This window comes from Ligilactobacillus ruminis ATCC 27782, from assembly GCF_000224985.1.
GTDB classification, from domain to species: domain Bacteria; phylum Bacillota; class Bacilli; order Lactobacillales; family Lactobacillaceae; genus Ligilactobacillus; species Ligilactobacillus ruminis.
This window is the reverse complement of sequence record NC_015975.1, coordinates 1,842,499-1,900,169: the sequence shown is the minus strand read 5'-3', so window position 1 is coordinate 1,900,169 and position 57,671 is coordinate 1,842,499. Positions and strand designations below refer to the sequence as shown.

The window sequence follows — 57,671 nt, the reverse complement described above, 5'->3', positions numbered from 1 at the left end:
ATCATCGTTCGTCAGTCAAAGGTTTCCGGATATGAGATCATTGCCGGCGAACGCCGCTATCGTGCTTCCAAGATGGCCAAAAGAACAACGATTCCTGCAATCGTGCGCGATCTGAACGAAGAAGAAATGATGGAAATCGCCGTGTTGGAAAACCTTCAAAGAGAAGATCTGACACCGCTTGAAGAAGCTCAGGCATACAATACGCTGATGGAAAATCTGAATCTTACGCAAGCGCAGGTTTCAGAAAAACTCGGGAAATCTCGGCCGTACATCGCCAACTATTTGCGCTTGCTGAGTTTGCCGAAAGCCGTCAAAGACTTCCTGCAAAAGGGCAGTCTCTCGATGGGACAAGCCCGGACGCTTCTTTCGGTAAAAGACAAGAAGAAATTGGTTGCTTTGGCAGAAAAAACCGTTAAGGAAGGCTTAACGGTGCGCCAATTGGAAAGCATCGTCAATGAACTGAACGGTGAAAGGGACAAGCAAAAGAAGGTCAAGAAACCGGAAAAGCTTTCGCCTTATTTGAAACATAGCGAAGAGCTTTTGCGTGAAAAATTCAGTACGAAGGTTTCAATCAAGAGCAGTCAAAAGACAGGCAAAGGCAAGATCGAAATCGATTATCTTTCAAATGATGATTTGAATCGCATTCTTGAAATCTTGGACATTACATTGGATTAGGGGTGTCTTTTATGTACGATTTGCATGATATTGTCGAGATGAAAAAGCCGCACCCGTGCGGAGAAAACCGTTGGGAAATTATCAGAATGGGAATGGACATTAAGATCCAGTGCACAAAATGCGGTCGCTTGATCATGCTGCCAAGACGCGAGTTCGACAAAAAAATGAAAAAAGTTTTGGAGAAAGCTCCAAGGGAAGATTAAATTAAGAAAGAGTGGAAAAACAAAATGGCATTAACAGCAGGTATCGTCGGATTGCCAAACGTTGGCAAGTCGACACTATTCAACGCGATTACGAAGGCTGGTGCCGAAATGGCCAACTATCCCTTCGCAACGATCGATCCTAACGTCGGAATGGTTGAAGTTCCGGATGCGCGTTTGGCTCGAATCGATGAAATCATTCCGGCAAAGAAAATCGTGCACACGACGTTTGAATTTACCGATATTGCGGGAATCGTCAAAGGCGCAAGCAAAGGCGAAGGTCTTGGCAACAAGTTCTTGGAAAACATTCGTCAGGTTGATGCAATCGTGCATGTCGTCCGTGCATTTGATGACGAAAATATCACGCACGTTTCTAATAAGGTCGATCCGTTGGACGATATCGACACGATCAACATGGAACTTGTTTTGGCCGATCTTGAATCCGTCAACAAACGTTATGTGCGCGTTGAAAAGGTTGCTCGCACTCAAAAAGACAAGGATTCGATTGCGGAATTCAACGTTTTGTCAAAAATCAAGCCTGTTTTGGAAGAAGGCAAGCCGGTTCGCAGTCTCGAATTCGACGATGATGAGCAAAAAATCGTCAAAGGATTGTTCCTGTTGACGTCAAAACCCGTGCTTTACGTTGCAAACATTGGCGAAGACGACATGGCCGATCCCGATTCTTGCGAATATTACCAACAAATCAAAAACTTTGCCGAATCAGAAGGCTCGCAAGCTTTGGCCGTTTGCGCTCGAACGGAAGAAGAAATTGCCGAACTCGATGATGACGAAAAGCAAGAGTTTTTGGAAGCCGAAGGCGTTGAAGAATCCGGCCTGGATCGTTTGATCAAAGCTTCGTACAAGCTGTTGGGCCTGGCAACGTTCTTCACTGCCGGCGGCAAGGAAACGCGCGCCTGGACTTTCAAGCAAGGCATGAAGGCGCCTCAAGTAGCCGGCGTCATCCACTCTGACTTCGAACGTGGATTTATCAGAGCCGAAACGGTTTCCTTTGAAGATCTTGACAAATACGGCAGCATGCAGGGCGTGAGAGAAGCCGGCAGATTGCGCCTCGAAGGCAAAGATTACGTCGTTCAGGACGGCGACATCATCGAATTCAGATTTAACGTCTAATGGGGAATTCGATGCTTGGACTTTGAGTCAAAGGCAGATTTGCCAATGATTGAAAGCATTGGCATTCGCCCAAAACAATGAAATTGTGATATAGTATTTCCTGTCTATATCGATGAAAGCTGGCTTACGAGCAGAAAGTGGGAGGATTTTCCATTGGCAGAAGAAAAGAAAAATGCAAAAGCAGCAGAAAAGCAGGCTGAGGTTCGTGCTGAAAAAGCTGTTGAAGAAGTCGAAGTTACGGTTCGTGACGGGCGCTATGCCGGTTTGACGAAGCGCAACGAAGATTATATGTACCATTTAGGCAAGGCCTTGGATAAGAAAAATTATGACCAAGAGAAAAAAGAAAAGGTCCTTACCGAAATGTACCTCGAACTTAAAGAAAAGCAGCGTCAAGGCATTGTCGCAACAAAACTTTATGGTACCGTGACGGAACGCTGTGAGAAAATCGTCAGCGGCGAGTCTTTGGATGATAAGAAAAAAAATGGCATGCCAAGCTACTGGGTCATGGCGCTTGACAACGGCCTGATCATGTTCATTATGTTCTGTATCCTGTATGCCGTGATGGGCTTCTTCTCCAAAAATCAGCCGGATATGAACGGCGGTTGGATCACGCTGATTGCGACATCGGCAATTGCCGGTTGCGGTCTGGCCTTCTTCTATCGAATGATGGCAGACAATTCCAAGACAAAGAGCAAAAAGAAGAAGTTGACTCGCGGGATTCTGGTAACACTGGAACTGATTGCAATTTGGATGATCGCTTTTGGAATTATCGCATTCATTCCTACAAGCATCAACCGTACGATGAGTCCGATCGTTTACGCTATTTTGGGCGTGGCAGGCTACTTTGTAAGAAGATATCTGAAGGGCAAATTGCATTTCCAAAATATGGCATTTTAGGACAAGGTGTGAAGACCAGCCGCTTAACAAGGCGGTAGATAAGGAGGGGCGCTAGCGATCAGCGAAAGCGCAGTCGCGACGCGGCACGAACTTATCATGAGCCTTGTTGCTGGTCTGAGCCTGATTATGAAGGTGTGGAAGCGAGCGGTCATGAGCCCGTACGCAACTGAATGATGATTTTAAATCCGTGCCAGTGATGGCGCGGATTTTTCATTATAGGATCTGCATTCAGCCAAGTGCAGTGTTCGTGCTCCCGAAAGTAGCCCAAAATCCTGTATTTCCCCAAAAAGACGCCAAACGATCGCAAAGAAGACGCAGATTTTTGATTTAGGAAATAATATCCGAAAAAGTTCACTTTTCACTTGACGGACATAGCATGTTTGTTAGAAAATTCAAGATGAGGAGTTCTCGTAAATTACAGAGAACTAAGAATAAAGTATAGAAGTTGGGGTAATTATGAGGAAAGTGGTTAAATTCGGCGGAAGCTCTCTTGCCGATTCAAAGCAGTTTGAAAAGGTCGGTAACATCATCAGTGCCGACGAATCAAGATTATACGTTGTTCCAAGCGCTCCTGGCAAACGTTTCTCAAAGGACACGAAAGTCACGGACATGCTGATCAAGGCTTATGAAATTACGGTTGAAGGCGGCGACTTGGGCGAACAGCTGAAGAAAATCAAAGCACGATATGATGAAATTATTGACGGACTTGGACTTGAGATGACGCTTGACGATGAATTTGCGACAATTAAGGAGAATCTTGAAAAAAATCCTTACCTTGACTATGCTTCTTCTCGCGGAGAGTATCTGAACGGAAAGGTCCTTGCAAATTATCTCGGTTTTGAGTTCATCGACCCTTATGAAACGATTTTTTTCAACGAAGAGGGGCAGCTGAATGATTACAAGACCAACAAGGTTTTGAAAAAGCGCCTTGAAGAGGTTGAACATGCGGTGATTCCCGGTTTTTACGGACAAGGAAAGGATGGACGCGTCAAGACGTTTTCGCGCGGCGGATCTGACGTGACGGGGTCAATCGTGGCTGCTGCTGCCGGGGTCGATGTTTATGAAAACTGGACCGATGTTTCAGGATTTCTTGTTGCCGATCCGCGTATCGTGGAAGATCCAGAGACAATCAGCACGATCACGTATCGTGAGCTGCGCGAGCTTTCATACATGGGAGCATCCGTTTTGCATGAAGAAGCAATTTTCCCGGTTCGCTCAAAGGGGATTCCGATCAATATCAGAAATACGAATCGTCCTCAAGATGAGGGAACATGGATCGTTGAAAGTACGGCCAAAAAACCTGCATATACGATTACCGGAGTTGCCGGCAAAAAAGGCTTTTGTTCGATTACGATTACGCAGGCCTTGATGAATTCTCAAATTGGCTTTGGACGCAGAGTGCTGCAAGCATTTGAAGAAAGCGATATTTCGTTTGAACATATGCCTTCCGGAATCGATACTCTTTCAGTCGTCGTACATGAAGACGAATTCCTGCTTAAAGAACAGGAAGTCATGGCCCGTCTTCACAGAATGACCGAACCGGATTCAATCGAAATCGAATCGGATCTGGCATTGATTGCGGTCGTTGGTCGCGGAATGAAGTCTCAAAGCGGGACTGCGGCAAGACTTTTTGCCGCACTGGCCAACGCAAACGTCAACATTCGCATGATTGACCAGGGATCTTCAGAATTGAACATTATCGTCGGCGTTGCCAATAACGATTTTGAAGCCGCAATCAGGGCAATCTACGAAAATTTTGTGGCGCGTGTGTAAAAGCTGTCAGACAATCAGAACACTGACGATATGTGAATGGTGTAAAATATGGATAATCTCATTAAACAATTAGAGGCATTTGTTCCTTACAACGAACAGGAAGAACGCGATTTATCCGTGATGCTTGACTGGGCCAGGTGCGGGGCGGACGTTTTGACAAGAAAGAACAAAACGGCTCATTTTTCCGCTTCGGCATGGATCGTATCACCGGATCGAAAAAGTACCTTGATGTGCTTTCACAACATTTACAACTCCTGGTCGTGGATGGGCGGACATGCTGACGGCGATGCTGATTTAAAGCACGTCGTCGTAAAGGAAATAGGCGAAGAGTGCGGCCTTTCCCCGGACAAGCTGCATTTTCTGGATGACGGCATATTCTCCGTCGAGATTTTGACGGTCAACGGGCATGAGAAACGCGGAGAATACGTGCCTTCCCATCTGCATCTGAACGTGACGTATCTTTTGGAAACTGATCCTGCATTTGACCTGCAAAGCAAACCTGACGAAAACAAGGCGGTTTCCTGGATCAGGATTGCAGATCTCTCAAAGCGCGTTTCCGAACAATGGATGAATGAACGAATTTATTCAAAACTCGTTAAAAAAATTGCCGCAGCGGATTAGTTGAAAGAGGCTTTGAAAAAGTCCCGGTTCTTACTTGAATTAAATGAAATGCCGAATGAAGGTGGTCAGGTTGCGACTGCTTTTGTCCGCATTTTTAAATACAGTGCTCGCTAAATCAGCGCGCAAAATCCTCACGTTCTGACGGAGCATATCTTTTGAGTGCTTTGATACATGGAAAAAAACCGATTATTTTTGCTTATTTCCATCATAACAGGCGCTTATCTTGCATACGAAAAAAAAACGGATCAGATTTGCAATTGATTGCAAATCTGATCCGTTTTTTCAATTTGAGGCAGAGTTTTCTCAAAGACTCTTTTTTACAAAAATTTGGAGCTTCCGCATGACGAACCGCAAAGAAGAATCGCCGAAAATAAAAGCGCTTGCACAATCGGCTGGTTTTGCATAAAATAAAAGTGATATAGCGATTGATTAGAGGGATGTTCATGGATATTGAGAAACTGCTTGCACTTTTTCCGAAAGCAAATTTTGGCGAAAAACAGGCCGGGGCGATTTCATTCAGGCAAGGGGATGCCTTTTTGAATATTCCCGCAGCTGAACTGTCGGAAAAAGAGCGAAAGATTTTGGAAATTTTCTTGGGGAAAACAGATGATTTTGAAGTCGAATGCGGAGTATGGCAGGATTATCTGACGAAAAAAAGCAATGTTAAACCAATCAAGCGCGGCAAGGTCAGGTTTATCCAATATGAGATACACTCCTTGAACCAAGCTGAGTTTGACATGGAGATGTTCAAAAAGGCTTTTTCCGCACTGTTTCCAAAAGAACCGGAAGCTGTTTTCTTTTTGTCAAAGAACAGCGGCGTGGCGGTTGAAAAAATCAATGCTGCAAGTTTTGACAAAGAGGAGTTTAAGGGAATAATTCAGGCGCTTGATGCCGATCTTGGTGCAAGCTGCCGTGTATTTGTCGGACATATCTGGAATCATAAGGATGATTTGCGCGAACTTTTTTCCTCAGAACGGCGGGTTTTTTTGACGGAAAATCCGTCTGAACAGGTTTTTGATCTGTCCGAAGTAGCGCTTCATTACTATTGTCATGAAATGACCTCAAAAAGTCCGCTTGCCCAAAAATACCATCAATTGATTTCTGAAGACCCGCAGCTGAAAAAGATCGTCGTTGCCTTGTATCATGAAAAAGGCAACGTTTCATCAGCGGCAAAAAAGTTATATCTTCACAGAAACACGCTTCAGTACAGAATAGACAGACTTCGTCAGGAGACCGGACTCAATTTGCGCCGGATGGATGACCTGGTTTTTTGCTATCTGATGCTGCAGTGACCATGGACGCTTTTGAGTGGTGCGGAAATTGAAAAGGAACGCTTTTAGCAGCTTGCGTCGTCTATGCAACCGTTTTCGTAAAAGTGCACAAAGGTTGCTGAATTTTTTGTGCAACTTGTGCTAGTCTAAAGAAAGCCTTTTCAATATAATTGTAAGCGTAAACATGATAAAAGACAGGTGAAAAAAATGGTTGAATTGAATTTAAGACATATTTACAAGCATTATGATAATGCCGAAGACGGTCAATATTCCGTAACCGACTTCAATTTGGACATCAAGGATCGGGAATTCATCGTTTTTGTCGGACCGTCAGGCTGCGGTAAATCAACGACCTTGCGCATGATTGCCGGCTTGGAAGACATTTCCAAGGGCGAATTTTTGATTGACGGTCGCGTTGTTAACGATGAAGCACCAAAGGATCGCGACATTGCCATGGTTTTCCAAAACTACGCCTTGTATCCTCACATGACTGTTTATGACAACATGGCATTTGGTTTGAAACTGCGCAAGTATGACAAAGGAGACATCGACAAGCGCGTTCATCATGCCGCAAAGATTTTGGGACTGGAGGAATATCTCCAACGCAAACCGGCCGCTCTTTCCGGCGGTCAGCGTCAACGTGTCGCCTTGGGTCGCGCAATCGTGCGTGACGCGCCGATTTTCTTGATGGACGAACCGCTCTCAAACCTTGATGCCAAGCTTCGCGTCTCCATGCGCGCAGAAATCGCCAAGCTGCATCAGCAACTTAAGACAACGACGATTTACGTTACGCACGATCAGACTGAAGCCATGACGATGGCCGATCGCATCGTCGTCATGCGCGACGGCAAGATTCAGCAAGTCGGAACTCCGCAAGAAGTCTACGATCATCCGGCAAACGTGTTCGTTGGCGGGTTCATCGGATCACCGGCAATGAACTTCTTCAACGTGACGCTTAAGGACGGTAAAATTACCGATGATGGCAACAACTTTACGTTGTCGGTTCCAGAAGGATGCTTGAAGGTTTTGAAGGATAAGGGCTATGACGGAAAAGAAATCATCTTCGGCATTCGTCCGGAAGACATTCATTCAGAACCTGCCTTCCTCGAAACGTTCCCTGAGTCTGTCGTCAACGCTGAAGTTGTCGTTTCAGAACTTCTTGGAGCTGACTCGCAGCTTTACAGCCGCGTCGGCAATACGGAATTTGTTTCAAAGGTTGACGCGCGCGACTACCTTGCGCCAGGATCGAAGGTTCAAATGGGCTTTGACATCAACAAGGCGCACTTCTTCGACAAAGACTCGGAATTGTCCGTATATTAAAATCAGACCCCTAGTATTTCAAAGAGGCTTCGGAATGTTCCGTAGCCTCTTTTTGTGTATTTTATAAAATGCAGTGCGTTCTCTCAGACGAGGATTTGTGTCACTTGAGCGCAAATAATGACCGCTTGAACCGAATTTGTTTACAGCAAATTTGAAAAATGGTTAAATTAAAAACGTAAAGAGGTGAGATGATGAGGGTTCGAGTTGAGATCGGCACTGATGTTTCGGAAAAAGAAATTGTTTTGAGAACGAACGAGTACGATGAAGAGGTTGAACGGATGCTTTCTTTGCTGCAAAAGATTCAAAAGACGCCGCAGCTGATTTTTTATAAGGACAGCACGGAATATTTCTTTTCCGCGGATAAAATTTTGTTTTTTGAAACAAGCGAAAGGCAAGTTTACGCTCATACGAAAAATGATGTTTTTGTCGTTAAGCACAGGCTTTACGAATTGGAGGGTATTTTGAGCGGAAAATTCATGCGGATTTCCAAATCGACCATCGTCAATCTCAGTCACGTATACGCTTTGACGCAGTCTATTTCAGGATGTTCGATTCAATTTGCGAATACGCACAAGCAGGTTTACGTGTCTAGAAGATATTACAAGCTGCTGCGTGAACGCATGAAGGAAGTGAGGGAAAAAATATGATGAGAAAAAAATTTTGGGGCGTGCTTTTGATTTTAGCCGCGATTGCTTTGGTTATCAGTCGCCTGGGTTTGAAATACAGCGTGCCGCTAGGTTTTTGGCAGATTGTCGGAACGTTGTTCTTCGGTGCTGGACTGATTGAGGGGCTGAGCAAAAGGAAAATCGGAACGAGCGTTTTTTCGATTGCTTTTTTGCTGATTATTTATCAAGACCAGCTCAATCTGCGAAGCGTCGGATCCTGGACGATTCTTGGGGCAGCACTGCTGATTACGATCGGGTTGAACATGATTTTTAAGCAGCATTTTCAGTTTTGGTATGAAAATGTTTCATCAGGCAAAAATTACATTATTAATGGGGATAACGGAAAAGAGGAAGAAAGCAAAGAATATGAGGAATTTACCGAAAATGAGGTTGGATCGACGATCAAAGTCAATTCATTTTTGAATACGACGTCGCGATATGTTCAATCGCAAAATCTCAGACGAATCAACGTCAAGGCCAATCTTTCGGACGTCAATCTGTATTTGGACAACGCCATGCTTCAGGACGGGCATGCAACGATCAAAGTTGACGTTTCTTTAGGCGACGTCAACATTTACGTGCCGAGGTCATGGGATGTCAACAACAGCGTCGATGCTTCTTTGGCAGACGTTAAGTTTGTCGGCATGCCGTCCGGCGAAGGAACCCAAAACCTTAAAGTCGAAGGAAGCGTCCGCTTGGGCGACGTCAAGATTCACTACGTATAATTTTAAGCGGAGATGATGCCGCACTGGATTTTCTAAAAAGGTTCCTCTTGATTAAATGAAATGCCGAACGATGCGGGTCGATTTGTGACTTGTTTTGTTCGGCATTTTCTCAATTTCGATACGTGAAATCAGTTTCTTTTGCAAAATGCAGTGCTGCGAATCTGTCGTCAAGGACCGTTTACGGGCAAAATATCGATTTTTGAAATATGCCCGTAAAATGCAGCCCTCGGTTACGGGCAAAACGTCGATTTTTGGGATATGCCCGTAAAATGCAGCCCACGGTTACGGGCAAAACGTCGATTTTTGGGATATGCCCGTAAAAGCCAGCCCACGGTTACGGGCAAAATGTCGATTTTTGGGATATGCCCGTAAAAGCCAGGCCACTGATTACGGGCAAAACCCCGATTTTTGAAATATGCCCGTAAAAATCCGGCTCCTCGGTTACGGGTAAATCCTCGATTTTTGAAATCTGCCCGTAAAAGCCATCCCACGGTTACGGGCAAAATGTCGATTTTGGTGATATGCCCGTAAAAGCCAGTCCACGGTTACGGGCAAAATGTCGATTTTTGGGATATGCCCGTAAAAGCCAGTCCACGGTTACGGGCAAAACGCCGATTTTTGGGATATGCCCGTAAAAGCCAGTCCACGGTTACGGGCAAAACCACGTTGTATATAAAACCTGGATGATTCGCAATAAATCGCAAGGCATCATGATTTTTTGGCTGTCTTAAAGGTTATTGGTAGCGCAATTATTTATTTCTGTGCTATCCTTAGGTAAATAGTTAATAAACATGAAGCTGTTGGTTACAAAAGAAGGAAAAGCAGCATTTGCAGTCGGAATCGTTTTGATTTTGTCGGTGCTTTTTGTGAACCGAAATCCGGCAGATAAAAAACGTGAGCTTATCATTACCATTAGTTATCAATTATGTGATGCGATATAATCGTAAATTGATAAAGGATGGCGATTGTTATGGAAACAATTCAACACAAATTTAATTGGTCAGTTTGGTTGTAGGTGTTATTTTGTTTGTGGCAGGCATAGTCACATTCATTCATCTTGGTACAACGCTTGAGTTCATCTCTATTATCATAGGTGTAACGGCAGTTGTTAAGGGCTTGTATGAATTATGGTTCAAACACGTTCTTGATACGACGACCGAAGAAAAGACGCTTGGTCTTTTTGCAATGGGAATCGTTGCTCTCGTGCTTGGCTTCCTGTTCATTTTCAAAGCTGCAACTGGTGCCCAGGTCGTAGCGTATATCTTTGCTTTGTGGTTCATCTTCGACGCAATTATTCAGCTTGCTACTTCAAAGAAGTTTAAAAACGCCGGCAAAGCACACTACGTCTGGATGATCGCATTGAACGTCATTGCCTTGCTTTTAGGCATCGCATTGTTGTTCAATCCGCTCCTTGCCAGCATCGCAATCGTGTGGATTGTTTCAATCTACTTGGTTGTCACAGGCATTTCTCAATTTATATCTGCATTTTAATTTGTCTGCGAACGAGCCCCGTTTCGGTTTGAAACGGGGTTTTTTGTTAAATTCAGTGCGGCATCCTGATTCCGAAAACGAACGCGGATTTTTTGAAAAATGCAGTGGCGCAACCTGATTTCAAAAAACAAATGAGGATTTCATCTCTGCATCTGTCAGAAAAATTGGGGGATGTGCTCGCATCGAAAATGTGACGTCTTACGGTTTCTTTTTGACCGCTTGGTTCAAGATGCTTGTAATCAAGCAAAGTTTGAGAATATAATAGTTCCATCAAGCAAACAAAGGGGGAATTTAGCTATGAAAGAAAGGGCAATTGAAGTTTCGAACCTCAAAAAATATTTTAAAGACGTCAAAGCCGTCGACGACATCAGCTTTTCGGTCGAACAAGGCGAACTGTTCGGTTTTCTCGGCGTCAACGGTGCCGGAAAATCTACCGTAATCAATATTTTGTGCACCTTATATAAAAAAGACGGCGGAAGCGTGCGTGTTTTGGGAAACGAAGTCGGAAAGGACGATGAAAAAATTCGGCAGGACATCGGGATGGTTCATCAGGAAAATTCCCTTGATGAGCTGCTGACGGTCAAGGAAAATCTGCAGATTCGCGGGGGGCTTTATGGCGAGACTAAAGAAAATCTCAGGAAAAATTTTGACAAGGTCGTCAAACTTCTTGGGTTGAAAGATGTTTTGAACAGACCGTACGGAAAACTTTCCGGAGGTCAAAAACGCAGGGCAGAGATTGCGGCGGCACTGATGCACGAACCCAAGATCCTGTTTTTGGACGAACCGACGACGGGACTTGATCCGGCAACGAGAAAGAATGTCTGGGAAGCAATCGTTTCTTTGCAAAAAGAACTTGGGATGACCGTCTTTTTGACGACGCATTACATGGAAGAAGCTGCCAATGCAAAGCACGTCTGCATCATCGATCATGGCAAGGTGCTGATGGCCGGAACGCCATTTGAGTTGAAGAATACATATGTCAAAGACGTTTTGCGACTTTATTTTGAACCGGAAAAAAAGGATGAAGTCAAAGAGTCTGCAGCAATCAAAGCTCTGCATTTGACAAAGGAAACAGGCGACATGATCGAAGCAGAACTTGAATGCACGAAGGACGCATTGGACGTTTTGGAGAAAATCAGAGGAGAAATCAAAGGTTTTGAAGTCGTTCAGGGAACGATGGACGATTTGTTCATCAACGTGACAGGGGGAAATAAAAATGCATAAATTTTGGAATTTGGTGAAGAGACATTGTTTGGTGTTCCTTCGCGACAAGACTGCCGTGTTCTTTTCGTTTTTGGCGATGATCATCATCATCGTGCTGATGGGCGTCTTTTTGTCCAAGATGAACGTTGACAGCATTTTGAGCCTTTTGGAGCAATTTCGTCATTCAAAAGCAACGGCAACGGACAGGAAGAATGCGACGGAACTCGTTTATTACTGCATCTTGGCCGGAATTTTGATGACGAATTCGCTGACCGTATCCACCAGCGTGATCGGAATATACATCGACGACATCAAGAGTCATGCGATTGATTGCTTTTATTCGGCACCGATCAAGCGCAGCATTGTCTCGTTGTCATACATCGCAGCGGCAATGATGGTTTCGATGATGATGTGTTTGGCAACTCTCGGCGTTTTTTTGGCATTTATTGTTTTAGACGGCAGAGAGATGCTTTCGCTGACGAGTCTGCTGAAGGTCATCGTGGGAATTGCGCTCAACGTCGTTTTGTTTTCGATCGGCGCGTACGGAATTTCGCTTGGGCTCAGAAGTTCAAAGAGCTGGTCGACGTTTGCAAGCATTTCCGGAACGCTGGTCGGATTTCTGGGAGGAGTCTATTTGCCTATGGGCTTTCTTCCAAAAGGCGTTGCGAGTGTTTTGAAGTTTTTGCCTTTTTTGCACGGCGCATCGATTTTGCGCAAAAGCTGCGTCCAAGCCGCATTGGATAAGACGTTTGCCGGTTGTCCGTCAGAAATTGCGACAAATTATCAGGAATATGTCGGCATTACCGTCAAATCCGGAGGACACGTTTTGAGCACGGCTGAACAGGTCGGAATCATGACATTGTGGCTCGTTGCAGTGTTGGCAGCCGTTTTTGCAATTTCGCGGAGGAAGCATTTGAACAGATGAAAATTACAATACTGCCCGCAGATGACGGGGAAGAGGAAATCATTATAAAATGCAATGCCCTTACCAGGGAAATGCTCAAGGCACTTGAACAGTTCCGGGGCGGCATCAATCAGCTGGCTCTTTATAAGGGAAATGAAATCAGGCTGATGGATGTTTCTGAAATCTATTACTTTGAATCAGTCGACAATGTCGTTTTTGCCTATTGCAAAGATGAGGTCTATGAGACGAAGAGCCGCCTGTACGAGCTGGAGGAAAAGCTGTCCATGACAAGTTTCATGCGCTCAAGCAAGTCGATGATCATTAACTTAAACAAGATTGAAAGCCTTTCACCGATAATCAACGGCCGCTTTCAGGCCTTGTTGAAAAACAAGGAAAAAGTCATGATTTCCCGGCAATACGTCGGAAAGCTCAAGGAAAAATTAGGATTGTAGGTGGATGAGATGTTCAAGAAGAAATTAGCATTATATTTTGAAGTCTACAAGCGGGTGACGACCTGTGTCGTCTTTGCCGTTGCCGTCTATACGGCAGTTTTCTGGGGGGCCGGTGTCAGCTTCAGTCCGTGGATCTTCTGGCAGGTAATCCTCATAGCGGCCATTACGAGTCTGGGATCTGTCTTCTTAAGCGATGAAGGCAATATTTCCAAAAGAAGAGCGTGGGCAGAAAGCATCGCATATTTTGCATACGTCAACGTTTCAGTGATGGTTCTGGGATATTTCTTTGGATGGTATTACTTTAACTGGCCAATGGTGATCTCGATGGAAGTCATTATTTCAGCCATCTACGTCACTGTTTCGTTTTTGAGCTACTGTTCTGACTGCAGGACCGCTGACAAGCTGAATGAAGGCCTGAAAAAATATCAGCGGGATCATGAGAAATGAGACTGGGAAAACCTCCTTTTTACCGCTTGAATTGAATTAAATGCCGAACAAATGAGGTCGTAATTCGACTGAGTTTGTCCGGCATTTTTCAATTCTGAGACATGAAAGCCTGTTTTTTTAAATGCAGTGCTGCGCATTTCCTGCTCAATCAGGGCGTCGAGACGGGATTACGGGCAAAATGTCGATTTCTGAGATTTGCCCGTAAATGCCTTCCTTCGATGAAGAATTATCCTGTATACACAAAAGCCCCTGAATCCTGGTGTCCGGCAGATGTTTGATCAAAACAAAAAACACGTATGATTCTATAAATCGTACGTGTTTTGAATTTAAGTCAGTTTTTCTTCCCGTTCTGCCGGAAGGTCACTGTCTTAGAAAACCTTGAACGGAGGCACGGGATTTGCCTGCGGATGATTGAAGTTGAAAGTTTTGAGACTTTCAAAATCTTCTTGCTTGATCCATGTTGTAGCAGCACCGGCAATCATGAGATTGATTTCGACGTCTTCTCGGTCTCGTTCCGTGAACGGAATGACCACGCATGGCTTTTGCTGGCTGCGGAACAAAGCAAGCTCATATGCGCAGCCGTCGTCAATGTTATCGAGATCGTACAGGAAAACGCCGATGTCGCTTGTTGCAACGGCAGTGCAGTCGTTTTGGAACGTGGCAGCAACCCATTCAGGCGTTCCAAAGACGCCTTCCGGATCGTTGTCCACGGTCGCGTCCTTGTACTGGAAGTCAAACGGGAAGTGAATAACGCCGACGGTTTCGTTTTGGTTAAGATATTCGCGCGCTTTTTTGGCGCGTTCTTTTTGAACGTCGTTGAACCATGGCGTGGCAAGATAAATTTTTGTCGTCGGACTTTTTGCAAGACCTTTGTCAATCATAATTTTTCCTCCTTGCGTGCATGTCGGCACGTTAATGTAAAATGCAGAGCGTGATTGCTGCTTTGATGCAAACGAGCAAGTCAGTATTCGTCCGTTTTCAAATAGTGCGAGTAGTAATCGACTGAAACGCGGGTTCCGTCAACCGTCAAGCGGGTCACCGAACCGTTTTTGGGACTGACGGTGATATCGACTTCGGGGTCAAAATGGTGGACGATGCTTCTGATCGTCGTTCCGTGGCTGACGATCAAAATGTTGCAGCCGTCATCTGCAATCTTGGCAAGATATTCAAAACCATTTCCGACGCGTTCCCAGAATTCCTGGTTGTTTTCGGCCTGGTGGAACGGGTCTGCTTCCTTGCAGAAATCGCGCGCATCTTCAATCGAGTACGTTGAGATCAGCTCTTTGAAAGTGCGGCAGGTGTGCGAGGCACCGATCATCAGCCAGGCCTGATTGGAATCGGATCCTTCGTAATAGCCGTAGCCTTGTTCACGGAAATTTTCAAGCGTGATCGGAACGGGCGTTTCATTGTCGTTTTCGGACAGAATATAGTTGCAGGTTCTCATTGCGCGCGTCGTATCGCTGTGAAACGCGTACGTAAATTTGATTTTCTTGAGGCGCCGACCTGCTTCATGCGCATCTTCAATGCCCTTATGGGTGAGCGGCGAATCGCACCACCCCTGCATTCGATTATAGCGATTTAAAATCGTTTGTCCATGTCTTACCAGATATATTTTATAGCTCATTAAAAATCCTCCGAAAAAAGTATATCATCATCAGCAAAAACGCGCTACTCGTTCATTTTGCTCAAGACGGCACGCAGCCTTGGCATGACGTCCTTGTCGCATGAGAACAAAATGTGGTCTCCGAGCTGAATCTGAGTCGATCCGTGCGGAGAAATCGCCCTGCCGTTTCTGAAAATTCGACTGATGGTGATGTTTTCGACGAACGGAATCTGACTGACTTCAATGCCGTCAAATCTGGCATTGTTGACGACGACTTCGTAAAGGCGCGAATTGCCGGTAATCATCTGGAGCGTTGACGGCGTTTCGATGACGGAGCTCATTAAACCGACGTTCGTGTCGAAAATATTGAGCGTTTCGACGTCGGCAGAAGCCAGCTTGTGATCCATCTCGGACATGCTTTGCGGATCTGTATTTTCCAGTTCGCAGATGACGCGCTTGACTCCGTATTCCTTGGCTTTCAGAGCCAGGTTGACGTTCATCTGCGGGTCGGTGTAGCCAAGGACCAGGATATCCGTGTCAAATACAGAGCTGTCAATCAAGTCCTTCGGATCAATGCTTGTCAGAAAGCTGACGTTGCCCTTGTAGCGGTAGGTATCGTAGTTTTCTTGTTTATGAGTATAGATCGAAACGTCATACCAGTCCGAATTGAGCCGTTCTGCGGCGTTGATCGTCACAAGGTTTGCGCCGATGATGTGAACCGTTGTTTTCTTCATGTCTTCCGGTTCGGACGAAAGGAGGCGGTTGAAGCAAAGCGGACCGAAAAGACAGGTCAGGATGCCGGCAATGAGGAACGCGCCTGATTGCTGGCTCGTGATGACTTTAAGGTCTTCTGCAACCGTCAAAACTGCCAAAACGAGCGTAATCGTCGTTCCGGAAAGAATCGAGCCGGCCAAGGCGTTTTGGCGTTTGAAACGCAGCCGCAGTCCGAAGAAGGCCGGAAGCTTGGCCAAGACGAACGCCAAAAAGAACAACGGAATCAGAACGATCGTCTTTGGATCCGCCAAAAGACTCGGAATGTCGAGCTTGACTCCGGTCAGGATGAAGAAGAAAGGAATCAAAAAGCCGTATCCGATCGCATCCAGCTTTTGCTGCGTGGATTCGCTCGGAGAAAGAAGCTTGATGACGATGCCGGCAACGAATGCGCCCAAGATGTTTTCTGCACCGACGTGTTCAGCCAGGACGACCAGAGTGATGATGACTGCAAACGACAAACGCATGTCGATTTGCGTGGTTGATTTGTTAAATTTGGAAAGAGCCGGGAAGAACCAGCGAAAGTGCCTGAAAATCATGGCGCCGGCAATGAACAACAGGCCGATGAGCCAAATCTGACTTCCTCTTCCGGCAACGACGGAGCTGTAGATCGTCAAGGAAAGCAGCGGGACGACCTCGCCTAAAACCGCAATCAGAAGAATCGTCTGACCGAACGGCTTTGACAGAAGCTCATTTTCCTTCAAAACTGAAATGACGACGCCAAGCGCGATTGTCGAAAAAAGAATCGTTGCCAGCAGGACGTTCGTGAACAGGCCGGTGAATTTAAAGAGAAATGCAAGCGCAAAAGCTGCGACAAAGCTCAAAGCGTATGACAGGACGGCGACTTGGACCGGCGTGATTTTGGGCGTGTCGTCTGCCTGCTTTTGTTCGAGCTTCGTCAACGGAGCGTTGTTTTTCTTGAAGAGCGAAAAATCGATTTCCATGCCGCTCAAAAATAACAGCAAGATTACGCCGAACGTTGACATGCTGTTCAGAATCGAATCGATGTGCACCAGGTTGAGACAGCTTTTGCCGATAATGATGCCGACGATGATTTCGGCAACGGACGTCGGCAGAAGTTTGATGTTGAAACGTGACAGAATCATAGGCGTTGCAAAGGCTGCAATGACTGTGATCATTAATGAGATATCCATGAAATCATCCTTTCTGATTATTTTCTTTATTGTATCAGTTTATATCGATTTTTTCTTGAAGAATGACCGTTTTGAAAAGACTTTAATTTCACTTTGAAGGGTGAAATATGCTAAAATAGATTACTGAAAATTTCTGAAAAGGGAGCGTTCAAATGGCCGACATCATCAAAGAACAAGAACAAAAGCGCATGGATTACGTCGTTGAAAAAATAAAAAATGAAGAAGAAACCGCCAAAAAGAAAATTTCCAGGGCATCTGCCGATACCAAGGCGATTCAGGCTGATTTCAAAAACAACGTTCGCATCAAAACGGGGACGTATTCCGGCATGATGGAAACGGCTTTGACCGTCAGGCAGCAGCAGATGCAGCTTGAAGAACGCGAAAACAGTCGCAATCAGGCGGCGCATCGTTTGGAAATTCTTGAACGGATGGAAAAGAAGCCTTATTTTGCGCGCGTCGATCTGATCGAACAGGGCGAAGACAAAAAAGAAACGATTTACATCGGATTGGCGACTTTTTCGAACGGTCCGGACGAATTTCTCGTATACGATTGGCGTGCGCCGATTTCAAGCGTTTATTACGATGGAGGCCTTGGCAAAACCACTTATGCGACGCCTGACGGGGAGCGCGAGGTTGACGTGGTCCTGAAACGCCAGTTCATGGTCGATGACGGCAAGATTCTGACTGTATTTGACACGGATGAAACGGTGGGCGATCAGATGCTGCTTGAGGTTTTGGATGAATCTTCCGACGTCAAAATGAAGAGCATCGTTACGACGATTCAAAAAGAACAAAACAAGATTATCCGCGATACGAAGTCTGATCTGCTGTTCGTTCAGGGGGCAGCCGGTTCCGGAAAAACGTCGGCCGTGCTGCAGCGCGTGGCCTATCTGCTCTATCGTTATCGCGGCAATTTGAATTCCGGTCAGATCATCCTGTTTTCGCCCAATCAGCTGTTCAACGACTACATCGATCAGGTTTTGCCGGAACTCGGCGAACACAACATGGTACAGATGACCTACTACCAGTATACGCAGCACCGCCTTCCGAAGATGCACGTCGAAACGCTCAAGGAACGTTTTGAAGAAGATAATCACGGAACAAACAAGAAAATCAGGGTCATCAAGGACAGTTTGAAGTTTTTTGACGCAACGACCGCATATTCAAACTATTTGGAAAGAAACGGGATGCGTTTCAAAAATATCATGCACAACGGCGAAATTTTCTTCTCGCGCAAGGAAATCAAGTCGATTTACTATAGCTTTAATGAAAATTATCATCTTGGCAATCGCCTGGAAGCAACGCAGGAAGAACTGCTCAAACGCTTGAGTTCAAGGGTTGGGCAGGAAGCCAGAACCGATCGTGTTCAAAAAGCCGTTCAGGATTTGCCGGCACAGGAACTTAATGCCTTGTACGGTGATCATCCGAGAAACTTTGTCGATGGCGACAAGGAACTCCTCTTTTTGTGCAAGCAATACGTGACGAAGGAATTCATGAAAATCAAGCGCACCATCGTCAAGAAACGTTTTTTGAACGTCAATGCTCAGTACGTTCATTTTTTGCGACACGTTCCTTCTTTGCTCGATCTTTCAAAGTTCGACGTTTCGGATGACGAATGGCAAAAAGGGGTCGAAAACACGATTGATCAAATCAAAAAGCGCAGTCTGCCGATGACGGACGTGTCCTGCTTCTTGTATCTGTACGACCGCATCACCGGCAAGAAGGGCGACATCAGAATGCGATACGTCTTCATCGATGAGATCCAGGATTATACGGCATACCAGCTTGCATATCTCAAGACGGAATTTCCGCGCGCCCACTTCACGATGCTCGGCGATCTGAATCAGGCGATTTTCACGAAGGAAAACAGCCACAGCCTGCTGTCTGAACTTTCGACGATGTTTGACAAGGACAGGACCAACGTGGTTCAGCTGACAAAATCGTATCGTTCAACCAGGCAGATTACCGATTTTACCAAGGAAGTGCTTGTCGATGGCGAAAAAGTCACTGCATTTAACCGCAACGGATCCTTGCCGACGATGACGATCGATGCTGACAGGGAACGCCTCGTTGAAGACGTCAAAGAACGTTTGCTTCAAAACGATGCCTTGAAGCTGACGACTGCCATCATCTGCAAGTCGCTTTCGGAATGCGAATGGCTGACCGAACAGCTTAACGTCAAAGGCGTCAAGGCAACGCTGATCAGAACCGAAAATCAGCGCCTCGTTCCCGGGACGATTGTTGTCCCTTCATATCTGGCCAAGGGTCTGGAATTCGATGCTGTCATCATGTGGAACGCCAACAAGGAAAACTATCATGAAGAAGATGAACGCCAGCTGGTCTACACGATCTGCTCGCGTGCCATGCACCGATTGGACATTACCGTTGACGGTGAGATGTCGCCGCTGTTTGACCGGGTTCCAAAAGATTTGTACGAAATGATTGAAAAATAGCAAGGAGGCTGGGAAAAAAGTCCCGTTTTCCTCTTGAATTACATTAAATGTCGAACAAAGGAAGTCGCAAGTCGACTGATTTTGTCCGGCATTTTTTATAGGTGAATTTTTTGCCAAATGCAGTGCTGTGCAGCTCTGGCTCAATCAATGCTTCAAGACTGGCTTACGGGCAAAACGTCGATTTTTGAAATATGCCCGTAAAAGTCGGCCCTCGGTTACGGGCAAAATGTTGATTTTTGGGGATATGCCCGTAAAATGCAGCTCCCGGTTACGGGCAAAACGCTGATTTTTGGGATATGCCCGTAAAAGCCAGCCCTCGGTTACGGGCAAAATGGCGCTTTTGGGGATTTGCCCGTAAAAGCCAGCTCTCGGTTACGGGCAAAATGGCGATTTTTGGAATATGCCCGTAAAAGCCAGCCCTCGGTTACGGGCAAAATGGCGCTTTTTGGGATTTGCCCGTAAAACCCAGTTCTCGGTTACGGGCAAAATGGCGATTTTTGGGATATGCCCGTAAAAGCCAGCCCTCGGTTACGGGCAAAATGGCGCTTTTGGGGATTTGCCCGTAAAATGCAGCCCTCGGTTACGGGCAAAATGTTGATTTTGGGGATATGCCCGTAAAATGCAGCTCCCGGTTACGGGCAAAACGGCGATTTTTGGGATATGCCCGTAAAAGCTAGCCCACGGTTACGGTCAAAATGTCGATTCTTGGGATGTGCCCGTAAAAGCCAGCCCACGGTTACGGGCAAAATGGCGATTTTTGGGATATGCCCGTAAAAGCCAGCCCTCGGTTACGGTCAAAATGGCGATTTTTGGGATATGCCCGTAAAAGTCGGCCCTCGGTTACGGGCATATAATGCCTTTTAAGTTTCATTGAAAAATATTACTTTAGCTCTATTTTGCCTTCAGTAAAATCTATTTCCTGCTCAATGTTTTTCCAATTGATGCTTACTTGTTCCACGTTTGAGCCACTTATAGTGTGCATCTCTGGTTATCCCAACTGTTCTGCACAGTTCACTGATTGACCAGCCGTATTCCTCGTTCAGTTCCCTGATAGTCTTCTGCCTAATTCCTTTTTCGCCTCCCTGTTGCTTATTTCGACTAATTTTTTTTGCGAAGGCTATCTCCATTTCCTGCTGATGAAGTCTGGCCTCGAGAAGTTTGTTTTCCCTCTTCAACCGGTCCATTTCAGTGAGTTCTGATTCCGGTTTGTCCTTTCCTCTGCGGTCACGCAGCGATTCCGGATTATTGTCGCTTTCGGTGTACTTCCGATACCATCCGTAGACCTGACTATAGCTGACATTGTAATGTTCAGCCGCCCATTTGTAGTCAACATCGTGTCTTATCAGCTGTTCAATGATTTCCAACCGTTCATCAAAAGTTGTTTTTCTGTCTTTCATCCCTGAATCTCGCTTTCCGGATCTACAATCCTCTAAGATAGATTCATTATACCCTATAATCGACTTATCTGGGTACGGTCTCTCATTCTGTGCCTGACGGATGTCTGGCTAAAGCAAAAATAAGTATGATTCATAAAAGCTACTATGAATCGTACGCATTGTCAACCACCATCGGCTAAAGTTGATGGATTATGAGCAGACCCCATTATATTGAGTATCTGAACCACAATTTGCATAGATACGGATGGTTTATCCAAACAGCCGTAGTTGTCTGGTCAGTGACTATCTAATTACCAGTGCCTTTTACATTCCCAGGTTGCCATAGGAATGATATATCAATAGTTGTTAGATAGTTAGCCTATCCATCCCATGACTAAAGTCACGGGATGGATAGGCTAAGCATAATTAAATTTAAGGCACCAGCCTCTTTTTTGTCAGGCTGACGCCGAATTTGAACTTGATAATCTTCTTTTGTTCAGTCACAGCCGAATGTCATCAGAAAAATGCGGTTGTTTTTTATTCATTATTAGGTTAAAAGACCTGCATTTCATCTGTGAAAAGCTTCCGGATCACAAGTCAGTTTCTCATCCTTCTGAAATCAGTCGGGCTGCATCCTCTTGACTTGCGGAATGCCTTCGAAAATGTGAAGCTGTCACCGTATCCGATTGAATCAGCGATGTTCTGAATGCTTCTGTCGGTGTCTTTGAGCAGGTGTTCTGCTTCCTCCATGCGGATTTCAGTCAGAAACTTCTGAGGGGATGATCCCGCAAATTTTTTGAAGAGGCTGTAGAGGTAGCTTCGTGAAACGGACAGCCCGCGGCATACGTCAAGGATGGAGCAGCCTGTGTCATAGTTGTCCCTCATGTACTCCACCGCAAGCCGGAACTGGGTTCGTGAGTTGGTTTTTCTGGTGACTTCTGCCGGAAACTCGTCCAGCAGGTCATGGAACATTTTGTAAAGCAGGGATTCGGTCAGCAGGCTGTTCTTCATGTTATGCGTCAAATGCAGCGATTCGTACAGCATGGACAGGCTGTTTTTAAATTCAGTGTCCTGAATCTGGCACAGGTAATTTTTTTCTGAAATGCTTGAAGCGGCGAAGATTTCGCCGGTCCTGATACCTGAAAGTCCGATCCAGCTGTATTCCCACGGGTTCTTTTCATCAGCCTGATAGAAGCAGGGGACGCCTTTAGGTAAAATGAAGCAGTCTCCCTGTTTCAGTTTGACCAAGGGCCTGCCGGCTGACGAAAATGTTCCGCATCCATTTCTGATATAATGAATAACGTAGTTTTCGCGGATGTTATTTCCCTTGAAGATGTAGTTTGGTTCGCAGCATTCAAGACCGTAGAAGATGATTCCGTTTTCGATGCTGTTGCTCTGCAGATCGCGGTATTCCTTTTTCATTTTTTCTCCAATGTGTAAATTTTCTGTCACTCAATGTCAATATTGCTTTTTATATTTGAATTTTCCTTGCCATTATAACTTTTTTTGAAAGAAGATGTCAATTTGTTCACTGAACATTATGACATCTAAAATGATTAAAAGACTATGTTGAAAAGACTTACATTAACGTATACTGAAGACTGTAAAGAAAGCGGATACACGAAAGGAAGTTATTTTCATGTCAAATGAAGGGAAAACAAAAATGAGCATGGGACAGCGTCTTGCATACAGCTTTGGCGCATTTGGCAATGATGCATTTTACGGCCTGTTGTCAGGTTATCTGATCATGTTCATCACATCGCACTTGTTCAATTCCGGCAATCAGACCGTTGATAACAAGATGATCAGTCTTGTGACGCTGATCATCATGGTCTTGCGCATCGTAGAACTCTTTATTGATCCATTTATTGGAAACGCAATTGACCGCACGAAGACCCGTTGGGGGCATTTCCGTCCCTGGGTCGTCGCCGGCGGGACGGTTTCTGCAGTGTTGCTGCTGTGTCTGTTTACGTCGCTTGGCAATTTGTATCAGAAAAATGCAATGCTTTATCTGGTCATCTTTGCCGTAATGTACATTACGATGGACATCTTCTATTCGTTCAAGGATGTTGGTTTCTGGTCGATGCTCCCGTCGCTTACGACTGATTCGCGTGAGCGCGAAAAAACGGCAACTTTTGCGCGTTTCGGTTCAACTATCGGCGGCGGTCTCGTTGGCGTGCTCGTCATGCCGGCCGTCATCTATTTTTCAGAAAAGACGACTTCGACCGGTGATGCTCACGGCTGGTTCATGTTTGCTCTCATCATCTGCACGATTGCACTCGTTTCCGCCTGGGTGGTCGGCTGCTGCACACGTGAAGTGAACAGCGAGATTCGCGAAAACAAGGAAGATACGGTTGGCGTCATCGGCGTTTTCAAGGCAGTTGCCAAAAACGATCAGCTCCTTTGGGTCGCATTTGCGTATCTTTTCTATGGAATCGGAGTCAACATTCTGGGAGCGCTTGAAGTCTACTATTTCACGTATATCATGGGGCAGCCCAAGTCGTTTTCAATTTTGTCAACGATCAACATCTTCCTGGGGATGGTTTCAGCTGCATTGTTCCCGGTCCTGTCTAAAAAATTCAGCAGAAAGACCGTATTCGGTGGTTGTCTTGTTTTCATGCTCTGCGGCATCGGAGTGTTCGCCCTTGCTGGAAACAACCTGGCACTTGTTCTGCTTGCTGCCGTAATGTTTGCATTCCCGCAGCAAATGGTTTTCCTGGTTGTTTTGATGATCATCACGGATTCTGTTGAATATGGTCAATGGAAATTAGGGCACAGAGATGAATCATTATCGCTTTCCATTCGTCCGCTGATTGATAAGTTCGGCGGTGCCGTGTCAAATGGCGTTGTCGGTCAGATCGCAATTTTGGCCGGGATGACGACCGGAGCTACTGCCTCATCGATTACTGCAGCAGGAAGAATGAATTTCAAGCTGATGATGTTTGCCGTTCCGGCAGTGATGCTGACGGTTTCCATCATCATCTTCATGAAGAAGATCACTCTTACGGAGGAGCGTCATGCCCAAATCGTTGCCGAACTTGAAAAGACGTGGGGCAAGGATCTTGGCATCAGTGTCAAAAACACTTCGTCGGATGAAAAGCTTTCCGTCAAGGCACCTGTTTCAGGTAATCTGATTGAGCTGAGCGAAGTAAATGACGATGTATTCTCAAAGGGTCAGGCAGGCCTGGGATTTGCCATCAGACCGAATGACGGCAGAGTGTATGCTCCGTTTGATGCAACGGTCCGCCAGGTATTTTCGACAAGACATGCAGTCGGCATTGTTGCCGATAACGGCATGGCACTTCTGATTCACGTCGGACTTGGAACCGTTGCTCTCAAGGGCACGGGATTCGTAACCTATGTCGAAGAGGGACAGAGGATAAGTCAAGGCGATGAGATTCTGGAATTCTGGGATGATACAATCAGAAAGGCCGGTCTTGACGATACCGTAATCGTGACGGTGACGAACTCCGATAATTTTGAGGACTTCACGCTGAAGCAGAAGAGCGGAGCTGAAATCAAGGCAATGGATGATGCAATGGAACTGAGAGTGAAGAAAGGTGAAGCAAAATGAATGACTTAATTGAATTTGACAGCAAACGGCAGGTCTTCCACCTGCACAACAGGAACATCTCGTACATCTTCTCGGTGGAGGAAGGCGGAACGCTCTGTCATCTTTACTTCGGCAGACGCGTGCAGAAATATCACGGCGAATTGAAGTATCCAAGGGTTGACCGCGGCTTTTCGGGCAATCTTCCCGGATCGCTTGACCGGACGTTTTCGCGTGACACACTGCCGAAAGAGTACAGCGGAGCGGGTGAGATGGATTATCATATACCTGCAACGATTGTTCGTCAGGAAAACGGATCGAATTCCCTGATGTTGAAATATAAAAATTACAAAATTGAAGACGGCAAGCCAAAGTTGGAAGGACTCCCGGCAGCCTACGTTGAAAATGAAAAAGAGGCACAGACGCTGACGATTACGCTTGACGATGAGTTGACGGGACTTGAGTACGATTTGCTTTATACTGTTTATCGTGACGTTTCCATCATCACCCGTTCCGTTAAGGTGAGAAATACAGGGAAGGAAACTGTTTTCCTGGAAAAGGTCGCCTCGCTTCAGCTTGATTTTGTCGACAGGGATTTCGATTCAATCTGCCTGCCCGGTGCTCATGCAAACGAACGCCATCTTGAGCGGTCATCGGTCGGATACGGCATTCAGAAATTCGGCAGCATCCGCGGCACGTCAAGTCATCAGATGAACCCGTTTTTGGCCCTGGCTGACAGGAAAACGGACGAATTTTCCGGAGACGTTTACGGATTTGCATTTGCATATTCCGGCAATCACTCGTTTGAAGTCGAGAAGGATCAGCTTGATCAAACGCACCTGGTAATCGGAATCAACGATTATAATTTTTCCTGGAAACTGGATGCCGGCTCTGAATTTCAAACACCGGAAGTCCTCATGACTTATTCAGACCAGGGGTTGAACAAGATGAGCCAGGCCTTTCATGAAATCATCAGAGAGCGTATCGTTCGATCGAAATTCAAGCATGCTGATCGTCCGATCCTTGTCAACAACTGGGAGGCAACTTACTTTGATTTCAACGAAGAAAAGCTTAAAACGATCGTTGACGAGGCTGAAAATCTCGGCATTGAAATGTTCGTTTTAGACGACGGGTGGTTCGGACACCGCAATGACGACAATTCATCTCTTGGTGACTGGACGGTTTACAAGAAGAAGTTTCCTTCAGGACTCGGGCATTTTGCAGATTACGTGCATGAAAAGGGGCTGAAGTTCGGTCTTTGGTTTGAACCGGAAATGATTTCCTACGATTCAAAACTTTACAGAAAGCATCCCGAATATCTGATGCAGGTTCCGGGACGCAGGCCAAGCCCTTCGAGAAACCAGTACGTGCTTGACTTGACACGAAAGGAAGTCATTGATGATCTTTTCGGACAGATCAGCAAGGTTCTCAAAGAAGGCAGCGTGGATTACGTCAAGTGGGATATGAATCGTCATCTGTCAGACGTCTATTCGGCAAGTCTTCCGAAAGACAGGCAGGGGGGAGGTTTACCATCGCTATGTTTTAGGGTTATACGAACTGATGGAACGAATTACAAGTACCTTTCCTGATGTTTTGTTTGAAGGATGCTCAGGTGGAGGCGGGCGCTTCGATGCCGGCTTTGCCTATTATATGCCGCAGATCTGGACGAGTGACAACACGGATGCCGTTTCCCGGCTGACGATTCAATACGGCACGAGTCTTGTGTATCCGATTTCCATGACGACCGCGCACGTTTCGGCAATTCCTAATCACCAGACTGGACGCAAAACGTCATTTGAAACGCGCGGCAATGCTGCAATGAGCGCAGTCTTCGGATACGAGCTTGATTTGACCAAGATGAGTCAAGAAGATAAGGATCATGTCAAAGAACAGGTAGCTTGCTACAAGGAGATCCGAAAACTCATACAATACGGCAATTTTTACCGCTTGAAGTCGCCGGTTGAAACAAATCAATCAGCTTGGATGTTTGTTTCGGATGATAAGCGCGACGTCTGCGTCATGACTTTCCAGGTTCTCGCATTTGCGCAGCCTTGTTTGACAAAGACAAAATTATTCGGGCTTGATCCTGAGCTTGAATACGAAAATCTTGAAACGCATGAAATCTTTGGCGGTGATGAGCTGATGGAACTTGGATTCTATGATCCGATTGTCCACCAGGACTACACATCAAAGATGTATCGGTTCAAGGGAATCTGACTTTGATAAACCCCCGGGGCATTTTGGCTCGGGGGTTTTGTTTTGTCAGATGCAGTGCGCATGGCGGCAATCGTGGCGGGGCAGCAGGTCGGATGGCAGTGGTTAAATTCCGATGCGGATTACGGGCAAAATGCCGCTTCTTGAGATTTGCCCGTAAAACCCAGTTCTTGATTACGGGCAAAACGCTGATTTTTGGGATTTGCCCGTAAAACCCAGTTCTTGGTTACGGGCAAAATGGCGATTTTTGGGATTTGCCCGTAAAACCCAGTTCTTGATTACGGGCAAAACGCCGCTTTTTGGGATTTGCCCGTAAAACCCAGTTCTTGATTACGGGCAAAATGCTGATTTTTGGGATTTGCCCGTAAAATGCAAATCTTGGTTACGGGTAAAACGCTGATTTTTGGGATTTGCCCGCAAGCGCAGCATTCAGCCCCGGATTTTCAAGTTGAGTCACAAGCTGAACAAGATGTTTGCTGCCTAAAGCACTGCATTTTTCATGGAAATTACTTCGCCAATCTTAAATAGAGAGTGTCCAAAACTTCCACCTTATTCCTTAATTGTGATAAAATGAACAATGTATTCAAAAAGGAAAAGGACACGGAATATGGAAAATCAAATTAACTACTATCGCATCGATCGAGCGGAGTGGCGCAACTTTTACAAGGACCACATCGTTCCTCTGACGAATGAAGAGCTTGATCGCATCAAGTCGCTTAATGACCGCATCTCAATGGAGGACGTTTCTGAGGTTTACATGCCGATGGTGCATCTTTTGCAGATGTTCATGAAAAATCATCAGCGGCTCCAGGACGATCAGGCGAGCTTTCTTGGCATCAAACCGCACAAGGTGCCGTTTATTTTAGGGATTGCGGGCTCGGTTGCCGTTGGCAAGAGCACGACGGCGCGTTTGCTCAAATCGCTTTTGTCCGAGGTCTATCCGGACAAAAAGGTTCAGTTGATTACGACTGACGGTTTCATCTTCCCGAATGCTGTCCTGAAAAAAAAGGGCATCATGAGCAGGAAAGGCTTTCCTGAAAGCTATGACATGCCGCGTCTGATCAAATTCGTCAACGACGTGAAAAACGGCATCGTTGCCAAAGCGCCCGTTTATTCGCACAAGGTTTATGACATCATTCCTGACGAGTTCGACGTGATCGATCAGCCTGATATTTTGATTGTCGAAGGAATCAACGTGCTGCAGCTTCCAAGCCATGAACCGATTTTCGTAAGCGACTTTTTCGATTTTTCGCTTTACGTCGATGCCAGGGAAGAGTACATCAAGCGTTGGTATCTTGAACGTTTCGGGATGCTGCTCGATACTGCGTTCAAAGATCCGACGAATTACTATTATCCATACGCAATCGGCGATCGCACCGCTGCATTTAAAATGGCGTCAAAGGTTTGGGAGGACGTCAACCACCCGAACCTGCACGAGTACATCTTACCGACGAGAAATCGCGCTGACCTGATCATCGTGAAGAGCGCCAATCATTTGATTGAAGAATTGCGCCTGAGAAAGTACTGATTTCCGATTAAAATTTTTGTATCTATTGGAAAATGCACTCAAAAAACGTGCATTTAGGTTATAATTGACTAAAATGTACGTAAAAGAATTGACCATCGCAAATTCAATCGGTACAATGAAGTAAGTGAGACAACTATAAAATTAATGAGGTGAACATCTTGGCTAATGTTGATATGCAGGCTTTTGACAAAATCATCGTGTTGGATTTTGGCAGCCAGTATAACCAATTGATTACGCGCCGCATCCGTGAATTCGGCATCTATTCAGAACTTCTGTCACACAAGCTGACGGCTGCACAAATCAAGGAGATGGATCCGAAGGGCATCATTTTGTCCGGCGGTCCGAACAGCGTGTACGATGAAGACGCATTTAAGGTAGACCCCGAAATTTTCAATTTGGGAATCCCGGTGTTGGGCATCTGCTACGGAATGCAGCTGATGTCAAACGAACTCGGCGGAAAGGTCGAAAGTGCAGAAAATAAGGAATACGGCAAGGCTGATATTCATGTTAACGATGAAAATGCAGTGTTGTTCCACGGATTGCCGCAAGATCAAAGCGTATGGATGAGTCATGGCGATCTCGTGACTAAAGCTCCTGAAGGCTTCGAAGTCGTGGCCAAGAGTCAAAATTGTCCGATTGCATCGATTGCTGACTACGATCGCAAGCTCTTCGGTCTGCAATTCCACCCTGAAGTTCGCAACACGATATACGGCAACGATATTTTGCGTCACTTTGCCTTTGATGCCTGCGGTGCGAAAAGCAACTGGACGATGGATGATTTCATTAAAATGCAGGTTGAAAAAATCAAGGAAGAAGTCGGCGACAAGAAGGTCATCCTTGGCCTTTCAGGCGGCGTTGACTCAAGCGTCACGGCCGCATTGCTCAACAAGGCAATCGGCGATCAGCTGACATGCATCTTCGTTGATCACGGTCTTTTGAGAAAGAACGAAGCGCAACAAGTGATGGATGCCTTAGGCAAGGGTCTTGGCGTCAACATCATCAAAGTTGATGCTGCAAAGCGCTTCTTAGGCAAGCTCGAAGGAGTATCCGATCCTGAAAAGAAGCGCAAGATCATCGGTGCCGAATTCATCGAAGTCTTCAACGAAGAAGCCTTGAAGTTAAAGGACGTCGACTTCCTTGCTCAAGGCACGCTTTACACGGACGTCATCGAATCAGGCACGGACACGGCCAAGACGATCAAGTCGCACCACAACGTTGGCGGACTTCCGGAAGACATGCACTTCAAGCTGATCGAACCGTTGCGCACGCTCTTCAAGGACGAAACGCGCGAACTCGGCGAAAAGCTCGGCATTCCGCATGAACTCGTCTGGCGTCAGCCATTCCCTGGACCAGGCCTTGGCATCCGCGTCATTGGCGAAATTACGGAAGACAAGCTCGAAATCGTGCGCGATTCCGATGCCATCCTGCGCGAAGTCATCGCACAACATGGTCTTGACAAGGAAATCTGGCAATACTTCACCGTTTTGCCGGGTATTCGCTCCGTCGGCGTCATGGGCGACGGCCGCACGTATGACTACACGATCGGTATTCGTGCCGTAACGTCCATTGATGGCATGACTGCAGACTTTGCACAAATTCCTTGGGATGTTCTCCAGGAAATCTCGGTTAGAATCGTAAATGAAGTCGCTCACGTTAACCGCGTAGTTTATGACATCACGTCCAAGCCGCCGGCAACGATTGAGTGGGAATAATTGAAACTAAGAGACTAAAAAATTAAATGTCGAACAAATGAGGTCGAATTGCGACTGATTTTGTCCGGCATTTTTAAATTTTGATATATAATTTGCCAAATGCAGTGCTGCGCATCTCCTACTTGATCAATGGACCAAGGAGGCTTACGGGTAAATCCCAGAAATCACCGTTTTGCCTGTAAAAAGCCAGAGTTCGGTTACGGGAAAAAGCATCTTTTCGGATATTTCCATCACAGCAGGCGATTGTCATGCATACGTAAAAAAACCGGATTAGATTTGCAATTGATTGCAAGTCATCCGGTTTTTCAATTTGAATAATATTTTTTATTTATTCAGTTTATTTCTTCGCTGCCTATTTGAAAGCAAGGCGATGTTCATTATGTAAATAAAGACTAGCCGTTCTCATTTCTGTATGTGTCAATAAATTCTTTGAAAAGAGAAACAGGTTCTTGTTGAAGCGCATCTGCAAGAATGATAAATTTTTCAATGCTTATCCAGTTTTTTCCAAGTTCCAAATTGGCTAGATGACGTACGGACACCCATTCTTTGCCGCCAAAAATGTCTTTGCTTGTTTGAGCTATAAATTTTTCTCTTGTATTGTAGGGATCTCCTAAGGCTTTTCTTTTTTGGGTGATCAGTTCACCGACTCGTACTAGCCCGGGATCATATCGTTTTCTTTCAACCATTTTATCGCCTCCAAAATATGCACCATGGTTCATTGATGTATTTTACAACGAGATATATACTTAGATCAAGATCTGAGATAAAAAGTCTTTTAACATAAAACAATGGAGGGACAGATTATGACAAAACTCAAATTTAAGGTAAATGCATTAAGGACGCTTCCTTCGCCATATAAGGCGGAAAATAAAGATGCTGAATCGCTTGAAACGATTCATTATCTGTTGGTCAATATGAAGGATCTTCCGGAAAAAATTCCGTTGGACGTCAATCCAAGAGTTCCCAAAATGGGAACGAACGTAGCGAAAAGGCTGCTGAATGCCGTAGTTGAACCGGAAACTGATTTTTATATCAATAATCGCGGCATCGTAATTTCAGCGAAATCCTTGGTTTTCAACAGCTCAAATTCAGAGGTTACGATCGATATCGGAAATCAGGACGACGATGATGAAAATGACGACAGATATAATTACGGGATTCTTGACGGCGGACATACATATACGGCAATTATGGAAAAGAGGGATGAGATTCCGGAAGACATCGTTAAATATGTGCGCGTCGAAGTGATCACAAACGTTGTTAATATTACGAGGTTGTCCGATGCAAGAAACACGTCCGTTCAAGTTTCGGATATCGCATTGTTCAATCTTGAAGACAGCTTTGACGATATCAGAGATGCGATTAAAAATGAACCATATGCTGACAAAATTGCGTATAAAGACAATGAGAGAAAACAGATCAACATTTCAGAACTTCTGAGATTAATGTACGCATTTGACATTGTTAAATATCCTGATGATAATGCTGCGCCGATTCAAAGCTATTCCGGAAAGGCCCAAGTATTCAAGCGATACAAAGATGCATTTGATACTGCATTTTATAAGTCGCTGACCAAGCAATTGCCGCTTCTCGTTGATTTGTATGACTTGATCGAAAGAGAGTTGTACCTCAAGTACAATGACTACAAGAAGAAATCGGGGGTTGCTACGCCAAGATTCGGAAACGTAAAAGGCGTTGAAAATATTGAAAAAGGAACCAAAACGAATTTTCTCAATAGTGAGACGTCTTATTCAATTTCAAGCGGATATATTTACCCTATTTTTGGGGCATTCCGTTCGCTGCTGAAGTTTGATGAAAATTCAGGGGAAGTTTCCTGGCTGTTCAACCCGTTAGAGATGTGGGATGAGGTGGGAACAACCATTGCTCAAAATACTTTTGAGAGCAGCAACAACCCGCAATTGGCCGGAAAAGACAAGCAACTGTGGCTGTCAAACTACAGAATTGTTGAAACGCAGAGTTTGCGCAATCTTCTTAACAAGAATTAAGTTGATTGTAAAACTGATTTTTAAAATGACTGATACGAAGAAAAAATTATTGTAGAGAGATTGATAACTTGCTTTGATAGAAGCATCAGACACGAAAAAGAAGTTATTTTCGAAAGCAAATCTTATGAATATCATAAAAATATTTAATTGATCGTTTTGACTCGGGAGCTGCTAAAAACCTCCAATACTATAATAAGGTTTATTCTTACAGGTTGATCGAACATGCATGAAGGAACGGACGAAGAATATAGGGAAAAAGTGCTTCGTAAGTCTGATCTGGAAAAGATGATAGCAGTTGAGGCTATGATGAAGACGAGGATGAAGAATTTGAAGCTCCAAGCAGGGACAAAATAAAGGGAAAAATCTGCCTCAAACAAAAAGCAGGATTATTTGCAATTAATTGCAAATAATCCTGGCTTTTTTTGTATGCGTGGCAATCTTCTTCTATGATGTAAACAGCCGAAAAGAGTCTATCGGCGAATTGAATGAGAGATTGGCACGCTGATTTAGCGAGCACTGCATTTGTCAAAAGCCCTGCCGTTTACGGACACATCGATGAAAATGGGCCTTCTGTCCGTAAATGGCCTGCTCGAAAAATGGCTATTACGGACAAAATGACCAAAAATGGTCGTTTGTCCGTAAAATGCGTTTTGCTTACGGACAAATCATCAAAAACGGGCGCTTTGTCCGTAATATTGCCTTGAATCTCTGCTCAAGCAGACGCTGCGCAACGCTCTGCATGCTTAATTGCAGCCAACCTTGAACGTGCCTGATTTTGCCGGAAGAATCGAGAAATCATACCATTCGCCGATTCCGTCATAGAGTTGGAAAACCGTCAAAAACCGGCGCTTTTCTTCAGTCGGATAGATGTCGTACATGTAGGGGTTCTTGTCCAAGAGGCGTTTTCCCCGGATTTTGTCTACTTTCAGGGGCATGCGACAATGCGAGGTTACGGGCAAAATGGCGATTCTTGAGATTTGCCCGTAACCCCCGTTCAAAAGAAACCGTCATAAACGAAGAAGCACATGACAACAATGCGCTTCCGGAATTTTTTAGTCCAATTTTACCGCGGTTCCGCTGCACGTAACCATCAGCATCCCGTTGTCGGAGCCTAGAACTTCATAGTCCATCTTCACACCGACAACCGCATCGCAGCCGCGTTTTTTGGCACGGTCGGCCATTTCGTTCAAGGCTTCTTCGCGTGCTTCGACAAGTTCGTCTTCGTATCCTTTGGAACGACCGCCGAAAACGTTGCGTAAGCCGGCACCGATATCTTTGAGAACGTTGATTCCGGTAATGACTTCGCCGAAGACGATGCCTTCGTACGAAGTGATTGTTCTGTTTTCAACGCTTGTCGTAGTCGTAACGATCATTATGATCACCCCTCTTTTGATTTCTTCGTGTATTATAGCCCACCTTGCGGGCAATTGTCAAAACATATGCTATAATAGGCGAATAATTTATATGGGGTGATTAGGTGATACTTTTAGTTATAGACGTTCAAAAGCTGATTATGACGGATGATTTGTATGATTTTGCTCGTTTTGAAAATACAGTCGGGAAACTGATTTGTGCAGCACGAGAGTCGGGCACTGAAGTCATTTACGTCCGCCACGATGATGGCGAAGGAGAAGAATTGACCAAGGGCAAGGCGGGTTTTGAAATTTATGACGGCTTTAAACCGCAGCCTAGTGAAAAAATCTTCACCAAAACCGTCAACAGTTGCTTTAAAGAAAGCGGCCTGCTTGAATATTTGCGAGAAAAACAAGTAAAAGAAGTTGCGATTGCGGGACTCATGACTGATTATTGCATCGATGCGACCGTCAAGTGCGGCTTTGAACATGGTTTTTCCATCATAGTTCCGAAGCATGCGAACACCACGACGGATAACGAATACATGACGGGCAAGCAAACATATGAGTATTATAACGGATTCATTTGGCAAGGGCGGTATGCGCACTGCATTTCGCCAGAGGAAACGATTGGAGAGGATGAAACATTGAAAAAAAGCGCTCTTGGTAATTGACATGCAAAACGTTTCGGTCAGGAAAAATCACGCTTCATACTTCAAGTATGATTGCGAAAAGCTGATCGGTGTCGTGAATGGAGTCATTGACGACAATCGATTTTATATTGGAAAATGCCTCAGATTTGAAGCTGCAAGCAAAATAATTCCTTTGCCAATTGATTAGTGATAAAATTCAAGCGATGATATTTGAAGGAGGATTTTTGAAAGTGTGCAAGGAAACACGTTCTTTTAAGGACGTGATGAATTGCCTGTTTTTTTGTCCTTATGACACACGAATACGAACATATGTGTTATAATAATTGATATAAAAGATATAAACAGACTTACGTATGGTAGAACATCGGTTTACAATCTTAATTATCATCTCATTTGGGGAATTAAGTATCGCAATAAATTGCTGAAAGGACACGTCGAAACAGTGAAGCGAACCTTATATGAAATTGCTTCAAAATACGGCTTTACGATTGCTCACATGGAGATTGGAAAAGATGACCACATTCACTTATTGGTGAGCGCACTGCCTGAATTGTCGGTAACGAATATTATGCGCTGGCTGAAGGAAATTTCAGCATGGCAATTGTTCAGAGAATGTCCGGAATTGCAAACCAGTTACTGGAAGAAGCAGGATCGTCATCTGTGGTCACCGAGTTACTATGTTGAAAGCATCGGCACAGTTAATGAACAGGCTGTTGCCAAGTACATTGATGACCAGCGTCGAAAAGTGGTGAACTTGAAATGAACAAAGTCATTAAGGGGATTAAGCTGCGATTGTACCCCAATCAATCCCAGCGGGAACAGTTATGGCAAATGTTTGGCAACGACCGTTTTGTCTGGAATCAGATGCTGGGAATGGCTAAGGAACGCTATCAGAACAATCCAAACAGTCTTTTCGTCAATGAGTATGGCATGAACTATCTCTTGAAACAGCTCAAGTGCGAGTATGCTTTTCTCAGGGAAAGTGATTCCACCAGTTTCCTGGTGGTGAACCACAATCTCGCTCAGGCGTTCAAAATGCTGTTCAGGCATCGGGGCGGTTATCCGCATTTCAAGAACCGGCACTCCTTACGCCAGTCCTATACAGGACGTTCGACCTGTAAGGTGCTCGCCCGGCGAAGAATGCAATTGCCCAAACTGGGCGGCATTCGTACAAGCAGGACAGGTCTTGTCGGTGATGCTAAAATCAAGCGTTACACCGTCAGCTATGAACCGACAGGTCGTTACTATCTGTCATTGCAGGTTGAAACTGAGGTTAATCAGCTGCCTGAGATGCATCAGTCGGTCGGTCTGGACATGGGCCTCGCCGATCTGGTGATTAGTTCTGACGGTGTCAAGTACGGCACTTTTAACGCAGAATGGCTGGAAAAACAAGCCGTTAGGTGGCAACGTAAGTATGCCAGACGTCGTTACCTTGCTCAATGCGAGGTGTGGAAGTGGAATCATAACCGCTTTGACCATCTGGAAGAGCTTGATGGTTATTCCAACTGGCAGCGTGCAAGGGTCAATAAAGCCCGCTGCCAGAAACGGATTGCCAATAAGCGCAGAGACTACCTTCATAAGCTGACAACTGACTTAGATCAGGAACTATGACGTGATTGTAATCGAAGATTTGAAAACCAAGAATCTGCAGAAGAATCACCACCTGGCCAGGTCAATTGCCAATGCCAGCTGGTATCAATTCCGCGCAATGCTGGAATACAAGTGCGCCTGGTACGGCAGACAATTAGTTGTAGTGAAGCCTGACTACACCAGTCAGACCTGTTCGAACTGTGGCTTTAACAGCGGGAAAAAACCGCTGGAAGTCCGCGAATGGACGTGCCCGAAGTGCGGCATTCACCACGACCGGGATGTTAATGCGGCAGTTAACATCCTGCACAAAGGTTTAAAAGCCATTGGCCAGGGACTGGCCTTGGTAAAATAACGGAGTTCTGTAAGTCAGGTAGCTGGAATACCAGCGCAACATCCTGAATACTACTTCGTGTTCCCAGAAGCTCGGTTATTTATGGCCGAGTAGTTCACCATCAACGCGAGCGCCATTTCCAAAAAAGCACAAAAAAACTCTCGTCGCAGCAACGAGAGTTTCCCGTATCGGATACTCCATATCTCCTCTATCATACAATTTTTCAATGAAGCTTATCCTGGAGTTTATCCCCTAATCTGTCAACTCCCTTGACGGCGACAACGGTTCCCCCGATCAAAATACCGCCGACAATTGCCATTGAAATCAGAACGACACGTAAAAGTCCTTTTGCCATTTGCATCACCTGCCCATGTTTAAGCGGGACATAATAAATGAAACAAGTGCTACCAATATAATCGCGCCAATAATTGACGGAATTATGGCCATCCCAGCAAGCTGGGGTCCCCATGACCCAAGGAGTGCTTCTCCAAGCGAAGAACCAATCAATCCGGCAATGATGTTGCTGAGCCACCCCATTGACTGACCTTTGCTCGTAATGGCACCTGCGATGGCACCGATAATCGCACCGACAATCAAAACCCATAACCAATGCATAGTGAATTCCTCCTTGCTTTATTTGACTCACCATATAACGCCAGGTTCCTAGGACCTACTGTCATTATATATGGAAACGCTTTCTGTTGCAAATAAAAACACTCATCAAAATAAAAATCACCAATAAACATTGATTTTTAAAAATGTTAACTTAACTATACTTTAGGTTGACAATTGCCGTGAAATACGCTCAAAAACGCCTGACGAACCGTACAAGACGTTTTTAAATTTCTTTGCGCCGGGGTCGGTCAGCGCATGAAAGTCTTTTCAAAACATAAGCACTTTTTTACGTATGGTTCTTTAGAATCATTTTCCATGAAAATCGTCACTACATTTTAATTCAAATGAATCTTTCCAATGTCTTGCCTGCACCAAACATCAAAACCACGATTGCGATGCCGACAAACAAATCGAGCGTAAGCAACGTGTCTTTTAAAAGCAATGGCAAAAAAATCAAAACGGCAGATGCCACGGTACTGACAGCTATCGTCGAAATCTTGAAAAATATCGTTTCGCTTTCAAATGCCGAGCGCATCACCAATTTGACTAAAGCATAAGCAATCACGACAATCAAAATGATGACGATTCCTTCGCCGACTGAAATTTTAATCGATGCAGCCGGCAATTTCCCTTTGATGATTTTCCCTGAAAAACCGGCCGAAAAAATTATTCCGATCAAAAGCGAAGCGGAACAGGCCAGGAAAAACGTGCTGAAAAATTCGCACGCTGCTTGAAACTTTGTCTTCTTTGGCAAAGAATCGATGATTTCATCGCAAAATTCCTTGTAGTCTCTGCATTTTCCAAAAAGACTTTCAATATTTTCCCCTCGTTCCTGCGCTTCAAGCACCATTGACGTCAAATCGAACCTCACGACTTCAATATCGTGTTCTGAAAGTTTTGATCCGCGCAAATAGCAGATGATGTCAGTGAAAACTGCCTGATTTTCTTCTTTGATGAGTCCGTCCAAACGATTATTCTCTTTCCTCAATTCGCGCGTGCTTTTCTCCATGTCGATCTTCCTTTCTTTCAAACAGCCTCAAAACTGCCGACTCCAACTCCGAAAAATTTTGATAAAACATTTCAATCTCCGTCATCCCTTGTTCGGTGATTGAAAAATACTTGCGTCTTGGCCCAACCGGTGATGACTTGTACTCAGCGGAAATCAGCCCGTTTTTTTGCATCCTGAGCAGCATCGGATAAATCGTCCCCTCGGAAATATTTCCGAAACCGTAAAATTTCAAGGTTTCCGAAATTTCGTATCCGTACGTTTCATGTTCGCTGATGATTTTTAAGACGCAGCCTTCGAGCATTCCCTTCAGCATTTGCGAAGGTATCATCGAATCACCTCTCTTACTATTTTGCATTACATAATACCTAGCTATAATGTATTACAAGATAGCCGTTCTGTCAATTATTTTGCTGAAAAATACAGTGCGTTGGTTGACCAGCTGCCATTTGATGTTCGGTTACGGGCAAAACGTCAATTTTTGGAATCTGCCCGTAAAACCCAGCTTCCGGTTACGGGCAAAACGTCAATTTTTGGAATCTGCCCGTAAAACCTAGCTTCCGGTTACGGGCAAAAAGCCGATTCTTGGGATTTGCCCGTAAAAGCCAGCTCTCGGTTACGGGCAAAACGTCAATTTTTGAAATCTGCCCGTAAAAAGGAAGCCCTCGGTTACGGGCAAAACGACGATTTTTGGAATCTGCCCGTAAAAAGCAGCTCTCCATTACGGGCAAAACGGCGATTCTTGGGATTTGCCCGTAAAAGCCAGCTCTCGGTTACGGACAAAACGACGATTTTTGAAATCTGCCCGTAAAAGCCAGCTCCCGGTTACGGGCAAAACGACGATTTTTGAATTCTGCCCGTAAAATTCCCGAACACCGGTGAACGCCTTGCGTCAACGTGGTTTTTTACGGCAATTGTTGTTTTTCCGTGGATTTATCCCAAAGATTTCGGTTGCCTGAAAAATATATGCTATAATAAGCGGATAGTTCGCTTTACAATAATGACTGAATAAAAGGGGGAATCTTCATGTGTCTGATTTGTGATCGAATTCAGATGATCAAAGATGAGGCCAATCCTTTCTTTGTCAAGGAACTTGAGACCGGTTACGTTGTTTTGGGGGACACGCAGCGTATCGAAGGCTATACGCTTTTTTTGTGCAAAAAGCATGAAACGGAACTTTTTGATCTGGATGAAGATTTTGCGACAAAATATATGAAGGAAATGATTTTTGTGGCCAAAGCCGTCAAAAATGCCTTTTGCGCGGACAAGATAAATTACGAGTGTTTAGGGCAAGGTGACGCCCATCTTCATTGGCATCTTTTTCCGAGACATGAGGGCGATCTTGGAAATTATGGCAATCACGGCAAAGGCCCGGTGTGGTGGCTTCCGATGGAGGAGTTTTACGCTGATGAGAATTGTCCGTCAAAAGAAGAACTGTTTGATTTGAAACAGCGTTTGAAAGCAGAGCTTGAGCGCATCGTCGATATTTCCGGAACGATTTTGAAAACGTCTCGGTTGACGCTCAGAGAGTTTGAACAAACGGATCTTGATGACTTTCATGAATATGCGTCAGTTGACGGCGTGGGGCAGATGGCTGGCTGGCTTCCGCATCAAGACAAAGATGAAACGCAACGGATTCTTGACATTTTTATTGGCGGAAGAGATACTTTTGCCATCGTAAAGGATGACAAGGTGATCGGTTCGGTCGGGATTAAAAAATTCAGTGCTGCCAAACTTGCTGCATTTTCCAATAAGAAAGGCTGCGAACTGGGCTTCGTCCTCTCCAAGGATTATTGGGGACAAGGGATTATGCCTGAGGCTGTTCTTCGCGTGATTGACTGGCTGTTTGAAGAACAGGGGATGGACTTCATTTCTTGCGAACACTTCGTAACGAACAGGCAGTCAAAAAGAGTTCAGGAAAAATGCGGGTTTAAGTATGTTAAAGATTCCGTGTATGAAACGAGCTATGGTAAAATTGAACAAGTCAAAGTCAACGTTTTGGAAAGAAAAGACTGGAAAGATGTTGAAGCAGGTGGCAAGGTTTAGAAAAATTTTGCCGGTCATCCTGATGATTTTGCCATATGTTTTCTTCGTTCATGAATATTTTGAATATAAGAATGCTTACAATTTCTTCACGTTGTACGTCATCCTGACGATTGTCGTTTATGTTTTGAATATCGTCAATGCGCTGACTTATCCGAAAGACAAGGTCAATGATCTTGCGTTTTACGACATGCTGATCAAGTTCGTTCATATTCCCTTTTTCCTGCTGATTTTTGGAACAGGTCTGCTATTGCTGTTTGCGATGGCCGTTCCGGCACTGATCTTTTCCAGTCCCTTAATGATAATGATTCTGGCAATCATCGACTATTTGCTGATGATAACTTCTTCGATGTACGGTATCAGCGTCGTTGTCAGATTGGAACAAAGCGGCAGGCTTGAAAAAGGCAAAGGGTTGATTTATCTCGTGCTGCATTTGGCATTTGTCGTTGATTTTTAAGTGCTGTTTCGCTTTATCGACGGGTTCGGCGAAATTGAGAACAAGTGCTTGCATATCGCACGCCGACCGCTTAGAATTAAATTAGAGTACTCTAATTGGGGGTTGTGCTTATGTTAAATCGTGAAAAGGAAGGTTTGCTGACCGACATGTACGAAGGCCTTGAGTATCAAGTCCTGGAGGATTTGTGCAATGAGTGGGAATTCGATAATGACGTGTCTGTCGGCAAGTTTGTTGAGCAACGTATCGATCGTCCGTTTCCAAGCGAAGAAGAAGCATGCAAGATGCTTGACATGCGCGTTTTTTGCGCTTGGATGGACAAGGATTGCGAGTTAGGCAAATACGAGGAGTTTATCAGGTCATCCAGCGACAAGGAGGACTCCGCGGCGATTTTGACCAGATGCAAAGAGGAACTGTGCGGTGATCTGTATTGTTTGCGCGCAAGACGTCTTTCTGGCGAATTTTTGGTTATTCACAATACCGGTGACATCTATTCGTATACGCCGGGGCTTTTTGAAGAAGAACTTGATTTGGACCTGGTCAAAAGACAGATTGATTCATTGGGTCAAGAGGATCTGCTTGTCGGATGCCTTTTTGATTTGAACAGGCTGGTTACGGTGGCGGCACATCGCTGCTATCCTGAACTGATTCAATATGTGATTCAGCATCAGGAAGATTATGAGCAGTTCGTTAAAGAAAAATATTGTTGAAAACGTCAAGCCTGAACTCGATCAGATGAGCTTAGGCTTTTAATTTTGTATTAAGCATGATTTTGAAAGGAGAAATTGCAATGGCTGGAAAAACCGGCAATATTCTTGCGCTTTATGCTGTGCTTTACAGATGCACGGATGAGGACCATCCGTTGACGATGCGCGAGATTCAGGACAAAATGGTCGATATGGGATATAATTGCAGCGAAGACACGATTCTCAGACACATGCGCCTTTTAAGAGAATGGGACGTCAAAGTTGAAGGAAGCATGGGCAGAAATGCCAAATATTATCTTGGAAATCGACTGCTGAAAAAAGAGGAACTCAAATTGATTGTTGACGCGATCAATGCTTCAAATTTTATCGGCAGAGAAATTGCGGCCGAAATGGTGCAGAAGCTGAAAGAATTATTGAGCGAAAACCAGCGCGACTATCTTGACCGCAATGTTTTGGGGATGGTCAACAATAAAACCGAGAACCAAAAAATCTTGGACAACGTGGACAAGATTCAAGAAGCTTGCGATAAAAAAGTTCCGATCAGTTTTACCTACATGAAGTGGAACAAAGATCTTGAGCTCGTCCCTAAAAGCGACAAAGCAGAAATCGTCAACCCGTGGAGCCTGATCTGGACGGATGATCGCTATTACCTTTATGCGATTAAAAATAAATGCGGAAAACTGGTTGAACGCCATTACCGCGTTGACAAAATGACTGATATCAAGCTGTTGAAGGATCAAACACGCGAAGGCATGGTCAAGGTGCGAGAAATTTGTCCCAATACTTACGTTTCAAGAAGAATGGGCATGTTTACCGGAGACGAACGAAAGATTACCGTTGCGGCAAGCGAAGAAATGGTCGGACCGATCATCGATCAGTTCGGAAAAAACATCAAGGTTTGCGCAAATCCCGACAAGACTGACAAAAGCAACGAACTTCTGATCGAATTTTATGCCGTTCCTTCAATCATCTTGCTGGGATGGCTCATCGGTCTTGGCGACGTTGAAGTAATCGGACCAAAAGAGGTCAAAGAAGACATGATCGATCTGCTCAAAAAAACGTCTGCCAAGTATGATCGGCAAGGATGACGCTGCGCATCAAAAGTTATTGTGGGGAAGAAAAAATGAAAATTTATCATGGGATGCAGGCGATTGTCGAAGAACAATTCGCTTTGGATTATAATTGCCAAAAAAACGATTTTGAAAATAAGGAAACGCTGGTAACGATTGCGAAGAAGCAGTTGGGACAGCGTCGCTTTGAAGAAACCGAAAACTTCTTTTCGATTCTGATTTATAACGGCAAATTAGTAATTACGGCAAACGAAGCTTTGGAATCATGGTGCAGGGAAATCCTGGCGAAAAAAATGACTGCCGAATGGGGTTTCGAAGCACAAACGCTCATAATGATCAACGAAAAATTGCGTGAGTTCGGCTATCAAATCGATGAAGCTCATGTCTACTTTTTGCCGTTTGCGTTAAATGCAGAAAAAGGACGACAGGTTGAGATTATTCCAAAAGAAGACATTCCTTCGTATGAAAATGATAAAAGAATCGAGGAAGCATTTGAGTATGAGGCGTGCAAAGATGATGAAATCGGAACGGTCATCAGAAACGAATCGGGAGAAATTTTGGCCGTTGCAGGAGCCTCAAGCAACAGCGACAAGATGTGGGAAATCGGCATCGACTCGTTTGAAACAGGAAAAGGATACGCTTCAAAGGTAGTTTCAAGGCTGGCTTTTGAAGTCTGGAAACTCGGCAGGGTTCCTTATTACGGGACGGCATTATCGCATCTTGCTTCGCAAAACGTTGCCTTGCGCTCTGGATTTTTGCCGGCATTTTGCGAGCTCAGAACAATTAAAACGAATTGCTGAAAAAATTCTTTGCTTTTTGTCAAATGCAGTGCTTCGCCAGGTTATTTAAGCAAAAATTCACAAGCTTATTGTGTGCTTTTGAAGCGTAAATGAGTTATGATCATGGCGAAGGGAAGTGTTTTGAAATGTTGGAAACAGGAATTAAAGCACCATTGTTTACGTTGCCGGATCAAAACGGCAAGATGCACAGTCTCGATGAATATCGCGGCAAGAAGGTAATTCTGTATTTTTATCCGAAAGACAATACGCCCGGATGCACCAGTCAGGCCTGCGGATATACCGCACATTTGCCGCAGTTCGAAGAAAAAGGAGCCGTTGTTTTGGGCATCAGCAAGGATTCCGTCGAATCACACAAACGTTTTGAAGAAAAGCACGGTTTGAAATTTACGTTATTGTCGGATGAAAATCTTGAAACGATCAAAGCGTATGACGTGTGGAAGGAAAAGAAAAGTTTCGGAAAAACGTATATGGGGGTCGTTAGAACGACCTATCTGATTGACGAGGACGGAATAATTGTCAAGTCAAACGATAAGGTGAATGCCGCAGAGGATGCGGAAAAAATGATGGAAGAATTCTGATTTAAGAAATTCTTTAAATGAAATGTCGAACAAATAAGGTCGAGCTGCGACTGATTTTGCCCGGCATTTTTTCAATTTTGCATATGGAAATGATAAACGATAAATGCGGCGCTGCGCATCATTTGCTCAATCAGCGTGCCAGGGCGGGATTACGGGTCTAACCTCGATTTTTGAAATATGCCCGTAAAACCCAGTCTTCGGTTACGGGCAAATGGTCGATTTTTGAGATTTGCCCGTAAAATCCAGAGATTTTGCCAAATACATGCTGCCGCTTTGCCGAATATGATCCTGATATTCATGACAACAAAAAATACTTGTGAGCAACATGCTCATGAGATAAAATAAGCTGTCTGAATCAGCCTCGGGACTCGTTCGTCAATCGGAAATATTGGCTTTGTCGGCGAAGCGTTAAGCATTTTGCGCTTTTGGTTTGTGGAAGTTTCTTCTAAAACGCCGACTGATTTGTTATAAAAAAATTAAGTTTCAGTTTAGATAAAATTTAGCTTATTATAGTACAATAAACCAATCATAAACTGGAGGAATTTAAATGATCAGACAAGGACTGAACGGGGTTTTGATGGCTCTTGCCGATAGCGTTCCGGGAGTTTCCGGCGGGACGATTGCTTTTATCATGGGATTTTACGATAATTTCATCGGGGCGATTGATGACCTGATGCGAGGAAATCGTGGCCAAAAAAAGGCAGCCGCAAAGTATCTGGCAAAGCTTGGAATCGGCTGGGCAATCGGCATGGTGCTGGCAGTGCTGATATTGTCGTCTCTTTTTGAGAACCACATCTACAAGGTGAGCTCGTTGTTCATCGGATTCATTGCCGGTGCGATTCCGCTGATCGTCATTGAAGAAAAAAATCACTTCAAGAAGGGACCAGGCGGGATTTTGTTTCTCGCGGCCGGCACGCTGCTGGTAATCATGATCGGAGTGGTCAACGGCAATGCTCCTTCTGCAGTGCTGAATCTTGAAAGATTCAGTGCGGTTGCTTCCGTCAAGCTGTTTTTGATCGGTGCTTTGGCTGTTTCCGCAATGTTTTTGCCAGGAGTTTCCGGTTCGACGATGCTACTGATTTTTGGAGCATATATCCCTGTTATTTCTGCGATCAAGAGCGTCATTACGCTTAACTTTCAAGCTCTGCCAAGCTTGTTGTGCTTTGCCGCAGGAATCCTGTTTGGTGCGGCAACGGTTGTCAAAGTCATCAGAACATGCCTGAAACGTTATCGTTCACAGACGCTGTACTTTATCATCGGAATGATGCTTGGTTCGTTTTATGCGATCGTCATGGGGCCGACAACCCTTTCCGTTCCGCTTGATCCGCTGCGTTTTGAAAGTTTCAGCATTGTTTTTTGTTTGATGGGATTGGCGCTTGTGCTTGGGTTGCAAAGACTTAAAAGCAGACTTCAGTGATTGCGTTTGCGCCATTCGGTCGGCGAGATGACAAATGCAAAGATTGCGGCCTCGTTTGGTGCCGATCGGATACTGTTGAACGGTATTGACGTACTGAACCCTGAAATTGCGGGACTGACGGATCAAAGCAAAGTTGAAAATCCGTTCAAGCGTCGCATGGCAATCTCTGCATTTATCATCATCCTGTCAATGACGATTTCTTTGGTCGGTTTGACGAACATCATCAAATATGGCTATGGCTACTGCGGCTGTTTGGCAATCGCAATCGTCGTTCCGTTCCTGACGGTCGGCGTCTATAAGAAGCGCAAGGCCTGAATTTTAGGGTATAATGAATAGGTAAATAAATTCAGGAGGCTTTTTCATGTATCGCTACGCCTTTTTTGATCTTGACGGCACGCTGACCGATTCTTCAGAAGGAATCATCAACTCCATTAAATATGCGCTTGAAAAAAACGGATATTCGATTCCGGATGAAACGGAACTGTTGAAATTTATCGGCCCTCCCTTGGCAGATTCCTTTGCAGGTTATCTCAATCTTCCAAAAGATCAGGTCCAGGACATGATTGACACGTATCGGGAATATTTTGCGGTTAAGGGATTATTCGAAAACCGCGTTTATGACGGTGCGGAATCAATGCTTGCAAAGTTGAAACGGGCAGGGATAGAACTCGTTTTGGCGACGTCCAAGCCAGAGAAGTTTGCGCGTCAGATTCTCGAGCATTTTGAGTTGGACAAGTATTTTGAACACGTCGTCGGGGCAACGCTTGACGGAAAGTTGGGGCGCAAATCAGACATTATCAAAAAAGCGCTCAAAGATTTGAAAATCAAGGATCATCAACAAGTCATAATGATTGGCGATCGTGAATATGATATCAGCGGAGCCAATGATTCCGGGCTTGATTCGATCGGTGTTCTTTACGGTTTTGGAAGGTGTGAGGAACTCAGGCAGGCCGGTGCAACGCAAATTGCGAAAAGCACGGAAGAAGTTGTGAAATATGTGTTGGGGCAGGATGCGAATTGAAAGGAAAAGGATAAAAAAACAAAAAGAATCTTTTTTGTGGCGAGATGCTGCAAAGAAGATTCTTTTTTGTTTGAAAATGCAGTGTCGTGCAATTCACGTTCAATCAGTATTCCGGGTCTGGGTTGCGGACAAAACATCGATTCTTGGGATTTGCCCGTAAAAGTCAGTCTTCGGTTACGGGCAAAACGTCGCTTTTTGAGATTTGCCCGTAAAAGGCGGCTCTCGGTTACGGGCAAAACGTCGATTCTTGGAATATGCCCGTAAAACCCAGTCTTCGGTTACGGGCAAAACCCCGATTCTTGGGATGTGCCCGTAAAAGGCGGCTTCTCGGTTACGGGCAAAACGTCGATTCTTGGGATTTGCCCGTAAAAGTCAGTCTTCGGTTACAGGCAAAACGTCGATTTTTGGAATTTGCCCGTAATTACGGAAGACAAAAATAATCAATCTGATTTTCGCAGACATCAAGAAGTCTTTTTTGCCCTTTTGAGCAAAATAACATTAAAATCTCATGAGCTCTGATATAATGAAGATTGTTGAATTTGATTGGAGGTCTGGATTTTTTTGAAAAATGATAATGCCGTGATGACGGAAGGTTCGTACAAGAAGAAAATTGTGTATTTTGCGATACCGATTTTTTTCGGAAGTCTGTTTCAACAGATGTACAGCACCGCTGATTCACTGATTGTGGGGAATTTTTTGGGGAGTTCAGCACTGGCTGCCGTCAGTTCTTCGGGGAATCTTATTTTTTTGCTGATTGGTTTCATTCAGGGTTTGACGATTGGATGCAGCGTCGTGATTGCGCGTTTTATCGGAGCAAGAGATCACAAGATGACATCGCTCGCAGTTCACACGACCGTAGCACTGGGACTTGTTTCGAGTCTTGTATTGACGCTGGTCGGAATTTTTCTGGCACCACAGATTTTGCGACTGATGAGTACGCCAGAGGAAATCATGGATCAGTCAGTTGAATTTTTCAGGATGTATTTTTTAGGATCTGCCGGATTTGTCATGTACAATACGCTTGTCAGCATTTTACAGGCATCAGGCGACAGCAAGCATCCCGTCTATTATCTGATAATCGCATCGATCATCAATATTTTGCTTGATCTGTTGTTTATCGGAGTTTTTCGTTTCGGTGTCGGAGCAGCAGGCGTGGCAACGTCGATTTCGCAAACGATCAGCGCACTGCTTGCGCTGCATCAGCTGATGACGCAAAGCGGATCGTGTCGCGTCGATCTGCGCAAAATCAGATTTCAGCCGCAAATTTTGAAAATGATCATCAAATTCGGGCTGCCATCGGGATTGCAAAATTCGATTATCGGCCTGTCGAACGTCATTATTCAATCATACATAAATTTTTATGGTAAAAATGCAGTGGCCGGCATCGGATCTTACTGCAAGGTCGAAGGCTTTGCGTTTTTGCCGGTAACTTGCTTTACGATGGCCTTGACGACTTTTGTTGCCCAAAATTTGGGAGCAAAAGAGTATCAAAGAATCAGAGCCGGAGTTCGATTCGGCACGATTTGCACGCTGGTTTTGGCGGAAGGGTTGGGGATTTTGCTGTTCGTGTTCTCGCCTCAGCTGATTGGAGCGTTCGACAGCACGCCTGCAGTGGTCAGTTTCGGCGTTGCAAGAGCACACGTCTGCGGTCCGTTCTTTTTCCTCGTGGCCTTTACGCACGTGATGGCTGCCGTCATGCGCGGAGCCGGGAAGGCAATGATTCCGATGATAATCATGATGATCTGCTGGTGTGCCGTCAGAATCCTGACTTTGTACGTTGTCGGGATGTTTTATCAAACGATTCAGACGACCTATTGGGTTTATCCGTTGACGTGGATGCTCAGTTCGTTGGCATTTCTGCTGTGTTACCGGAGACTGGATTTTACGAAACTATAACGGTTTTTTTCCTTGCTGTTCAGCAGGGATTTTTTTATGGATTGAAAAATCCGGAGCTGCCGGCAACGAACCCTGCTGCTTGATACGTCGCTGCCCCAAAAATGGGGCGCGCGGACCCGAGAGTAGACAAAAACCGGAGAAAATGTGTGATTTTTGTCTACCGACTGGTCGAAATTCAGGGCGCGCGAACTCGAAAGTAGACAAAAATCTCCAAAATTTGGAAAAATGTTCTACTCAGTTACCTTCGCCAGAGCCATGTGGTCTCAGATTACGGGCAAATCTTAAAAATCGCCGTTTGTCCGTAACCGAAGTCTTGAGCAGATGATGCGCAGCACTGCATTTGACAAAATCACTGTCGTTTACGGACACATCGATGAAAATGGACCCTTTGTCCGTAATTGGTCCGCCCGAAAAATGGCGATTACGGACAAAGTGGTCAAAAACGGCCGTTTGTCCGTAAATTCGAGTGAAATCTTGGCGTGCCGCCCGAAATAAGAAAAAATACGCGCCATCATGGCACGTATTTTAATCAATATTCAGTTGTACGGGGTCATAATTGCTCGCTGCCGCACCTTGTCTAAATCGGGTTCAGACCAGCAACAAGGCTCATGATAAGTTCGTGCCGCGTTGTGACTGCGCTTGCGCTGATCACTCGCGCCCCTCCTTATCTACCGCCTTGTTGAGCGGCTGGTCTTCACACCTTGTTAATCGGGTTTCGCCTCACAACCCCCTTGTCCCAAGCACCCTTGCTCGGGCAAGACGAGCTTACCCGTCGCAAGCGCAACTTGGATACACGGGGGCTGGGCGTTCGGCTCCACACCTTGTCCTAATCATGTTCCAGCTCGCATTCCCCCTATCGCAATCAAGGACTCCCTGGACGAGACAAGCTCGCCTTCGGTCGTCCAAAGCTTGCGTACGGGCTCATGATCGCTCGCTTTCACACCTTACTTTTCCATCTCCTTCATCAACAATAATTGTTCGCAAATCTCATCGATGTTTGAATTGTCGGAATCCCTGAGATACGTGATCAGCTCAATCGCATTTGGCGGAAGGTTCTTAATTGAAAGGTTATGTTTACTATCAAGTATTTCTTCAACGGAAATGTTAAGGGCGTTGCAGATGTCGACGAGTTTTTCAATACTGACGTTTTGTTTTTTTCTCTTTCGATTTTTGAAATGTAGTTGACGGAAAGGTTGCTGTATTCTGCGAGCTCTTCTTGCGCCATGTCGGCAAGATGCCTGTATTTCCTTATTTTTGCCCCAGATGAATGTTATTGTCCATTTTAAAATCACGGCTTTCTTTTTTGCATTACTTTAACTTTATTATTAACTTAATGTTATCAAAATATAACAAAGTGCGTATAATATGTATTTTACGCCACAAAAATGGATCATATTACATTTTGATGGAACTATTTTCTAAGTTGCACTTATAGAATGGAAATTATAATAAATTTTTGATAGTCTGTATTTGAAAGCGGGTGAAATAATGGAAGCATGGTTGTTTCTTTTTTTGGTTTTTTTAGCAGCATTTTTTGGCAAAAATAATTCGTTGATCATCGCATGCATCGTGGTAGCGGTAATCAAATTGCTTCCTTTTGCTGACAAGTGGTTTTCCGTTTTGCAGGCAAAGGGAATCAATTGGGGCGTGACGATTATTTCGATCGCGATTCTCGTTCCGATTGCGACCGGCAAGATCACGCTGCAGGACATGTTCAAGGCCTTCAGAACGCCTGCGGGCTGGATTGCGGTCGCATGCGGAATTTTGGTAGCAGTTCTTTCAAGGTACGGCATTTCACAGCTGGCCGCCGTTCCGCAGGTAACGGTGATGCTTGTCATAGGCACGATTCTTGGGGTGGTTTTTTTGAAAGGAGTTGCGGCCGGTCCCGTAATCGCAAGCGGGATGGCATATGTCATAATTTCGCTGTTGGGACTTAGTTTCAAGTGAATCAGTCGGTGGTTGTTTCCGGTACGAAATGCAGTGCTGGTGGCAGCTGCTTTTTTTATGCGCAAAATAGTGCATATCTCACTGTTAAATGCATAAAAAACCAAAAAACACGTAAAAAATAGCATAAATTTATAAAAAACACTTGAAATTATACCAAAATTAGAATATAGTTAGTTCAACGTTATGAATTACTGAGCTTGAGGAGGCGGGGGTATGCGTGCAGCGGTCGTGGGAGTGACTGGGTACAGCGGAACGGAATTGTTTCGAATTTTAAGCAATCACCCTGAAATAGAAGAAATTAATTTGTATGCGCGAGAAAAAGAGGGCGTTTTGAAGCGTTGTCTGAATAAAGAGGTGTCTGCATTTCGCAATATTGAAAACGAGCTTTTGCCATATGATGCAAAAAAAATCATGGAACAAAACGATGTGGTGTTCTTTGCAGTTCCGGCGGGGGTTACGAGCAAGCTTGCAGCTCCTTTTATCCAAAATGATTTTCCCGTCATCGATCTTTCAGGCGATTTCAGATTAAAAGATCCGAAGGAATATGAAAAATGGTATAAAAAGCAGGCTGCGCCTAAAGAAGAACTGGAAGCATCCTGCTATGGACTGGCTGATTTTTATAAGCCCGATACGAGCTATATTGCAAATCCAGGGTGCTATGCGACGGCAACGATTTTAGGCATCGCACCGCTTTTGATTAAGCAGTTGATCAAGCTCGATTCTTTGATTGTCGATGCCAAATCGGGCGTGTCCGGATCAGGAAAGAAACTGACTGAAAACAGTCACTATCCGGTAATCAACGAAAATGCGCTGCTTTATAAGATCAATTCTCATCAGCACGTTCCTGAAATTTTGCAGCAGCTGAAGAAATTCGACAGCAGGATTGGATCGCTGCAGTTTTCGACGACGCTGATTCCGATCACGCGCGGAATCATGGCAACGATTTATGCCAAGCCGAAGGATGCTGACGGTTTTAATCTCGAAGCATTGAAAAAAGCATATGCGGAAGTTTATCACGGCAAAAAATGCGTCAGGGTCTTGGAAGAAGGATTCCCGCAGATCAAGGACGTGCAATATTCAAACTATTGCGACATCGGTGTTGCTTACGATGAGCTGAGCAAAACGATTTCCGTTGTTTCAGTAATCGACAACCTTGTCAAAGGGGCAGCTGGACAAGCGGTGCAGAACATGAATGATTATTTTGGCTTGGATGAGCTTTGCGGGTTGCCAAAAGTTCCAGCCTGGCCATAAGGAGGACGAGGAGAGTTATGGAAGAGATTGATTTTAAATGGCCAAATGGTTTTTTTGCAGACGGAATTCATGCGGGCCTTCGTAAGAAACGGCTTGACATGGGCTGGGTCGTGTCGGAGGTCCCGGCACAAAGCGCCGGAGTCTATACGACCAACCAGTTTCAGGCGGCTCCGACGAAACTGACAAAGGAAACGATTAATAAGAAGCATGAACTGCAAGCCATTATCATGAACAGTGCCGTTGCCAATTCCTGCACGGGAATCGAAGGAACGGAAAATGCGCATGAGGAACAGGCTCTCGTCGCTTCAAAGCTTGGAATCGATAAAGACCTGGTCGGCGTTGCCTCAACCGGCGTGATCGGGATTCAATTGCCGATGGACAAAATCAAGCAAGGTTTGGCCGAACTTCAGAAAACGAAAAATTTCAAAGTAACCGAGGCCGTTTTGACGACGGATACGCATTCGAAGACAATCAGCGTTTCGTTTGAAGTTTTTGGCAAAACGTGTACGATCTCTGGATTTTGCAAAGGATCAGGGATGATCAAACCCAACATGGCCACGATGCTCGGGTTTGTCGTGACGGATGCCAAAGTGGCAGGACAAAAGCTTCAGGAAACGCTTGTCGAACTGACGAACGAAACCTTTAATCAGATTACGGTCGACGGTGATACGTCGACAAACGACATGGTCGTCGTCATGGCAAACGGACAGGCCATGCAAGATGAGCCTGAACTTTCAGAAGGATCTGAATATGAAATTTTCAAAGCGGCTTTAAAGCACGTTTTAGGCTTTTTGGCCAAAGAGATCGCGCGTGACGGCGAAGGTGCCACGAAACTTGTCGAAGCAAACGTCAACGGGGCTCATTCCAAAGAAGATGCGCAACATGTTGCCAAGGCCATCGTTGGTTCAAATCTCGTTAAGGCGGCGTTGTTCGGAGAAGATGCCAATTGGGGTCGAATCATCGATGCGATTGGTTCGACGAACGCCAAGCTCAAAATCGATTCCGTCGACATTGCGCTTAACAAGACGAAAATCGTCGAGCACTCGTTGGGACTTGATTTTGATGAAGAGGCATTAAAAGAAAAACTCAAATCTGATGAAATCATAATCGACGTTGAACTTAACAACGGTGATTTCAAAGGACAGGCATGGGGATGCGATTTGACGTACAAATACGTTCAGATCAACGCTTCATATCGCAGCTGATGAAAGGAGACCAAAACATGGATGATTTGATTGTGGTTAAAATCGGCGGAAACGCCATTTCTCAATTAAAACCGGCTTTTTTTGAAAAATTGAAGTATTGGAAACATTTGGGCAAGAAAGTTTTGATCGTCCATGGAGGCGGTCCGAATATTTCAAAGCTTTGTGAAAAAATGGGAATTCCTACAGAAAAAAAGCATGGGATTCGCGTAACGAGCAAAGAGGTGCTTGAACTTACGAAGCTCGTGCTTTTGGGCGAAAGCCAGCCTGAACTGGTCGAAAAATTGACTGACAACGGGTTGCCCGTCAGTCCGTTGTCATGCGCTTGTTCGCATCTGCTTGAAGGAAAGTATCTTGATGAAGCAAAGTATGGTTCGGTCGGCATGGTGACTAAGGTCAACAAGATGGCGATTGCCGGGGCTTTGTGGCAAAGAATCGGCGTCATGGCTCCGATGTGCGTGACTGAAGACGGCAAATGGCTGAACGTCAATGCCGATTCGTGCGCCTGCAGCATTGCCAGTCTGTTGCATGCCGAAGCACTGTATTTGTTAACGGACGTTGCGGGAGTGATGGAAAACGGACAAGTGATTCCAAAACTTGACCGCACGTATTGCAGCGAACTTTTTGCCAGGAAGGTCATCACGGCCGGCATGCAGCCTAAGCTGAATGCGGCATTTACGGCACAGGCGATGGGCGTGTCGCACGTCATTATCACGGATGACTTGGATAATCACGGAACCGAGATCGTAAAGGAGGAAGAAGATGATGATGCAACATGTGTTTCCAACGTATAACAGATTTCCGTTTGAAATCGTGTCCGGCAACGGATTCAAACTGACGGACAATAAGGGAATGACATATCTGGATTTCACAAGCGGCATCGGTGTTTGCGGACTCGGATACAATGTTTCCAAACTTAATGAGGCAGTCGAAAAGCAGCTTGGCAAGGTCTGGCATACGTCAAACCTTTATGAAAGCAGCTTGCAGGAAAGCGTTGCTAAAAAACTTGGCGAAGCTCACGGCATGATTGCAAGCTTTTGCAATTCCGGCACGGAAGCAAACGAGGCGGCTTTCAAGCTGGCGCGCAGGGCAACCGGCAAAAGCGAGGTCTTGGCTTTTGATCATTCGTTTCACGGCAGGACTTACGGCTCGCTTTCCTTGACAGGAAACGACGGAATCAAAGAAGGCTTTGGTCCGCTCGTGCCCGGAGTTTCCTTTGCCAAATACAATGATTTCGCAGCCCTTGATGAAATCAACGATCAAAAGGCGGCCGTTATTTTGGAAGTCGTTCAAGGAGAAGGCGGCGTTGTCGTTGGGGATGCCTCCTGGCTTAAAGCCGTTGAAGAAAAAGCGCATGAAGCAGGCGCTTTGCTGATTATCGACGAAGTCCAGACAGGAATGGGTCGAACAGGAAAATTGTTTGCTTTTGAAAACTTCGAGTTGAATCCTGATATCGTGACCGTCGCCAAAGGACTTGCCAACGGGATTCCCGTCGGTGCAATGCTTGGCAAAAAGGAATTGGCTAAGTTCTTTGGTCCGGGCACCCACGGTTCGACGTTTGCCGGCAATCCATTGGCAATGGCAGCGGCTGACGTCGTTTTGGATGAGCTGAATACTGAATTTTTAAAAGGCGTCAGCGAAAAGTCGGATTTTATCAAATTTTTGCTGGAACAAAAAGTCAAAAACATTGATGCAATCGAAAGCATCAGCGGATTCGGACTCATGATCGGAATCCATCTGAAAGAAACGGTCGATGTCAGCAAAGTCGTTTCGATGCTGCAGGACAAGGGACTTTTGACGCTCAGTGCGCGCGACAATACGCTCAGACTGCTTCCTCCGCTGATTATGCCTGCATCTGAACTTATGGCCGGCATCGAAATCATTACCGAAACGCTTGAAAATATTTTGGTAGCATAGGGGGATTATTCATGAATCATTTTTACGGAAAATCTTATCTGAAAGAAATCGATTTTAACAAAAAAGAACTTGAGTACTTGGTGTATTTTGCGCTTCATCTAAAGGATCTGAAAAAAAAGAACATTCCGCACAAGTATCTTGAAAACAAGAATATTGCTCTTTTGTTCGAAAAGACATCGACCAGAACTCGTTCTGCCTTTACCGTTGCAGCCAATGATCTGGGTGCACACCCTGAATTTATGGGCATTTCGGATACGCAATTCGGCTATAAGGAATCCGTTGCCGATTCTGCTAAAATCTTAGGCAGCATGTTTGACGGCATCGAGTTTCGCGGCTTTGAACAAGCGACCGTTGAAGGCCTTGCCAAATACAGCGGTGTTCCCGTTTGGAACGGTTTGACGGATGATTGGCATCCGACCCAGATGATTGCCGATTTCATGACGATCAAAGAAGTTTTTGGAACGCTCGAAGGCAAAAAACTCACATATGTCGGAGACGGGCGCAACAATATGGCCAACAGTCTGCTTGTCACGAGCGCGATTCTTGGCATTGACTGCTCAATCGGTGCTCCTGCTGATTTGCAGCCGGCTAAAGAAGTTCAAGACATTGCGCACAAATTGGCTGAAAAGAGCGGCAGCACGCTCGAAATTACGGATGATGTCGAACAGGCAGTCAAGGATGCCGATGTCTTGTATACCGATGTTTGGATCTCCATGGGAGAAGACATTGACGTCAAGGCCCGGGTCGAAAAACCCCTGCCGTATCAAATCAACGATTCTCTGCTTGAAAAGACCGGCAAATCCGAGACGGTCGTGATGCATTGTCTGCCTGCATTCCATGATAAGCAAACCAAAATGGGCAAAAAGCTTTGTGATCAATTTGGTGTCGAGGCGCTCGAAATTACGGATGACGTCTTCAACGGCAAGCATTCCGTTGTCTTTCAAGAAGGCGAAAATCGGCTTCATTCCATCAAAGCCATCATGGCAGCAACGTTGGGCGATTTGTTCATCCCTGATTATTTGTTTGAATAAGATTTTTATCGAAGACTCGTTTCAGCGATGGAGCGAGCTTTTTTATATGCAAGGTTGAATCTGTGGTAAAACTCTTTCCATGTGAAAATGCACGTCGTTGGCAGCGAGGGGACCATGAAGTGCTTTTATTAGTGAAAATCCAGTGCAGCTTGAAACAAACGCTTTGGAGCGCAGAGGGAAAAGTAGATAAAAACCGTGAGAAATGTACGGCTTTTGTCTACCGGCTGGTCGAAATTCAGGGCGCGCGGATTTGAAAGTAGACAAAAACCGTGATAAATGTCTGATTTTTGTCTACCGGACTCTCCAAAATCAGGGCGCGCGGTCTCGAAAGTAGACAAAAAACNGGATAAATGTCTGATTTTTATCTACCGGCTGGTCGAAATTCAGGGCGCGCGGATTTGAAAGTAGACAAAAACCGTGATAAATGTCTGATTTTTGTCTACCGGACTCTCCAAAATCAGGGCGCGCGGTCTCGAAAGTAGACAAAAACCAGGGGAAATGTCTGATTTTTATCTACCGGACTCTCCAAAATCGGGGCGCGCGGTCTCGAAAGTAGACAAAAACCGGGGTAAATGTCTGATTTTTGTCTACCGGACTCTCCAAAATTAGGGTCGCGCAGTCTCGAAAGTAGAACAAAATCATCCAAAATTGAAAAAATATTCTACTCGGTTACCTTCGCCAAAAACAGTGTGGACTCAGATTACGGGCACATCTCAGAAATCACCGTTTTGCTCGCAACCTGACTCAGATGCAGTGATTGAGCAGGTGATGCGCAGCACTGCATTTGGCAAAATCACTGCCGTTTACGGACGCATCGCTGAAAATGGACGCTTTGTCCGTAAATTTGAATGAGATCTTGGCGTGCCGCCCAGAATAAGAAAAAATTCGCGCCATCATGGCACGTATTTTAATCAATATTCAGTTGTACGGAGTCATGAGCGCTCGCTTCCACGCCTTGAAAAAAAGCCCGTTCTCGCCAAACTAGGGGAGCACGTGTAAAAAGTGCATCTGACGAAGAATCGGACCAAGTGAATGATTGCATTAGGGGATACAATCATTACAAGCGATAGAAAATAGAAAAGGTGAAGGGAAGTTATCCTTCAGTTTCCAGCCATAGGAAACTATTTTATTGTAATATAGGTTCCGGCTGAAGTCAATAAAATTAGTTTAGAAAAATTAAAGTATATTTATACGTTCTGATGGATTTCTGTGATGCCTGTTAAAATCAGATACAGACCGTAGACGGCAACGATGATTCCGCTGATTAGGTTGATTGCCAACAAAAACTTTTTCGGAAGTTTGTCGCGAAGCAGATTAAAACCGATCGTAATTCCGTGATCCCAAATGAAACTAGCGGTTATGACACCGGTAATAAAGAGGATGCTTTGTTCAAACGTCAAAGTGGCACGACTTGCGCCAAGCATCATGGTACCGTCGATCATGGCTTGAGGATTTCCCCAACTGACGATGAGAGCAGTCATCAAAGCTTGTTTAAGCGTTTGTTTTTTTGAATCTGAACCAATGGCAGTCTGTTTGGCAGAACGAATAATATTGAAGCCGATGTAAGACGTCAGTGCGCCGCCAACGAGCATGACGATAATTTTAACGATTTCATTAGCTGAAATCAGCGCGCCGATGCCGTAAAATGCAGCAAACGAAAACAGTGCGTCACAAAACCAAACCAAGAAGTTATATAAAAGCGCTTTGCTCATTTTGTTTGAAAGCGCATTGTTGAACATATAGATATTTTGCATTCCGATTGGTGTTACGAAGGCAAATCCAATCAGGATGCCGCGTAAGTAGATCACGAAGACACATCCTTTAGAAATCTTTAACGAATAAACTTGATTTTAGTTAAGAATTGATAAAACGTCAAGTTATTTTCTGAAAACATTCGTTCAGAACTTGCCGAGATGTTTTATGTTTGCTATATTTGACTAAGTGGACAATTAGAAAAAGGGAAGGTATTACATTGAAAACATTGAGCATCGTAGTGCCTTGTTACAATTCAGCCGCCTACATGGATCGCTGCGTTCAGTCATTGCTGTTGGGCGGATCTGACGTTGAAATCATTTTGGTAGATGACGGTTCGAAGGACAAGACACCTGAAAAAGTTGACAATTATCAAGCACGCTATTCGGGAATCATCAAGGCCGTGCATCAGGAAAACGGGGGGCACGGACAGGCTGTGAATACGGGGATTGAACATGCGACCGGGCATTATGTGCGCGTAGTTGACAGCGATGACTGGCTGGATGGAAAGGCATTTCCGAAGGTGATGGAATTTCTCAGAAAATCAATTGAAGAAGACATGCAGCTTGACATGCTGATTACGAATTATATGTATGACAAGCAAAACGTCAAGCACAAGAAAATCATGCAATATCGCAAATGCGTTCCGACGAACTGCATTTTCACATGGGAAGATACTCATTTTCCGTTTGGAAAGTACTTATTGATGCACTCCGTAATCTATCGGACGACGCTTGTTCGTGACGAGGCTAAGCTCAAATTGCCGGCACATACTTTCTACGTTGATAATCTATACGTGTTCGAACCGCTCCAATACGTAAAGAACATGTATTATTTGGACGTTACGCTTTATCACTACTTCATCGGGCGCGAGGACCAGTCCGTGAACGAAAAAG

General features: G+C 45.0%; 55 protein-coding genes and 3 pseudogenes (2 of these 58 only partly in view). 44 read left to right on the top strand and 14 right to left on the bottom strand.

The features are described 5' to 3' along the window. From LRC_RS09475 to LRC_RS09400, 15 genes are all read left to right on the top strand, one after another. A protein-coding gene (locus LRC_RS09475; RefSeq protein WP_014074209.1) for a ParB/RepB/Spo0J family partition protein crosses the window boundary here: on the top strand, positions 1 to 675 show its 3' portion. Its footprint begins 207 nt before the window's first position; 675 of the gene's 882 nt are visible here — the last part of the coding sequence; its start codon lies off the left edge, out of view; the stop codon is at positions 673 to 675. Positions 676 to 686: 11 nt separating this feature from the next. Then, positions 687 to 878 carry a DUF951 domain-containing protein gene (locus tag LRC_RS09470; RefSeq protein ID WP_003694727.1) on the top strand — a complete coding sequence of 64 codons (192 nt, stop codon included), beginning with the start codon at positions 687 to 689 and terminating at the stop codon, positions 876 to 878. Positions 879 to 902: 24 nt separating this feature from the next. Next, on the top strand, positions 903 to 2,006 hold the full coding sequence (gene ychF, locus LRC_RS09465; protein ID WP_014074208.1) for a redox-regulated ATPase YchF: 1,104 nt from the start codon (positions 903 to 905) through the stop codon (positions 2,004 to 2,006). 153 nt (positions 2,007 to 2,159) lie between these two features. Continuing rightward, positions 2,160 to 2,903, top strand: a complete 744-nt coding sequence (locus LRC_RS09460; RefSeq protein WP_014074207.1) for a DUF1129 family protein — start codon at positions 2,160 to 2,162, stop codon at positions 2,901 to 2,903. A gap of 456 nt (positions 2,904 to 3,359) precedes the next feature. Next, a complete protein-coding gene (locus LRC_RS09455; protein WP_014074206.1) occupies positions 3,360 to 4,676 on the top strand; it encodes an aspartate kinase in 1,317 nt (438 codons plus the stop codon). A 48-nt stretch (positions 4,677 to 4,724) separates the two neighbouring features. After that, a complete protein-coding gene (locus LRC_RS09450) occupies positions 4,725 to 5,297 on the top strand; it encodes an NUDIX hydrolase (RefSeq protein ID WP_014074205.1) in 573 nt (190 codons plus the stop codon). A gap of 443 nt (positions 5,298 to 5,740) precedes the next feature. Then, positions 5,741 to 6,589 carry a PucR family transcriptional regulator gene (locus LRC_RS09440; protein WP_014074204.1) on the top strand — a complete coding sequence of 283 codons (849 nt, stop codon included), beginning with the start codon at positions 5,741 to 5,743 and terminating at the stop codon, positions 6,587 to 6,589. 186 nt (positions 6,590 to 6,775) lie between these two features. Further along, complete coding sequence (locus LRC_RS09435) at positions 6,776 to 7,888, top strand: ABC transporter ATP-binding protein (RefSeq protein ID WP_014074203.1); 1,113 nt, start codon at positions 6,776 to 6,778, stop codon at positions 7,886 to 7,888. 191 nt (positions 7,889 to 8,079) lie between these two features. Continuing rightward, a complete protein-coding gene (locus LRC_RS09430) occupies positions 8,080 to 8,535 on the top strand; it encodes a LytTR family DNA-binding domain-containing protein (protein WP_014074202.1) in 456 nt (151 codons plus the stop codon). Continuing rightward, positions 8,532 to 9,278 carry a LiaF transmembrane domain-containing protein gene (locus tag LRC_RS09425; protein WP_014074201.1) on the top strand — a complete coding sequence of 249 codons (747 nt, stop codon included), beginning with the start codon at positions 8,532 to 8,534 and terminating at the stop codon, positions 9,276 to 9,278. Before LRC_RS09430 ends, LRC_RS09425 begins: the two co-directional genes overlap by 4 nt. A 996-nt stretch (positions 9,279 to 10,274) precedes the next feature. Beyond that, positions 10,275 to 10,769, top strand: a complete 495-nt coding sequence (locus LRC_RS09420) for an HdeD family acid-resistance protein (RefSeq protein ID WP_014074199.1) — start codon at positions 10,275 to 10,277, stop codon at positions 10,767 to 10,769. 297 nt (positions 10,770 to 11,066) lie between these two features. After that, entirely contained in the window at positions 11,067 to 11,993 is a 927-nt protein-coding gene (locus tag LRC_RS09415) for an ABC transporter ATP-binding protein (RefSeq protein WP_014074198.1), read from the top strand. After that, a complete protein-coding gene (locus LRC_RS09410; RefSeq protein WP_014074197.1) occupies positions 11,986 to 12,897 on the top strand; it encodes an ABC transporter permease in 912 nt (303 codons plus the stop codon). Before LRC_RS09415 ends, LRC_RS09410 begins: the two co-directional genes overlap by 8 nt. Next, positions 12,894 to 13,328 carry a LytTR family DNA-binding domain-containing protein gene (locus LRC_RS09405; protein ID WP_014074196.1) on the top strand — a complete coding sequence of 145 codons (435 nt, stop codon included), beginning with the start codon at positions 12,894 to 12,896 and terminating at the stop codon, positions 13,326 to 13,328. The genes LRC_RS09410 and LRC_RS09405 overlap by 4 nt, the downstream gene beginning before the upstream one ends. A 9-nt stretch (positions 13,329 to 13,337) precedes the next feature. Continuing rightward, positions 13,338 to 13,775, top strand: coding sequence for a DUF3021 family protein (locus tag LRC_RS09400; protein ID WP_014074195.1), 438 nt, complete (start codon positions 13,338 to 13,340; stop codon positions 13,773 to 13,775). Between the two features lie 368 nt (positions 13,776 to 14,143). On the opposite strand, the gene LRC_RS09395 is transcribed toward LRC_RS09400, so the two are convergent. The 3 genes from LRC_RS09395 to LRC_RS09385 all read right to left on the bottom strand — a co-directional run bounded on the left by LRC_RS09395 (position 14,144) and on the right by LRC_RS09385 (position 17,303). After that, positions 14,144 to 14,656 carry a nucleoside 2-deoxyribosyltransferase gene (locus LRC_RS09395; RefSeq protein WP_003692229.1) on the bottom strand — a complete coding sequence of 171 codons (513 nt, stop codon included), beginning with the start codon at positions 14,654 to 14,656 and terminating at the stop codon, positions 14,144 to 14,146. Positions 14,657 to 14,736: 80 nt separating this feature from the next. Next, the gene (locus tag LRC_RS09390; RefSeq protein ID WP_014074194.1) at positions 14,737 to 15,399 is read right to left on the bottom strand and encodes a histidine phosphatase family protein; all 663 of its coding nucleotides are present in this window, start codon (positions 15,397 to 15,399) and stop codon (positions 14,737 to 14,739) included. Positions 15,400 to 15,443: 44 nt separating this feature from the next. Then, on the bottom strand, positions 15,444 to 17,303 hold the full coding sequence (locus LRC_RS09385) for a monovalent cation:proton antiporter family protein (protein ID WP_014074193.1): 1,860 nt from the start codon (positions 17,301 to 17,303) through the stop codon (positions 15,444 to 15,446). Positions 17,304 to 17,455: 152 nt separating this feature from the next. On the opposite strand from LRC_RS09385, the gene helD reads away from it, so the two are divergent. Next, entirely contained in the window at positions 17,456 to 19,756 is a 2,301-nt protein-coding gene (gene helD, locus LRC_RS09380; RefSeq protein WP_014074192.1) for an RNA polymerase recycling motor HelD, read from the top strand. 1,039 nt (positions 19,757 to 20,795) lie between these two features. Here helD and LRC_RS09375 read toward each other — a convergent pair. Together LRC_RS09375 and LRC_RS09370 are read right to left on the bottom strand one after the other, a co-directional pair. Beyond that, positions 20,796 to 21,254, bottom strand: a pseudogene (locus LRC_RS09375) (helix-turn-helix domain-containing protein); the annotation flags it as partial. 475 nt (positions 21,255 to 21,729) lie between these two features. Next, a complete protein-coding gene (locus LRC_RS09370; RefSeq protein WP_014074190.1) occupies positions 21,730 to 22,554 on the bottom strand; it encodes an AraC family transcriptional regulator in 825 nt (274 codons plus the stop codon). A 217-nt stretch (positions 22,555 to 22,771) separates the two neighbouring features. Here LRC_RS09370 and LRC_RS09365 point away from each other — a divergent pair, with 217 nt between their 5' ends. The 4 genes and pseudogenes from LRC_RS09365 (at position 22,772) to guaA (ending at position 30,136) form a co-directional block, all read left to right on the top strand. Then, positions 22,772 to 24,706, top strand: coding sequence for a sugar MFS transporter (locus LRC_RS09365; RefSeq protein ID WP_014074189.1), 1,935 nt, complete (start codon positions 22,772 to 22,774; stop codon positions 24,704 to 24,706). Beyond that, positions 24,703 to 26,899 (top strand): annotated as a pseudogene (locus LRC_RS09360) (alpha-galactosidase). Before LRC_RS09365 ends, LRC_RS09360 begins: the two are co-directional and overlap by 4 nt. A gap of 604 nt (positions 26,900 to 27,503) precedes the next feature. Next, positions 27,504 to 28,424 carry a type I pantothenate kinase gene (gene coaA / locus LRC_RS09355; RefSeq protein ID WP_014074188.1) on the top strand — a complete coding sequence of 307 codons (921 nt, stop codon included), beginning with the start codon at positions 27,504 to 27,506 and terminating at the stop codon, positions 28,422 to 28,424. A 158-nt stretch (positions 28,425 to 28,582) separates the two neighbouring features. Beyond that, a complete protein-coding gene (gene guaA / locus LRC_RS09350; RefSeq protein WP_014074187.1) occupies positions 28,583 to 30,136 on the top strand; it encodes a glutamine-hydrolyzing GMP synthase in 1,554 nt (517 codons plus the stop codon). 392 nt (positions 30,137 to 30,528) lie between these two features. Here guaA and LRC_RS09345 read toward each other — a convergent pair whose 3' ends face one another. After that, a complete protein-coding gene (locus LRC_RS09345) occupies positions 30,529 to 30,822 on the bottom strand; it encodes a hypothetical protein (RefSeq protein ID WP_014074186.1) in 294 nt (97 codons plus the stop codon). Positions 30,823 to 30,939: 117 nt separating this feature from the next. Here LRC_RS09345 and LRC_RS09340 point away from each other — a divergent pair, with 117 nt between their 5' ends. The 3 genes from LRC_RS09340 to LRC_RS12320 all read left to right on the top strand — a co-directional run bounded on the left by LRC_RS09340 (position 30,940) and on the right by LRC_RS12320 (position 32,846). Further along, the gene (locus LRC_RS09340) at positions 30,940 to 32,142 is read left to right on the top strand and encodes an AIPR family protein (protein ID WP_041820170.1); all 1,203 of its coding nucleotides are present in this window, start codon (positions 30,940 to 30,942) and stop codon (positions 32,140 to 32,142) included. 222 nt (positions 32,143 to 32,364) lie between these two features. Beyond that, positions 32,365 to 32,496, top strand: a complete 132-nt coding sequence (locus tag LRC_RS12110; protein WP_014074184.1) for a hypothetical protein — start codon at positions 32,365 to 32,367, stop codon at positions 32,494 to 32,496. Between the two features lie 131 nt (positions 32,497 to 32,627). Next, positions 32,628 to 32,846, top strand: coding sequence for a hypothetical protein (locus LRC_RS12320; protein WP_420805670.1), 219 nt, complete (start codon positions 32,628 to 32,630; stop codon positions 32,844 to 32,846). Positions 32,847 to 32,885: 39 nt separating this feature from the next. Here LRC_RS12320 and LRC_RS12105 read toward each other — a convergent pair whose 3' ends face one another. Continuing rightward, entirely contained in the window at positions 32,886 to 33,020 is a 135-nt protein-coding gene (locus tag LRC_RS12105; RefSeq protein WP_258414314.1) for a hypothetical protein, read from the bottom strand. A gap of 174 nt (positions 33,021 to 33,194) precedes the next feature. Continuing rightward, positions 33,195 to 33,515, bottom strand: coding sequence for a putative heavy metal-binding protein (locus LRC_RS09325; protein ID WP_014074182.1), 321 nt, complete (start codon positions 33,513 to 33,515; stop codon positions 33,195 to 33,197). A gap of 104 nt (positions 33,516 to 33,619) precedes the next feature. Between LRC_RS09325 and LRC_RS09320 the strand changes: the two genes are divergently transcribed. The 4 genes and pseudogenes from LRC_RS09320 to LRC_RS09310 all read left to right on the top strand — a co-directional run bounded on the left by LRC_RS09320 (position 33,620) and on the right by LRC_RS09310 (position 36,089). Beyond that, positions 33,620 to 34,168: a cysteine hydrolase family protein gene (locus LRC_RS09320; protein ID WP_014074181.1), complete on the top strand. Its 549-nt coding sequence runs from the start codon at positions 33,620 to 33,622 to the stop codon at positions 34,166 to 34,168. Further along, entirely contained in the window at positions 34,158 to 34,334 is a 177-nt protein-coding gene (locus tag LRC_RS11610) for a hypothetical protein (protein WP_167317003.1), read from the top strand. Before LRC_RS09320 ends, LRC_RS11610 begins: the two co-directional genes overlap by 11 nt. Before the next feature lie 141 nt (positions 34,335 to 34,475). Continuing rightward, positions 34,476 to 34,910: an IS200/IS605 family transposase gene (gene tnpA, locus LRC_RS09315; protein WP_082271480.1), complete on the top strand. Its 435-nt coding sequence runs from the start codon at positions 34,476 to 34,478 to the stop codon at positions 34,908 to 34,910. Beyond that, a pseudogene (locus tag LRC_RS09310) lies at positions 34,907 to 36,089 on the top strand (RNA-guided endonuclease TnpB family protein). Before tnpA ends, LRC_RS09310 begins: the two are co-directional and overlap by 4 nt. A gap of 202 nt (positions 36,090 to 36,291) precedes the next feature. Here LRC_RS09310 and LRC_RS12100 read toward each other — a convergent pair. The 4 genes from LRC_RS12100 to LRC_RS09295 all read right to left on the bottom strand — a co-directional run bounded on the left by LRC_RS12100 (position 36,292) and on the right by LRC_RS09295 (position 38,020). Continuing rightward, positions 36,292 to 36,423 (bottom strand): hypothetical protein, encoded by a 132-nt coding sequence (locus LRC_RS12100; protein WP_258414872.1) that lies wholly within the window; start codon positions 36,421 to 36,423, stop codon positions 36,292 to 36,294. 5 nt (positions 36,424 to 36,428) lie between these two features. Continuing rightward, the gene (locus LRC_RS09305) at positions 36,429 to 36,683 is read right to left on the bottom strand and encodes a GlsB/YeaQ/YmgE family stress response membrane protein (protein ID WP_003694900.1); all 255 of its coding nucleotides are present in this window, start codon (positions 36,681 to 36,683) and stop codon (positions 36,429 to 36,431) included. Between the two features lie 340 nt (positions 36,684 to 37,023). Beyond that, entirely contained in the window at positions 37,024 to 37,692 is a 669-nt protein-coding gene (locus tag LRC_RS09300; RefSeq protein ID WP_014074178.1) for a DUF1129 domain-containing protein, read from the bottom strand. Further along, positions 37,655 to 38,020, bottom strand: coding sequence for a PadR family transcriptional regulator (locus tag LRC_RS09295; RefSeq protein ID WP_014074177.1), 366 nt, complete (start codon positions 38,018 to 38,020; stop codon positions 37,655 to 37,657). The genes LRC_RS09300 and LRC_RS09295 overlap by 38 nt, the downstream gene beginning before the upstream one ends. 695 nt (positions 38,021 to 38,715) lie before the next feature. Here LRC_RS09295 and LRC_RS09290 point away from each other — a divergent pair. From LRC_RS09290 to LRC_RS09245, 10 genes are all read left to right on the top strand, one after another. After that, the gene (locus tag LRC_RS09290; protein WP_014074175.1) at positions 38,716 to 39,735 is read left to right on the top strand and encodes a GNAT family N-acetyltransferase; all 1,020 of its coding nucleotides are present in this window, start codon (positions 38,716 to 38,718) and stop codon (positions 39,733 to 39,735) included. 22 nt (positions 39,736 to 39,757) lie between these two features. Continuing rightward, positions 39,758 to 40,189 carry a DUF6652 family protein gene (locus tag LRC_RS09285; protein WP_258414310.1) on the top strand — a complete coding sequence of 144 codons (432 nt, stop codon included), beginning with the start codon at positions 39,758 to 39,760 and terminating at the stop codon, positions 40,187 to 40,189. 110 nt (positions 40,190 to 40,299) lie between these two features. Then, on the top strand, positions 40,300 to 40,896 hold the full coding sequence (locus LRC_RS09280; protein ID WP_014074173.1) for a hypothetical protein: 597 nt from the start codon (positions 40,300 to 40,302) through the stop codon (positions 40,894 to 40,896). A gap of 80 nt (positions 40,897 to 40,976) precedes the next feature. Beyond that, the gene (locus tag LRC_RS09275; RefSeq protein WP_241531275.1) at positions 40,977 to 41,981 is read left to right on the top strand and encodes a helix-turn-helix transcriptional regulator; all 1,005 of its coding nucleotides are present in this window, start codon (positions 40,977 to 40,979) and stop codon (positions 41,979 to 41,981) included. 35 nt (positions 41,982 to 42,016) lie between these two features. After that, a complete protein-coding gene (locus LRC_RS09270) occupies positions 42,017 to 42,763 on the top strand; it encodes a GNAT family N-acetyltransferase (protein ID WP_041820405.1) in 747 nt (248 codons plus the stop codon). A gap of 125 nt (positions 42,764 to 42,888) precedes the next feature. After that, positions 42,889 to 43,341: a thioredoxin-dependent thiol peroxidase gene (gene bcp / locus LRC_RS09265; protein WP_014074170.1), complete on the top strand. Its 453-nt coding sequence runs from the start codon at positions 42,889 to 42,891 to the stop codon at positions 43,339 to 43,341. Between the two features lie 547 nt (positions 43,342 to 43,888). Continuing rightward, complete coding sequence (locus LRC_RS09260) at positions 43,889 to 44,758, top strand: DUF368 domain-containing protein (RefSeq protein WP_014074167.1); 870 nt, start codon at positions 43,889 to 43,891, stop codon at positions 44,756 to 44,758. A gap of 6 nt (positions 44,759 to 44,764) precedes the next feature. Beyond that, the gene (locus tag LRC_RS12315; RefSeq protein WP_420805669.1) at positions 44,765 to 45,073 is read left to right on the top strand and encodes a DUF7916 family protein; all 309 of its coding nucleotides are present in this window, start codon (positions 44,765 to 44,767) and stop codon (positions 45,071 to 45,073) included. Positions 45,074 to 45,119: 46 nt separating this feature from the next. Then, positions 45,120 to 45,779: an HAD-IA family hydrolase gene (locus LRC_RS09250; RefSeq protein ID WP_014074165.1), complete on the top strand. Its 660-nt coding sequence runs from the start codon at positions 45,120 to 45,122 to the stop codon at positions 45,777 to 45,779. A gap of 582 nt (positions 45,780 to 46,361) precedes the next feature. Next, a complete protein-coding gene (locus tag LRC_RS09245) occupies positions 46,362 to 47,675 on the top strand; it encodes an MATE family efflux transporter (protein WP_014074164.1) in 1,314 nt (437 codons plus the stop codon). Positions 47,676 to 48,619: 944 nt separating this feature from the next. Here the strand turns inward: LRC_RS09245 and LRC_RS12365 are convergent. Further along, positions 48,620 to 48,967, bottom strand: a complete 348-nt coding sequence (locus LRC_RS12365; RefSeq protein WP_476737621.1) for a hypothetical protein — start codon at positions 48,965 to 48,967, stop codon at positions 48,620 to 48,622. A 196-nt stretch (positions 48,968 to 49,163) separates the two neighbouring features. Here LRC_RS12365 and LRC_RS09240 point away from each other — a divergent pair, with 196 nt between their 5' ends. The 6 genes from LRC_RS09240 (at position 49,164) to argF (ending at position 55,023) form a co-directional block, all read left to right on the top strand. Further along, entirely contained in the window at positions 49,164 to 49,622 is a 459-nt protein-coding gene (locus LRC_RS09240) for a DUF441 domain-containing protein (protein ID WP_014074161.1), read from the top strand. A 213-nt stretch (positions 49,623 to 49,835) separates the two neighbouring features. Further along, positions 49,836 to 50,873: an N-acetyl-gamma-glutamyl-phosphate reductase gene (argC, locus tag LRC_RS09235; RefSeq protein WP_014074160.1), complete on the top strand. Its 1,038-nt coding sequence runs from the start codon at positions 49,836 to 49,838 to the stop codon at positions 50,871 to 50,873. A 17-nt stretch (positions 50,874 to 50,890) separates the two neighbouring features. Beyond that, entirely contained in the window at positions 50,891 to 52,078 is a 1,188-nt protein-coding gene (gene argJ, locus LRC_RS09230; protein ID WP_014074159.1) for a bifunctional glutamate N-acetyltransferase/amino-acid acetyltransferase ArgJ, read from the top strand. A 17-nt stretch (positions 52,079 to 52,095) separates the two neighbouring features. Further along, positions 52,096 to 52,869 carry an acetylglutamate kinase gene (argB, locus tag LRC_RS09225; RefSeq protein ID WP_014074158.1) on the top strand — a complete coding sequence of 258 codons (774 nt, stop codon included), beginning with the start codon at positions 52,096 to 52,098 and terminating at the stop codon, positions 52,867 to 52,869. Then, positions 52,844 to 53,992, top strand: a complete 1,149-nt coding sequence (locus tag LRC_RS09220; protein WP_041820402.1) for an acetylornithine transaminase — start codon at positions 52,844 to 52,846, stop codon at positions 53,990 to 53,992. The genes argB and LRC_RS09220 overlap by 26 nt, the downstream gene beginning before the upstream one ends. An 11-nt stretch (positions 53,993 to 54,003) precedes the next feature. Then, positions 54,004 to 55,023 carry an ornithine carbamoyltransferase gene (gene argF / locus LRC_RS09215; RefSeq protein ID WP_014074156.1) on the top strand — a complete coding sequence of 340 codons (1,020 nt, stop codon included), beginning with the start codon at positions 54,004 to 54,006 and terminating at the stop codon, positions 55,021 to 55,023. A 1,187-nt stretch (positions 55,024 to 56,210) separates the two neighbouring features. Here argF and LRC_RS09205 read toward each other — a convergent pair. Next, a complete protein-coding gene (locus LRC_RS09205) occupies positions 56,211 to 56,831 on the bottom strand; it encodes a LysE/ArgO family amino acid transporter (protein ID WP_014074155.1) in 621 nt (206 codons plus the stop codon). A gap of 164 nt (positions 56,832 to 56,995) precedes the next feature. On the opposite strand from LRC_RS09205, the gene LRC_RS09200 reads away from it, so the two are divergent. Further along, positions 56,996 to 57,671, top strand: the 5' portion of a protein-coding gene (locus tag LRC_RS09200) for a glycosyltransferase family 2 protein (RefSeq protein WP_014074154.1). It continues 341 nt past the right edge of the window; the window shows 676 of its 1,017 coding nt (coding positions 1-676); the start codon lies at positions 56,996 to 56,998; its stop codon lies off the right edge, out of view.

What these genes read in the sequence shown, in the direction of transcription:
- LRC_RS09300 (WP_014074178.1), bottom strand. Translation starts at nt 37,692, where the DNA reads ATGGAGAAAAGCACGCGCGAATTGAGGAAAGAGAATAATCGTTTGGAC.
- LRC_RS09290 (WP_014074175.1), top strand. Translation starts at nt 38,716, where the DNA reads ATGTGTCTGATTTGTGATCGAATTCAGATGATCAAAGATGAGGCCAAT.
- argF (WP_014074156.1), top strand. Translation starts at nt 54,004, where the DNA reads ATGAATCATTTTTACGGAAAATCTTATCTGAAAGAAATCGATTTTAAC.
- LRC_RS09435 (WP_014074203.1), top strand. Translation starts at nt 6,776, where the DNA reads ATGGTTGAATTGAATTTAAGACATATTTACAAGCATTATGATAATGCC.
- LRC_RS09410 (WP_014074197.1), top strand. Translation starts at nt 11,986, where the DNA reads ATGCATAAATTTTGGAATTTGGTGAAGAGACATTGTTTGGTGTTCCTT.
- LRC_RS09365 (WP_014074189.1), top strand. Translation starts at nt 22,772, where the DNA reads ATGTCAAATGAAGGGAAAACAAAAATGAGCATGGGACAGCGTCTTGCA.
- LRC_RS09470 (WP_003694727.1), top strand. Translation starts at nt 687, where the DNA reads ATGTACGATTTGCATGATATTGTCGAGATGAAAAAGCCGCACCCGTGC.
- LRC_RS09275 (WP_241531275.1), top strand. Translation starts at nt 40,977, where the DNA reads ATGGCTGGAAAAACCGGCAATATTCTTGCGCTTTATGCTGTGCTTTAC.
- LRC_RS09405 (WP_014074196.1), top strand. Translation starts at nt 12,894, where the DNA reads ATGAAAATTACAATACTGCCCGCAGATGACGGGGAAGAGGAAATCATT.
- LRC_RS09285 (WP_258414310.1), top strand. Translation starts at nt 39,758, where the DNA reads ATGATTTTGCCATATGTTTTCTTCGTTCATGAATATTTTGAATATAAG.
- LRC_RS09370 (WP_014074190.1), bottom strand. Translation starts at nt 22,554, where the DNA reads ATGAAAAAGGAATACCGCGATCTGCAGAGCAACAGCATCGAAAACGGA.
- LRC_RS09295 (WP_014074177.1), bottom strand. Translation starts at nt 38,020, where the DNA reads ATGATACCTTCGCAAATGCTGAAGGGAATGCTCGAAGGCTGCGTCTTA.
- LRC_RS09345 (WP_014074186.1), bottom strand. Translation starts at nt 30,822, where the DNA reads ATGGTTGAAAGAAAACGATATGATCCCGGGCTAGTACGAGTCGGTGAA.
- argB (WP_014074158.1), top strand. Translation starts at nt 52,096, where the DNA reads ATGGATGATTTGATTGTGGTTAAAATCGGCGGAAACGCCATTTCTCAA.
- LRC_RS09245 (WP_014074164.1), top strand. Translation starts at nt 46,362, where the DNA reads ATGACGGAAGGTTCGTACAAGAAGAAAATTGTGTATTTTGCGATACCG.
- LRC_RS09280 (WP_014074173.1), top strand. Translation starts at nt 40,300, where the DNA reads ATGTTAAATCGTGAAAAGGAAGGTTTGCTGACCGACATGTACGAAGGC.
- ychF (WP_014074208.1), top strand. Translation starts at nt 903, where the DNA reads ATGGCATTAACAGCAGGTATCGTCGGATTGCCAAACGTTGGCAAGTCG.
- LRC_RS12100 (WP_258414872.1), bottom strand. Translation starts at nt 36,423, where the DNA reads ATGGCAAAAGGACTTTTACGTGTCGTTCTGATTTCAATGGCAATTGTC.
- LRC_RS09260 (WP_014074167.1), top strand. Translation starts at nt 43,889, where the DNA reads ATGATCAGACAAGGACTGAACGGGGTTTTGATGGCTCTTGCCGATAGC.
- LRC_RS09430 (WP_014074202.1), top strand. Translation starts at nt 8,080, where the DNA reads ATGAGGGTTCGAGTTGAGATCGGCACTGATGTTTCGGAAAAAGAAATT.
- argJ (WP_014074159.1), top strand. Translation starts at nt 50,891, where the DNA reads ATGGAAGAGATTGATTTTAAATGGCCAAATGGTTTTTTTGCAGACGGA.
- LRC_RS09325 (WP_014074182.1), bottom strand. Translation starts at nt 33,515, where the DNA reads ATGATCGTTACGACTACGACAAGCGTTGAAAACAGAACAATCACTTCG.
- LRC_RS09450 (WP_014074205.1), top strand. Translation starts at nt 4,725, where the DNA reads ATGGATAATCTCATTAAACAATTAGAGGCATTTGTTCCTTACAACGAA.
- LRC_RS09385 (WP_014074193.1), bottom strand. Translation starts at nt 17,303, where the DNA reads ATGGATATCTCATTAATGATCACAGTCATTGCAGCCTTTGCAACGCCT.
- LRC_RS12105 (WP_258414314.1), bottom strand. Translation starts at nt 33,020, where the DNA reads ATGTACGACATCTATCCGACTGAAGAAAAGCGCCGGTTTTTGACGGTT.
- LRC_RS09440 (WP_014074204.1), top strand. Translation starts at nt 5,741, where the DNA reads ATGGATATTGAGAAACTGCTTGCACTTTTTCCGAAAGCAAATTTTGGC.
- helD (WP_014074192.1), top strand. Translation starts at nt 17,456, where the DNA reads ATGGCCGACATCATCAAAGAACAAGAACAAAAGCGCATGGATTACGTC.
- argC (WP_014074160.1), top strand. Translation starts at nt 49,836, where the DNA reads ATGCGTGCAGCGGTCGTGGGAGTGACTGGGTACAGCGGAACGGAATTG.
- LRC_RS09240 (WP_014074161.1), top strand. Translation starts at nt 49,164, where the DNA reads ATGGAAGCATGGTTGTTTCTTTTTTTGGTTTTTTTAGCAGCATTTTTT.
- coaA (WP_014074188.1), top strand. Translation starts at nt 27,504, where the DNA reads ATGGAAAATCAAATTAACTACTATCGCATCGATCGAGCGGAGTGGCGC.
- LRC_RS09415 (WP_014074198.1), top strand. Translation starts at nt 11,067, where the DNA reads ATGAAAGAAAGGGCAATTGAAGTTTCGAACCTCAAAAAATATTTTAAA.
- LRC_RS09390 (WP_014074194.1), bottom strand. Translation starts at nt 15,399, where the DNA reads ATGAGCTATAAAATATATCTGGTAAGACATGGACAAACGATTTTAAAT.
- LRC_RS09220 (WP_041820402.1), top strand. Translation starts at nt 52,844, where the DNA reads ATGCAACATGTGTTTCCAACGTATAACAGATTTCCGTTTGAAATCGTG.
- LRC_RS09340 (WP_041820170.1), top strand. Translation starts at nt 30,940, where the DNA reads ATGACAAAACTCAAATTTAAGGTAAATGCATTAAGGACGCTTCCTTCG.
- LRC_RS09395 (WP_003692229.1), bottom strand. Translation starts at nt 14,656, where the DNA reads ATGATTGACAAAGGTCTTGCAAAAAGTCCGACGACAAAAATTTATCTT.
- LRC_RS09250 (WP_014074165.1), top strand. Translation starts at nt 45,120, where the DNA reads ATGTATCGCTACGCCTTTTTTGATCTTGACGGCACGCTGACCGATTCT.
- LRC_RS12320 (WP_420805670.1), top strand. Translation starts at nt 32,628, where the DNA reads ATGAGAGATTGGCACGCTGATTTAGCGAGCACTGCATTTGTCAAAAGC.
- LRC_RS09400 (WP_014074195.1), top strand. Translation starts at nt 13,338, where the DNA reads ATGTTCAAGAAGAAATTAGCATTATATTTTGAAGTCTACAAGCGGGTG.
- LRC_RS09425 (WP_014074201.1), top strand. Translation starts at nt 8,532, where the DNA reads ATGATGAGAAAAAAATTTTGGGGCGTGCTTTTGATTTTAGCCGCGATT.
- LRC_RS09305 (WP_003694900.1), bottom strand. Translation starts at nt 36,683, where the DNA reads ATGCATTGGTTATGGGTTTTGATTGTCGGTGCGATTATCGGTGCCATC.
- LRC_RS12110 (WP_014074184.1), top strand. Translation starts at nt 32,365, where the DNA reads ATGCATGAAGGAACGGACGAAGAATATAGGGAAAAAGTGCTTCGTAAG.
- bcp (WP_014074170.1), top strand. Translation starts at nt 42,889, where the DNA reads ATGTTGGAAACAGGAATTAAAGCACCATTGTTTACGTTGCCGGATCAA.
- LRC_RS09455 (WP_014074206.1), top strand. Translation starts at nt 3,360, where the DNA reads ATGAGGAAAGTGGTTAAATTCGGCGGAAGCTCTCTTGCCGATTCAAAG.
- LRC_RS09270 (WP_041820405.1), top strand. Translation starts at nt 42,017, where the DNA reads ATGAAAATTTATCATGGGATGCAGGCGATTGTCGAAGAACAATTCGCT.